The 57,099-nt window shown below is 57.8% G+C and carries 48 protein-coding genes, 1 tRNA gene and 5 pseudogenes (2 of these 54 running past the window's edge); 31 read left to right on the forward strand and 23 right to left on the reverse strand.

The features are described 5' to 3' along the window. The 3 genes from ACQ4MY_RS03515 to ACQ4MY_RS03525 all read right to left on the reverse strand — a co-directional run. Window positions 1-102 carry the 5' end (the start) of a hypothetical protein gene (locus ACQ4MY_RS03515; RefSeq protein ID WP_440093758.1) on the reverse strand. Its footprint begins 159 nt before the window's first position, so 102 of the gene's 261 nt are visible here — the first part of the coding sequence; it begins with the start codon at window positions 100-102; its stop codon lies off the left edge, out of view. 341 nt (window positions 103-443) lie between these two features. After that, window positions 444-568: transfer RNA gene (locus ACQ4MY_RS03520), tRNA-OTHER, on the reverse strand. Continuing rightward, entirely contained in the window at window positions 559-1,350 is a 792-nt protein-coding gene (locus ACQ4MY_RS03525) for a hypothetical protein (RefSeq protein WP_440093759.1), read from the reverse strand. Before ACQ4MY_RS03525 ends, ACQ4MY_RS03520 begins: the two co-directional genes overlap by 10 nt. A 614-nt stretch (window positions 1,351-1,964) precedes the next feature. Here ACQ4MY_RS03525 and ACQ4MY_RS03530 point away from each other — a divergent pair. Then, entirely contained in the window at window positions 1,965-2,957 is a 993-nt protein-coding gene (locus ACQ4MY_RS03530; RefSeq protein WP_084915684.1) for a DUF4238 domain-containing protein, read from the forward strand. A gap of 414 nt (window positions 2,958-3,371) precedes the next feature. Here ACQ4MY_RS03530 and ACQ4MY_RS03535 read toward each other — a convergent pair whose 3' ends face one another. Next, window positions 3,372-3,647, reverse strand: coding sequence for a hypothetical protein (locus tag ACQ4MY_RS03535; protein ID WP_153338034.1), 276 nt, complete (start codon window positions 3,645-3,647; stop codon window positions 3,372-3,374). 177 nt (window positions 3,648-3,824) lie between these two features. On the opposite strand from ACQ4MY_RS03535, the gene ACQ4MY_RS03540 reads away from it, so the two are divergent. Both ACQ4MY_RS03540 and ACQ4MY_RS03545 read left to right on the forward strand, forming a co-directional pair. Further along, complete coding sequence (locus tag ACQ4MY_RS03540; protein ID WP_440093762.1) at window positions 3,825-4,967, forward strand: hypothetical protein; 1,143 nt, start codon at window positions 3,825-3,827, stop codon at window positions 4,965-4,967. Between the two features lie 330 nt (window positions 4,968-5,297). After that, window positions 5,298-5,516 (forward strand): antitoxin Xre/MbcA/ParS toxin-binding domain-containing protein, encoded by a 219-nt coding sequence (locus tag ACQ4MY_RS03545; RefSeq protein WP_084915686.1) that lies wholly within the window; start codon window positions 5,298-5,300, stop codon window positions 5,514-5,516. 184 nt (window positions 5,517-5,700) lie between these two features. Here ACQ4MY_RS03545 and ACQ4MY_RS03550 read toward each other — a convergent pair. Next, window positions 5,701-6,000 (reverse strand): annotated as a pseudogene (locus ACQ4MY_RS03550) (DUF7693 family protein). Between the two features lie 310 nt (window positions 6,001-6,310). Between ACQ4MY_RS03550 and ACQ4MY_RS03555 the strand changes: the two are divergent. The 3 genes from ACQ4MY_RS03555 (at window position 6,311) to ACQ4MY_RS03565 (ending at window position 11,259) form a co-directional block, all read left to right on the forward strand. Next, on the forward strand, window positions 6,311-8,377 hold the full coding sequence (locus tag ACQ4MY_RS03555; RefSeq protein WP_440093764.1) for an ATP-dependent nuclease: 2,067 nt from the start codon (window positions 6,311-6,313) through the stop codon (window positions 8,375-8,377). After that, window positions 8,374-10,377: a UvrD-helicase domain-containing protein gene (locus ACQ4MY_RS03560; protein WP_440093766.1), complete on the forward strand. Its 2,004-nt coding sequence runs from the start codon at window positions 8,374-8,376 to the stop codon at window positions 10,375-10,377. Before ACQ4MY_RS03555 ends, ACQ4MY_RS03560 begins: the two co-directional genes overlap by 4 nt. A 75-nt stretch (window positions 10,378-10,452) precedes the next feature. Next, window positions 10,453-11,259 (forward strand): hypothetical protein, encoded by an 807-nt coding sequence (locus ACQ4MY_RS03565; RefSeq protein ID WP_008372988.1) that lies wholly within the window; start codon window positions 10,453-10,455, stop codon window positions 11,257-11,259. Window positions 11,260-12,592: 1,333 nt separating this feature from the next. Here the strand turns inward: ACQ4MY_RS03565 and ACQ4MY_RS03570 are convergent. The 4 genes from ACQ4MY_RS03570 to ACQ4MY_RS03585 form a co-directional block, all read right to left on the reverse strand. Then, the gene (locus ACQ4MY_RS03570; RefSeq protein WP_440093768.1) at window positions 12,593-13,108 is read right to left on the reverse strand and encodes a cupin domain-containing protein; all 516 of its coding nucleotides are present in this window, start codon (window positions 13,106-13,108) and stop codon (window positions 12,593-12,595) included. Between the two features lie 104 nt (window positions 13,109-13,212). After that, window positions 13,213-14,682 carry an MFS transporter gene (locus ACQ4MY_RS03575; RefSeq protein ID WP_440093770.1) on the reverse strand — a complete coding sequence of 490 codons (1,470 nt, stop codon included), beginning with the start codon at window positions 14,680-14,682 and terminating at the stop codon, window positions 13,213-13,215. A 56-nt stretch (window positions 14,683-14,738) separates the two neighbouring features. Then, a complete protein-coding gene (aroE, locus tag ACQ4MY_RS03580) occupies window positions 14,739-15,554 on the reverse strand; it encodes a shikimate dehydrogenase (protein ID WP_440093772.1) in 816 nt (271 codons plus the stop codon). A 20-nt stretch (window positions 15,555-15,574) separates the two neighbouring features. Continuing rightward, entirely contained in the window at window positions 15,575-16,339 is a 765-nt protein-coding gene (locus ACQ4MY_RS03585) for an SDR family oxidoreductase (protein WP_440093774.1), read from the reverse strand. Window positions 16,340-16,480: 141 nt separating this feature from the next. Between ACQ4MY_RS03585 and ACQ4MY_RS03590 the strand changes: the two genes are divergently transcribed. From ACQ4MY_RS03590 to ACQ4MY_RS03600, 3 genes are all read left to right on the forward strand, one after another. Continuing rightward, window positions 16,481-17,362, forward strand: coding sequence for a LysR substrate-binding domain-containing protein (locus tag ACQ4MY_RS03590; protein ID WP_158831388.1), 882 nt, complete (start codon window positions 16,481-16,483; stop codon window positions 17,360-17,362). A gap of 322 nt (window positions 17,363-17,684) precedes the next feature. Further along, window positions 17,685-18,377: a 3-oxoacid CoA-transferase subunit A gene (locus ACQ4MY_RS03595; protein WP_440093775.1), complete on the forward strand. Its 693-nt coding sequence runs from the start codon at window positions 17,685-17,687 to the stop codon at window positions 18,375-18,377. 8 nt (window positions 18,378-18,385) lie between these two features. After that, a complete protein-coding gene (locus ACQ4MY_RS03600; protein ID WP_440093776.1) occupies window positions 18,386-19,027 on the forward strand; it encodes a 3-oxoacid CoA-transferase subunit B in 642 nt (213 codons plus the stop codon). 122 nt (window positions 19,028-19,149) lie between these two features. On the opposite strand, the gene ACQ4MY_RS03605 is transcribed toward ACQ4MY_RS03600, so the two are convergent. Then, window positions 19,150-20,328: a M20 aminoacylase family protein gene (locus ACQ4MY_RS03605; RefSeq protein ID WP_440093778.1), complete on the reverse strand. Its 1,179-nt coding sequence runs from the start codon at window positions 20,326-20,328 to the stop codon at window positions 19,150-19,152. A 3-nt stretch (window positions 20,329-20,331) separates the two neighbouring features. Then, entirely contained in the window at window positions 20,332-21,651 is a 1,320-nt protein-coding gene (locus ACQ4MY_RS03610; protein ID WP_440093780.1) for an MFS transporter, read from the reverse strand. Window positions 21,652-22,039: 388 nt separating this feature from the next. Between ACQ4MY_RS03610 and ACQ4MY_RS03615 the strand changes: the two genes are divergently transcribed. After that, entirely contained in the window at window positions 22,040-23,179 is a 1,140-nt protein-coding gene (locus tag ACQ4MY_RS03615; RefSeq protein WP_440093782.1) for a porin, read from the forward strand. Here ACQ4MY_RS03615 and ACQ4MY_RS03620 read toward each other — a convergent pair. Then, complete coding sequence (locus tag ACQ4MY_RS03620; RefSeq protein ID WP_440093784.1) at window positions 23,176-24,099, reverse strand: LysR family transcriptional regulator; 924 nt, start codon at window positions 24,097-24,099, stop codon at window positions 23,176-23,178. The genes ACQ4MY_RS03615 and ACQ4MY_RS03620 overlap by 4 nt on opposite strands. Before the next feature lie 159 nt (window positions 24,100-24,258). Between ACQ4MY_RS03620 and ACQ4MY_RS03625 the strand changes: the two genes are divergently transcribed. The 4 genes from ACQ4MY_RS03625 (at window position 24,259) to ACQ4MY_RS03640 (ending at window position 26,945) form a co-directional block, all read left to right on the forward strand. Beyond that, the gene (locus ACQ4MY_RS03625) at window positions 24,259-25,320 is read left to right on the forward strand and encodes an SDR family oxidoreductase (RefSeq protein WP_440093786.1); all 1,062 of its coding nucleotides are present in this window, start codon (window positions 24,259-24,261) and stop codon (window positions 25,318-25,320) included. 204 nt (window positions 25,321-25,524) lie between these two features. Then, the gene (locus tag ACQ4MY_RS03630; RefSeq protein WP_008077454.1) at window positions 25,525-25,845 is read left to right on the forward strand and encodes a hypothetical protein; all 321 of its coding nucleotides are present in this window, start codon (window positions 25,525-25,527) and stop codon (window positions 25,843-25,845) included. Between the two features lie 156 nt (window positions 25,846-26,001). Further along, a complete protein-coding gene (locus ACQ4MY_RS03635) occupies window positions 26,002-26,184 on the forward strand; it encodes a hypothetical protein (protein WP_007917639.1) in 183 nt (60 codons plus the stop codon). Between the two features lie 86 nt (window positions 26,185-26,270). Next, entirely contained in the window at window positions 26,271-26,945 is a 675-nt protein-coding gene (locus tag ACQ4MY_RS03640; RefSeq protein WP_440093789.1) for an HAD family hydrolase, read from the forward strand. 132 nt (window positions 26,946-27,077) lie between these two features. Here the strand turns inward: ACQ4MY_RS03640 and ACQ4MY_RS03645 are convergent. Continuing rightward, window positions 27,078-27,176 (reverse strand): annotated as a pseudogene (locus tag ACQ4MY_RS03645) (transcriptional regulator); the annotation flags it as partial. 343 nt (window positions 27,177-27,519) lie between these two features. Between ACQ4MY_RS03645 and ACQ4MY_RS03650 the strand changes: the two are divergent. The 4 genes from ACQ4MY_RS03650 (at window position 27,520) to ACQ4MY_RS03665 (ending at window position 30,472) form a co-directional block, all read left to right on the forward strand. Further along, window positions 27,520-27,951: a LexA family protein gene (locus tag ACQ4MY_RS03650; RefSeq protein ID WP_008077459.1), complete on the forward strand. Its 432-nt coding sequence runs from the start codon at window positions 27,520-27,522 to the stop codon at window positions 27,949-27,951. Then, complete coding sequence (umuC, locus tag ACQ4MY_RS03655; protein WP_440093791.1) at window positions 27,938-29,218, forward strand: translesion error-prone DNA polymerase V subunit UmuC; 1,281 nt, start codon at window positions 27,938-27,940, stop codon at window positions 29,216-29,218. The genes ACQ4MY_RS03650 and umuC overlap by 14 nt, the downstream gene beginning before the upstream one ends. Window positions 29,219-29,346: 128 nt before the next feature. Next, window positions 29,347-29,904, forward strand: coding sequence for a lipocalin family protein (locus ACQ4MY_RS03660; protein WP_440093793.1), 558 nt, complete (start codon window positions 29,347-29,349; stop codon window positions 29,902-29,904). Window positions 29,905-29,947: 43 nt separating this feature from the next. Beyond that, window positions 29,948-30,472 (forward strand): DUF3833 domain-containing protein, encoded by a 525-nt coding sequence (locus ACQ4MY_RS03665; RefSeq protein WP_440093794.1) that lies wholly within the window; start codon window positions 29,948-29,950, stop codon window positions 30,470-30,472. Window positions 30,473-30,540: 68 nt separating this feature from the next. On the opposite strand, the gene ACQ4MY_RS03670 is transcribed toward ACQ4MY_RS03665, so the two are convergent. After that, on the reverse strand, window positions 30,541-31,128 hold the full coding sequence (locus ACQ4MY_RS03670) for a TetR/AcrR family transcriptional regulator (RefSeq protein ID WP_440094253.1): 588 nt from the start codon (window positions 31,126-31,128) through the stop codon (window positions 30,541-30,543). A gap of 149 nt (window positions 31,129-31,277) precedes the next feature. Here ACQ4MY_RS03670 and ACQ4MY_RS03675 point away from each other — a divergent pair, with 149 nt between their 5' ends. From ACQ4MY_RS03675 to ACQ4MY_RS03690, 4 genes are all read left to right on the forward strand, one after another. Beyond that, window positions 31,278-32,378, forward strand: a complete 1,101-nt coding sequence (locus ACQ4MY_RS03675; protein WP_440093796.1) for an alkene reductase — start codon at window positions 31,278-31,280, stop codon at window positions 32,376-32,378. A 39-nt stretch (window positions 32,379-32,417) separates the two neighbouring features. Next, on the forward strand, window positions 32,418-33,206 hold the full coding sequence (locus tag ACQ4MY_RS03680; RefSeq protein WP_008077482.1) for an SDR family NAD(P)-dependent oxidoreductase: 789 nt from the start codon (window positions 32,418-32,420) through the stop codon (window positions 33,204-33,206). A gap of 82 nt (window positions 33,207-33,288) precedes the next feature. Next, a complete protein-coding gene (locus ACQ4MY_RS03685) occupies window positions 33,289-34,158 on the forward strand; it encodes an alpha/beta fold hydrolase (RefSeq protein WP_440093798.1) in 870 nt (289 codons plus the stop codon). 46 nt (window positions 34,159-34,204) lie between these two features. Next, window positions 34,205-35,203 (forward strand): NADP-dependent oxidoreductase, encoded by a 999-nt coding sequence (locus tag ACQ4MY_RS03690; RefSeq protein ID WP_440094255.1) that lies wholly within the window; start codon window positions 34,205-34,207, stop codon window positions 35,201-35,203. Window positions 35,204-35,585: 382 nt separating this feature from the next. On the opposite strand, the gene ACQ4MY_RS03695 is transcribed toward ACQ4MY_RS03690, so the two are convergent. Beyond that, window positions 35,586-36,092 carry an AAA family ATPase gene (locus tag ACQ4MY_RS03695; RefSeq protein WP_440094257.1) on the reverse strand — a complete coding sequence of 169 codons (507 nt, stop codon included), beginning with the start codon at window positions 36,090-36,092 and terminating at the stop codon, window positions 35,586-35,588. A 203-nt stretch (window positions 36,093-36,295) separates the two neighbouring features. Between ACQ4MY_RS03695 and ACQ4MY_RS03700 the strand changes: the two are divergent. Further along, window positions 36,296-36,574 (forward strand): annotated as a pseudogene (locus ACQ4MY_RS03700) (M24 family metallopeptidase); the annotation flags it as partial. A 222-nt stretch (window positions 36,575-36,796) separates the two neighbouring features. Here ACQ4MY_RS03700 and ACQ4MY_RS03705 read toward each other — a convergent pair. The 3 genes and pseudogenes from ACQ4MY_RS03705 to ACQ4MY_RS03715 form a co-directional block, all read right to left on the reverse strand. Beyond that, a pseudogene (locus ACQ4MY_RS03705) lies at window positions 36,797-37,159 on the reverse strand (MarR family winged helix-turn-helix transcriptional regulator); the annotation flags it as partial. Beyond that, window positions 37,159-37,281: pseudogene (locus ACQ4MY_RS03710) on the reverse strand (LysR family transcriptional regulator); the annotation flags it as partial. The pseudogenes ACQ4MY_RS03705 and ACQ4MY_RS03710, both read right to left, overlap by 1 nt. A gap of 106 nt (window positions 37,282-37,387) precedes the next feature. Beyond that, window positions 37,388-38,893, reverse strand: coding sequence for a sensor domain-containing diguanylate cyclase (locus ACQ4MY_RS03715; RefSeq protein WP_440093800.1), 1,506 nt, complete (start codon window positions 38,891-38,893; stop codon window positions 37,388-37,390). 257 nt (window positions 38,894-39,150) lie between these two features. Here ACQ4MY_RS03715 and ACQ4MY_RS03720 point away from each other — a divergent pair, with 257 nt between their 5' ends. Next, window positions 39,151-40,272 carry an SMP-30/gluconolactonase/LRE family protein gene (locus ACQ4MY_RS03720; RefSeq protein ID WP_158831412.1) on the forward strand — a complete coding sequence of 374 codons (1,122 nt, stop codon included), beginning with the start codon at window positions 39,151-39,153 and terminating at the stop codon, window positions 40,270-40,272. 200 nt (window positions 40,273-40,472) lie between these two features. Here the strand turns inward: ACQ4MY_RS03720 and ACQ4MY_RS03725 are convergent, their stop codons facing one another. Next, entirely contained in the window at window positions 40,473-41,639 is a 1,167-nt protein-coding gene (locus ACQ4MY_RS03725) for an MFS transporter (protein ID WP_440093802.1), read from the reverse strand. 94 nt (window positions 41,640-41,733) lie between these two features. Between ACQ4MY_RS03725 and ACQ4MY_RS03730 the strand changes: the two genes are divergently transcribed. From ACQ4MY_RS03730 to ACQ4MY_RS03760, 7 genes are all read left to right on the forward strand, one after another. After that, complete coding sequence (locus ACQ4MY_RS03730) at window positions 41,734-42,663, forward strand: LysR family transcriptional regulator (RefSeq protein WP_440093804.1); 930 nt, start codon at window positions 41,734-41,736, stop codon at window positions 42,661-42,663. Between the two features lie 289 nt (window positions 42,664-42,952). After that, window positions 42,953-43,624, forward strand: a complete 672-nt coding sequence (locus tag ACQ4MY_RS03735; protein WP_440093805.1) for a lipopolysaccharide kinase InaA family protein — start codon at window positions 42,953-42,955, stop codon at window positions 43,622-43,624. A gap of 317 nt (window positions 43,625-43,941) precedes the next feature. Beyond that, window positions 43,942-45,273 (forward strand): MFS transporter, encoded by a 1,332-nt coding sequence (locus ACQ4MY_RS03740; protein ID WP_440093807.1) that lies wholly within the window; start codon window positions 43,942-43,944, stop codon window positions 45,271-45,273. A gap of 152 nt (window positions 45,274-45,425) precedes the next feature. Continuing rightward, on the forward strand, window positions 45,426-46,619 hold the full coding sequence (locus tag ACQ4MY_RS03745) for an ABC transporter substrate-binding protein (protein ID WP_440093809.1): 1,194 nt from the start codon (window positions 45,426-45,428) through the stop codon (window positions 46,617-46,619). A 3-nt stretch (window positions 46,620-46,622) separates the two neighbouring features. Beyond that, window positions 46,623-47,492 carry a branched-chain amino acid ABC transporter permease gene (locus tag ACQ4MY_RS03750; protein ID WP_440093811.1) on the forward strand — a complete coding sequence of 290 codons (870 nt, stop codon included), beginning with the start codon at window positions 46,623-46,625 and terminating at the stop codon, window positions 47,490-47,492. Beyond that, a complete protein-coding gene (locus tag ACQ4MY_RS03755) occupies window positions 47,489-49,969 on the forward strand; it encodes a branched-chain amino acid ABC transporter ATP-binding protein/permease (protein WP_440093813.1) in 2,481 nt (826 codons plus the stop codon). Before ACQ4MY_RS03750 ends, ACQ4MY_RS03755 begins: the two co-directional genes overlap by 4 nt. Continuing rightward, the gene (locus ACQ4MY_RS03760; protein ID WP_440093814.1) at window positions 49,966-51,192 is read left to right on the forward strand and encodes an amidohydrolase family protein; all 1,227 of its coding nucleotides are present in this window, start codon (window positions 49,966-49,968) and stop codon (window positions 51,190-51,192) included. Before ACQ4MY_RS03755 ends, ACQ4MY_RS03760 begins: the two co-directional genes overlap by 4 nt. Here ACQ4MY_RS03760 and ACQ4MY_RS03765 read toward each other — a convergent pair. From ACQ4MY_RS03765 to ACQ4MY_RS03780, 4 genes are all read right to left on the reverse strand, one after another. Next, window positions 51,189-51,881, reverse strand: a complete 693-nt coding sequence (locus tag ACQ4MY_RS03765) for a GntR family transcriptional regulator (protein ID WP_440093816.1) — start codon at window positions 51,879-51,881, stop codon at window positions 51,189-51,191. The two genes, ACQ4MY_RS03760 and ACQ4MY_RS03765, sit on opposite strands and share 4 nt — an antisense overlap. Window positions 51,882-51,995: 114 nt before the next feature. Beyond that, window positions 51,996-53,567: a gamma-glutamyltransferase family protein gene (locus tag ACQ4MY_RS03770; RefSeq protein ID WP_440093817.1), complete on the reverse strand. Its 1,572-nt coding sequence runs from the start codon at window positions 53,565-53,567 to the stop codon at window positions 51,996-51,998. 199 nt (window positions 53,568-53,766) lie between these two features. Next, window positions 53,767-56,169, reverse strand: a complete 2,403-nt coding sequence (locus tag ACQ4MY_RS03775) for a TonB-dependent siderophore receptor (protein WP_440093818.1) — start codon at window positions 56,167-56,169, stop codon at window positions 53,767-53,769. A gap of 67 nt (window positions 56,170-56,236) precedes the next feature. Continuing rightward, on the reverse strand, window positions 56,237-57,099 hold the 3' portion of the coding sequence (locus tag ACQ4MY_RS03780) for a FecR domain-containing protein (protein WP_440093820.1). 88 nt of this gene lie beyond the right edge of the window; only the last 863 of its 951 coding nucleotides appear in the window; its start codon lies off the right edge, out of view; it ends in the stop codon at window positions 56,237-56,239.

The following is a 57,099-nucleotide window of genomic DNA, read 5'->3' on the forward strand; positions in this document are numbered from 1 at the left end:
CGCCTCGGTGTCATCGCTGGCAATCGGAATAGCCAGGGTCGTGCGGCGACCATTGGCAGAGGCGTCGATGGCGGTCGCATTTACAGCACTGAACGCTCGCACCAGGCGTGTTCCCGACCATCGGTGTTTACATGCTGCTGAATGCCCACAAATCTCCTCGGAATACGCGAAAGTCCGCTTCTGGCCGTGAACTGACCTCCGCCAAGGGCAGCTTGGATTCGATGTTCGACAATGATCCCACCCAGTTCATACCGACCGGTAAAGGACATTAGGGAATGAGGGCAATACGGTGCGTGACTAAGGCTCAACCTAGAAAGTTGATAATAGTTGATATTCAGAAATGAACTGGGATTGCCCCAGAACACTGAAAACTAGCAATGCCTGCGGTATAAGGCTAAGTTGACGACCAATCCAAATGAATCAGGACAGCGTCAAAATGAAAATGGTGGCTGGCAGAGGATTCGAACCTCCATCTACCCCTCGAATGCTACCTGACACAAGTAACATTCGAGGGGAGGCTGCGCTAGGCGCAGCCGTAGGGCGCATTAACCGATTATGCTAACCAGCCTTTAGTCTCGATGCTAGCTCGGTCGCGGCACTGGTGTCAAGAAGATATTCTTGCCGTAGGAGCTTTATGGCGCCGTTCAGCATTCTCTCACCGGTTGCCCCCTTATATCGCTTCACTACCAACGGAAGCACATCCCGCTCGGGATCTAACGACCTTTCACAAAGATCACGTATCACTCGCTGCCAAACTTTAGACAGCAATATCATATCTTGAGCCTTCAAATTTCCAAATGGACTAGGAACCCAATTATACCTCCCCCTAACTGTAGAGGCGTAAGTCTCACTAAATATTACTATTTCTTCAGAACTCCCTCCGTGAAAATTAATATTTCTCATTTTCCTATAATAATCAATCACCGCTACATCAGAGGCATCGACAAAACTTGACAATGCCGCATCGTCATTCATCACCTCGCCTGCCCCGTTTCTAGACGAATGGATAACCCGAATTGCCTTTCGAAGGAAATCACCCTCTACATTGACATTAGGCTTGGCTACTAAAGGCTGTTTTCTAATGTAATCACAAGCAGTTTCGGCTTTGCCGTTCATGAAGGCTATATGTGAGAGATATACAAACTGTTTTGATTTCTCTAGCTCTAGCTGATCAAGATAGAGCGTACCGTACCCGAGCGACTTAGCCTGCGCAGAGATAAAACCAGGCGGATTGGCAGATTGTTTTGATGCTTCGAGAAAAATTTTAACTGAGGAATCTACAATCGCCATGTATGGATTGATGGCCCCCAGCTCTTTCTTCAAATTAGTAAAAATGGCTCCAGGCGTCATAGCATACTCATTCAGTAAATGAAGGTAGGCCTACATTATAAGGTTAAAACTTGAGCTTTGTGAAATAGACCAGTGGAGTACTATTGCAATGAACGCAATGCCTGTTCCCTGTATCCCAAAGGCCCTCCTTCCAGGCTCAGCCCCCTTTATTGAGGGTCTACTTTTTCGCACCTATCATCCTAATACTGCCATTCTGCAACCATAGCTAAGGTTCGATCTCTGCCATCGTCGAACGTCCGCTGTGGGTCGATAGCGGTCACACTCGGCCGGCAGCTTTCGACCCGAAGCTGCCAGCCGGGAGCATGCCGTAGACAGGCAGAATTGGCCGCTCATCGGGGCCACTCGTTACACCAAATTCTTCACTGCGAAAGGTCGAATTGGCCAGGAAAACCATGGACGCTGCACAAGAGACCGCAGTAGTATACTTGGATAATATCTTTCCGAGCTCTGTTTGTGGCGAAAGCGAATAATTCCGAAGCTGATTATTACAAGGAGGTTTTATGCCCATTCAGTGTCAATGTGGACTCTAGAGACTCAAGCCCAAGGCTAGTCACCTAGGCACACCAAAATAAAATATATAAAACCCTCATTCGGATTACGGGGCGTAACAATTCATGGATTCAAACGCTAAGCCACAAAAGACTGAGTATGCGAATCAACACTTCGTCCCTAGGCTGCTCCTTAAACGATTCTCGCATGAAGACAAAATTAACATTGGCCTTATGAGTGCTGCGAGTGGCGAGATAAAGTCGTCGATCCCATATAAGCCGCAGTGCGCAAAGCACTATTTTTACGGGAAGGACTTAGTTATAGAGAAAAAGCTGGGAGAGATCGAGGGCGAGGTTGGGAAAATTATCGATCTAATAAGCTTAGTTCCCATCCCTAATATAGAGCGATTGAGTCGCGCTCATATTTTGCTGACAGTATTTTCTGTTTATCAGTACGTACGAACTGACAAGGCATTGAAACTGGCTGAGGAGGTTGTCACAAAAAACTATTCCATTATCAAGGAGCATGCAAGGCCTGAGCTTATGCCTAAGCTTGCAGAGGTGGCGAATGGGCAACTCTCTGAGCAAGAACTGCATGAGTTCTACGATAGTGTAGCTGTATCTATGACCAATCCGCACTCCATTCTATTTGAAAGCGCCAATAGCATCATGGTTCCTAGCTTGAAGCTTGAAATGAAGCTGCTCATAAACGAAACAAGAACGCCTTTCATTATTAGCGATAACCCCCTGATCTACATGGATGCAGAAAGTAATAGCTGTTTCTATAGAATGTTACTACCACTAACGCCAAAGCTTTTACTTGTCTTCTATGATAAGTGCAATCACAAAATAGGACTAAGAAAGACTAGCTTTCACAAGCTAACAAACGAGGTTGATGTGTTTTATCTCAATGCCCTTCAATATCTAAATTGTCAAAAAAATATTTACTTTGGGCCGGGTACCTCTAGAGCACATCTCGAATCTCTTGATAAGTCTTTTAAAAAAAATCGATTTAAAGAGTCAACGACAATGACTGAGTTGAATGGGCAAGCGTTTCTAGAAACCAATAGGCCTAGAGTAAATTATAAATTTAGCTTTGTTAGAAGGATTGCTTCTTAGGGTAGCGTGCCAAAATAAAGGCCGCCTGCAATCGGCTGTGAAAGCCAATTCTTTTGGGCGGCAGTTATGGGACGATACCTGCGGGTCAAGGCGTACCGTGCGCTGGTCAAGCCCGATGCAAATGGCTGGTCAAGTCGAATGCAACCAGGTGGTCAAGTGGGATGAAAACGCTTGGTCAAGTCAGGTGCAATTTCCCAGGTGGCCTGCCTAGTGTTGAATGTGATCGTGCGTGCAGGCTTTCCGTGACTGCTATCCGATCATTTCGAACCGGTGGGATCACCTGGATCGAGCACGTCCCCGGTCATGAGCTTGCTCGACCGAGGCTTGAGCGCTCAGGAGAGTAGCGGGCTCGTATTTTTCAAAGTGCCTCGTCAGTGACAGGTGACCGAGCAAGCGATCTACAGTGCGTCGCCTTCAAGCCCAGGCGATCCAACGCTCCATCTTCCCTTCAAACCCATCCGCGCAAAACTCCAGATTTGGCCAATAGTTCTGGTACACCTCATAGTCGAGCGCCGTTGCGATCCCGCGGTTCTCGGCGTTCAAAACGCTCCATGCTCGATACATCCGGTGCTGCCAGTCGGTCTCTGTCACCAACCGGTGCGATGTGTTCGATGACCAGCCGTCCTTCATAAGCGTTGTAACGAAGAATTCCGCAGCCGCATTTGCACAGCCGGCGTCGTGGGCAATCATCCCGTCCAGGATCGAATAGGAATACCAATCGCCTGGAAGATCGATACCACATGGCTGTCCAGCTTGTCGCTACATTGGGGAGCTTTCGAGGCAAGAGTCTGCTGCGGAATGAAGAGAATACGGTGGCGATGCTGAGCTAAGATTCTTCAATCTTATGACCAAGTGCAGCGAGGGGCTATGGCAGTTGTGTTCTTTCTACCGTGGGTATCTGCTACCAAAGAGGTGCGAATAGCAGATCTTCGTTTGATCCCTTACGAGCGAGGTCGACTTCCGGGTGAGTTGCTGGGCATACCGCAGGAAGCTTTCGACGGCGTACTAGGCAACTACGACGACCGAGGGTACGGCTCTCAGCCTTCACAGCCGATCCAGCAAGCCGCTGTAATCATTTGGGACGAAGACACACCGGGCCTTGAAGCCTCGGATGCCCAGATCCAGCAGCGACTGGTTCAGTGTTCGTATCTCGCATTCTCTGCCTTGGTAGGTCGGTCGTTGTGCTCAACTTCCGACTATTGCAACGCCGACACACTCCAGGTCGTTGCGCAGCGGTTTGATGCCGCGTCACCGGCTCATTCCTGTGTGACCACGCGCCGGCGTGACGGTGGAACACAAATCATGCTGGCGGGCAGGGCAGGGCTCAAGTTCATTCGGCCGTACCACGTCGACAACAGCTCGCGGATTACGCTCGACACCCCACTGCTTGAAGCACTACTCAAGCTACCTGCTGGGGAACTTAAGGAACGTATCGACGAGGCGGTCGTTTCCTTTCTCAGAGCCAATACCGATGCGTCATCCATAGATGAACGATCCGAACTGATCCTGATGCGGGTCGCCATAGACACGCTGCTTGACGTTCCTCATGACAAAGCTGCCTTCCGCAGAGCCATCAACGAACACTTCGACGAGCTACCGAACCCGCCCATCTGGCATAAAGGGAGACTGGACGAACAGTGGTGGTGCAAGCACTGGGACAAACACGTAAATCGCCCGCTCGACGCCTGGGTACACGATTTCTGTGCCGCTCGTAACGCGGCAGCTCATGGCCCCGCAAATGGTGAGAAGGGAAGCATCTGGCCTAGCCATAACCACCTCATTTTCTCCGCCTGGTTGCTGCCGCTGATCGTCAAAAAGCTACTTGTCCAAGCAGGGCTCTACGAGTTCACCGCCGAAGATAAGGTCGCGAGGGCGGGCTTTGAGGTCTTTCTGGCGCACGATCTGCTGGCCATGACCGACAAAGATGAGAACAAGGTTTGGTGGCAAATAGCCGAGTCTGAGCTTTATCTGCCTCTGTTTGCTGAGCGATTGCAGCGAGCATGCGAATGACGAAAACATGGTGTTGTGGACTTGAGTCAAAGCGTGCTGATACGCAGTGGGATACGGGGAGGGAATCCGGGTGAGAAGTGAGGATCTAGCTTGAAACAGCCCTTGCCCCGGTGTGTTAACCAATTTTTTGATGTGTAAACCACCGCGCTTTACACGTCAAAAAGCTGGTTTACACCTTTTGTGAGACGCCAGCCTCAGGCCAACGTAACCTCCTGCCGGGATCGTAGTAATAGGCACGCCTGAAACTGGCGCCAGGCTCGCCTATAAGGAGGGACATTGAGCGGATGGCGATGGTGTAGTCTAGGATCAGACCGCAGAAGGAGCGTACTCATGAGCACTTTGCCCCCCGATCAACAGGCGCGTTATTTAGAAGTTCTCGACGCCGCTAAGCGCTTGTATGGCGGCGATATCGACGCAGCGATGAATTGGATGTCACGTCCGGTAAAAGCATTTGGCGGCAAAGCCCCTGCCGCTATGATCGCAACCAGGCTGGAGACGGACACGGTTATCGAGTTTATCAGGCGCTTGGAGCATGGATTTGTCGCCTGATTGTTAGTGAACAACGTTCTAAAGGCGTGTCAGATCTCGAGCCTGATTCGGCTCAGGGCTGCGAAGCCAGCCACACCCTGATGATGTAAACCTCCATATGCCCATCGGGCGAATTGGCCGTGCGCCTCCTGAGCGGCCCTGGGTGAGGTTAGTTCCTTCTCGATCTATGCTGAGTGCGGGGCGTCTAGGTGTCTCTCAGCAACTTTTCTAACGTGACTTGCCCCCTAGTGCTCAACAGCTCCACAGGGTCGGTACTGTACGACTGCAGCGAGTCAAAAACGTAAGCACGTCACTCGGGGCTGTTGCAGCTGTCGCAATAATCGAGGGTGTCTCAGAACACCCAGCCGTCGGCCTCGACAGTCATCAAGCCACAGTAGATCTCAGCCCACGACTGCTGGCCAATGCGGCGCATGGTGCGAACCTCTTGGGCAATGTCTCGCAGGATTTGATAGGCCTCGCGAGCTGTTAGTGTTTTTGCTGCCAAACGAAAAGCTCCTGTGCGTATTGATGCTTTCGGCCTGTTCGCGACCGGCCTGGGCCGACAGCATCGCAAATGAACCTTGACGTCTTGCGCGGGCTACGCCGCCATCAATTTGTGCCGCACTGATACTCGCAGCGGCTATACGCCCACGCGAGTATGCCGAATTATCACGATCCGGCAGCAACCGGATGAATCGTCTAGCACCAATGGCTTTTTCGTGGCATATAGCTAGCGCATCCAGGGAGGGATAGCATCGGTCAGGTTGACGCTCAGCAACCCCCTCCCTGCCACTGAATCAGGTGAGGGTAGCGCTGTGTACCTTTCGGCTTTGAAAATCGAAAACTTCCGCCAGTTCGGCCAAGGCGGTCATGCGTTGAACATCCAGTTCAACGAAGGCGTGACAGCCCTCGTAGGTGAAAACGACGCGGGCAAAACCGCAGTCATCGATGCGATTCGCTACGTTCTGCAGACACGTGATGCTGAGTATCTCAGACTACAGATCGAGGACTTTCACATCGCCAACGATGGCACCCAGGCGGAAGCCATCACCCTCAGGTGTACGCTGGAAGGACTGAGCCCCGCGGAACTCGGCGCTTTCGCTGAGTATGTGACCTACAAGGGTGGCGTTGGGAGGCTATACGTTCACTGGTCGGCTCGCCGCATCGTTGCCTCCGCCTCCACCCGTAAATGGGTCGACATCTCGGTTCGCTCGGGTGAAAACGGAGAAGGCCCGTCGTTGGACGTGGGTGTACGGCAACTACTGGCCACCGCGTACCTGAAACCGCTACGCGACGCAGAACGAGAGATGTCGCCGGGTAGAAACTCGCGCCTGTCTCAGGTACTCAGTAGTTTCCCTAACATTGACGCCGGCAGCGCCTTTGATCCTGCAGCGCTTCCAACTGACCTTGCTGACGCTGAGGCCCTCAGCATTGCAGGCATGGGCGACTATCTTCGCCACCTGGTGAACAGCCACGGCGCCATCGTCTCCGCGCAGAAGGAAATCAACGACACCTACCTGCGTCCGCTCTCCCTTGCTGGTCAGCCACTGACAAGTCGCATTGGTTTCGGGGAGGCGGGAACGGATCCCGCCAAACTCAAACAGATCCTAGAGCGTTTGGAGCTGGGGCTGTTGGATCACGCCACAGGTGAAGCCCGCGGCGTTTATGGGCTGGGCTCGAACAACGTGCTGTTCATGGCCTGTGAGCTACTGCTGCTCGGTAAAGAGCCCGACGGACTTCCGTTGCTCCTCATCGAAGAGCCAGAAGCGCACCTACATCCTCAGCGCCAACTCCAATTGATGGAGTTTCTTGAGGCTGCGGCTCAGCCAGCTACAGGTTTGAGGCCGGTTCAAGTCATATTGACCACGCACAGCCCCAACCTAAGCTCCAAAATTCCGTTGCAGAACTTGGTTCTGATGCAGCGGCAGCAAGCGTTCTCCCTTGCGGAAGAACAAACCTGCCTTGCTCCTGACGACTATCGCTTCCTCAGCCGCTTCCTGGACGTTACCAAAGCGGGTCTGTTCTTCGCGAAGGGGCTACTGGTCGTAGAAGGTGATGCCGAGGCCATTCTGCTGCCGTCACTCGCTCGGCGACTTGGCAAAGATCTCACCAAGCATGGTGTATCGATTATCAACGTGGGCGGCGTCGGCCTGCGCCGGTATTCGAAAATCCTGCAGCGGAAAGACACTTCTAAGGGGGAGATATCGGTGCCTACCGCCTGCATTACAGACATGGACGTGATGCCGGACTGTGCACCCGAGATTTTGAGCCTGAAGGGAGTAAAAGGGGCTGTATGGCCAGACAAATCCGATCGACGCTGGCGCGCGATGAAAGACTTCGGTGCCACTGCGCCTGACCTTGAAAAAGGCCTCAAGGAGCACCGCGACAAGCGAGCAGAAAGTGACGGGCAATGCGTGCGCACATACGTTGCAGATCACTGGACGCTTGAGTACGACCTAGCGTTCAAGGGTCTTTCGCAGGAAGTCCACCATGCCGCATACCTTGCCATCAATGAGGAAAAGATCGACGAAGGCAAGGAGACCAAGATCACGCTGCTGAAGAAGGCGCGGACAGCTTTCGACAAGATCCAGACCACCTATACCACCGAGGATGCTCGGTGTTCCGCGATCTACAAACTGTTCAAAAGAGCTTCTAAAGCGATCGCAGCCCAGCACCTGATCGATTTGATCGACCAGCGGTTTGAAAACAAAACCCTGGACGCCACGACGCTGCGTGGGCTGCTGCCCACTTATGTTGTCCACGCGATCGAGTACGCAACCGGAGGTGCCGCACTGACCACAACCTCTAGCCCAGCTCACAACCTCGTGGTGCCGGCAGCACCGGCAGGCTCAGCTGATCCGCTGGATGAGGTCGCCGAATGACGCTTAGCCAACTGGTTGCCCCCATCACTGATGCCGATGTGGATTGGGTCATCAAGCTTATGGGGCTGGAAACGCTGGACGAGCCTCGTCGTGATTTCTTGAAGTCCATGGATACCATCGATGTAGCGGCTTGCCCGGGAAGCGGCAAGACGACGCTGGTCGTGGCGAAATTGGCCATCCTGGCTCGTCACTGGAAGAGCCGTATGCAGGGTATCTGCGTGCTTTCACACACCAACGCGGCCAGGGAAGAGATCGAGAAACGCCTCGGCGGTACGGAAGTAGGTCAACGGCTGCTGCGCTTCCCTCACTATATCGACACTATCCATGGTTTCACCGGACGATTCTTGGCTTCGCCATGGCTGCGCTCGAAAGGGATTGCACTGCTGGCCATTGACGATGACCTCACGCACAAGGCACGCCGAAGAAAGCTGACGGATAGCGAGCACTTCGGTGCAAAGACGGCCTTTGAGATGAAGCACAAAAGCCTCCACAGCCTGCGAGTCCGGTCTGCCGATTTCGATCATCCACTCGGGGATGAAAATATCGGCTTTGCACCGCACACCGCCACCTACAAAAGTGTGGTGAAATCGCTGGGTGGCGCTGCCAAGGCAGGTTACTTCTGCTTCGATGAAGTGTTCGTGCTGGGCCACGCCTTACTCGACCAAGAACCAGGCGTGTGCGGCGCATTGCGTCTGCGCTTCCCGTGCGTGTTGATCGATGAGATGCAGGACACCCAACCTGACCAGGCGGGGATACTGCAACGCGTCTTTCCTCACGATGATCCAGATGTTCGGGTCATCCGCGTCGGCGACCCAAACCAGGAAATCTTCGACAGGAAGACACCACTATCAGATCCGTTCCCTGACCCAAAACGTCAGTTGGAGATCGCCAGCAGCTTCCGCTTTGATCAGGCCATTGCATCGATTGCCAACACGTTTGCCTATGTCCCGATAACGGATGGCTTGAAAGGGCTGCGGACTGAAGGGGAACCCAGCACCATCCCGCACACGATCATCGTCTTTCCGGACGAGGATGCAACCGGAGTGCTGGACGAATTCGGCAAGCTGGTGCTGAAACATCTGCCGGAAGATATCCGCGAAAAAGGTGTGTTCGCCGTCGGCGCCGTGCATCGGCTTGAGAACTTCAAACCCAACCAGTACCCGAAAGCCTTGGAGCATTATTGGCCATCCTATCGGTCTGACACGACTAAGACGTCGTTTAAGCCCCGCACGTTCGCCGAGGGCGCACATATAGCACGCCGCTATGCGATGAAGGAGCCCACGGCCAACTCGGCCGTTGAGCTACTGGCCTCGTGTCTGATCAACCTCGGTGAGCTGGCTTTCCCTCGCAGCCTGGTTCAGATCCGAGGTCGGCACCAAGCCGCTGTGCATGAGAAATTCATGATTAAGCACGAAGCCTTCGCTCAATACCGCGATTGTCTCCAGCAGATGCTGTTTGTGCCGTCCGAAATCACGCAGCAGGATTGGGTCAAGGTCATCGCACCGAAACTCATGGTACTGGCTGCCGCGCTCTATGATTCTGAGGGTGTGGCAGCTGAACTCCTGGGGCGCCAATACCTTGCTTATGAGCCCGCTCCCGTTGCCACCGAAGCCGGAGAAACAGGGGGTTCCCTTGTAAACACCTACAGGTTCCAGGATGTCTCTGCCGGCGTCGACATCCGGATGTCATCCATTCACTCGGAAAAGGGTAAGACACACGCCGCGACGATAATCCTGGAGACCTTCAGGGGCAGTCACTTCATCCAGAAACTCATGCCATGTCTTGAGGGAAAAAAAGCAGCTACCAAGAGGCCCCAGGAAACAGCGAAGAAAGACATGATGCTGATGTACGTCGGGATGACCCGTCCGTCGCACATGTTGTGCTTGGCCATACGGCAGAGTTCATTGGGGGAGGGCGCTACTGGTGTAAAGCGCAGGGTTGCGCTTGAGAAAGCTGGCTGGTCAATTCTGGAGCTTGCAGCGTCAGCACCTGCCCCTTAGTCACCGACCGCCACTATGCAGACATTAAAGCCCGATGCTTTGCCATGAATGACCAACAGCAAGGACGCAGCAATAATGAAACCCGAGATGTCAGAATTTTCCTACGGCTTCGCCTTCACCAACGAGCTGATCACAGCGCCTAGCACTCATGTAGTGGCTGCCCCTGAGTTTCCTTCACTCCAGAAGGAGGGAAAACCGGGTGGCGGCTACGACGTGAAGATTCCTTTCGGATCGCCACTGTTTCTGCAGTTCAAGCTGAGCCATCGCTTGGAGCGCACAAACTGCAAGGAATATACGCTGATGGGGGGCGCCTACTACCGTTGGCACCTCCATGCGTTACGGCATTCCGCGCAGCATGATTTGCTACTGGAGCTCGAAAGCACGGGCAGTGAAGTCTACTACGTGGCCCCTGCGTTCCATCTAAGCGCCGAGCTCAATACGCATTACCTGTCGAAGCAAATCGTCGACAACTCTTTCGGGTTCCGCCCCAATGATATCGGCGTGCTGCCTGACGATGATGAGCACTACGTTGTGTTCAATAGCCATCCTGTGGCCTACCTGTGTTCGGATGACCCATCGCGAGTCAAAACCCACATGATGAGTGATCTTCTAGGTACCTCCCGGGATCAACGAGCCACCCGGGATCTGGATGAGAGCGGGATTCGCCAACTTGGCCAACTGATCGTCGACGCGCTCCGTAAAAGCAGAAGCCGGCGCCTGATCGGGCACAAGTCGGTCAACCCAGATGAGGTCGCGCGGGCAATCGATGCCCAGCCTACGCTTCGCACGCTTGCATTTATTTCGCGCACAGTCTTGGACTCCGAGCTGCTCATCGTCAGAAATGAGCCAACGGCCAAGCGCATACTTCGCAAGCGAGGGTAGGTGGGGAATGCGTCGATTAGGCCCTGGACTCAAGCTGCGGTCTTGAAGGGCTCACCGCGACCGAGCAAATGTTGAGTGCTGGGAGAGCCATGTACGCATTCTGTCAGGCAACCCACTGCCTACGATCAGAAGCTGAAAACTAAGATTTACCTTAGTTTTTGCGGTTTTGTCACAGTTGACTAGAGAATCTAAGCTATGGCTTAGTTTTTCCCGGCTGCACCAAAGCGTTGGCTCTAGTGCGGGGGAGCATCCACCGCTTGGGTGGCCTGCCTAGTGTTGAATGTGATCATGCGTGCAGGCTTTCCGTGACTGGTATCCGATCATTTTCGAGCCGGGGGGGGGGCACCTGGACTGAGCACTTCCCCGGTCATGAGCTTGCTCGACCGAGGCTTGAGCGCTCAGGAGAGTAGGGGGCTCGTATTTTCCAAAGTGCCTTGTCAGTGGCAGATGACTGGGCAAACGATCTAGCGTGCGGCGCCTTCAAGCCCCGGGTGGCCAGCGCATAATCAGTCATCAACGCATAGCTTTCCTGAGCACGTAAAGCCGACGGAAGACTTTGGAGGTAAATACGCACCAGCTCTTTTTCTGCACAAGACCGTTCGCTGGAGCCCTCGGCATGCGAGTCAGGCTGCGTCAGCAGTCCATGAAACATCAGAACCATATATGCATCCAAATGTAGGCCGGCCATTGCGAACGGCTAACAGCCTTGAGCCTTAGAGATCTCAGCATCTGAATCTATAGAGCAGGTGCTATGAAAGCAAACATCTGGGCGGCGTCAGCCGTGCAGACGAATGTTTGTCCGATTAACTTTCGTCAATCACCCAGAGTACAGGAGCAGCTTTAATATTTGCGCGAGAATAAGTTCATTGAGAACAAGGATTTGCGCTGGGGCCAGTATGGCTGAGTTCCATTTTCCAATTTACTTTCGTCACGCGGCACACCAAGGAGAGATTTGGTCGCAGGCGGTGGGCACCAAAAATCAGGGGCTACAGAGCGGTTTTTTCCAATTTAGTACTGACAGAAAAGGCGTAGCCGGGTTGAGATAGTACGTCAGTTGTGCAACCTAACTGGTTGGCGTGGAATGCTTTCCGATTAAGTCGTCCACGTTTCCGATTAATCAGTGGGGGTCACAGATTTATCATTTTTAGCTAACAGTCACAGGAAGCAGGCGTTGTTGCAAGGGCGCATAGCGCAATACATGATTTAACATAATATACATTACACGTAACAAGATATTACAGATCTAGCCCAGTCACACACTGGAATTGAATCTCCAGCATCACCTCCAAGCACCTTGAACCTCGCCGATTCCCATCCCTGAAATCTCCACCTCTCAATCATCGTCACGCGTCAGCATTTCTATCAGCACTCGATGCTGTGGAAACCGCGCCGACAGTTTCCGCCGATCACCCATCTCCATGTCCGCAAAATCGAATCCAGGTGAAACCGCTTCACTGATCAATCCAAATCCGTTCGAACCGCTCAGCAAGCGTGAAGCTTTCCAGATCCCGCCTGGTACGTGTAATTGCAATTGCTGACCGCTCAAAACTTCGCTACCCATCATCAGCGTTTGCAGTGAACCGTCAGCATGAATGAGGCTGTACTCAATGGCGTCGCCCAAATGGAAATAATGCAGAATGTCGGATTGGTTGAAATGGAACTGGCCCACCGGCGAATCTTCGGTCAGCAGATAGTAAATCGAGGTCATCAGGTATCGAGGACCACCCGTGGTTTCGAGCATTTCTCTATGATCAGCCTGATAGGTTCTGCGGAAATAGCCGCCTTCGACGTGAGGCTCTAGGTCCAGCGCTTTGATGACGTCCTGTGCAGGGTTTTGGTGTGAAATCATGGCCTTATCCGTAAAATTGGCAGTGTTTGACTTTAGCTCTACTAAACGGTCATTTAGTAGAGCTAAGTATTGACTCTAGTCGATGCCCTCCTCCAAAGGCACCTTCAGCGCGCCCTGATGCTATGCCGGGCGGTAATCACCGAACCCACGTGAACGCCTGAAATGTCCCCGCTCATCACTTTTCCTGCACGGGCCATTTCCCAGGCATCGCGGGCCTCGTCCAAATCACGGTTAAGTGTTTCCGGTGTCTTGAACGTGGTGTACAGAGTGATCAACGTGAGCAAACTCAGATAGCAAGCGATCGGCAGCCATGCATTGATGCCCGCGCTGGCATCGCCGTCATGGCTCGCCACTACCAGAGCGATGATGCCAGCCCCGATCATCGGCGCAATCCCCCCGGCGATGACCGCGGACACTTCCCGAGCGATCGATACCCCCATATAACGGTGACGCGAGCCAAAGAGTTCAGGCATCAACGCAGCCTGGGTGCCGAACATGCCCCAGGTCCCGATGCCCAGCGCGATGGAGATCGCAATGATGCTCGCCACGACATGGCCAAGACTCAGTACCCACCACACCGGAAATGCCAGTGCCAGTTGTAGCACTGCGAAAGCCCGGTAGACCACGACACGACCAAACCGGTCGCTGAGTTTTCCCGCAATCGGCACGGTCATCGCGCCGAGGCAGGCTGCACAGATCAGGGTCAAGACGCCCACCGGCCCTTGCAAACCCACGACGCCGACGATGTAGCTCACCGCCAAAGCCTGGTATATCGATGACCCACCGTTCTCTCCAAGGCGCAGCCCGATACCCAACAATAAAGTCGGTCTGGAGTGTTCCATCGCACTTTTCAATGGGTTGTCGCAGACACGCTTGAGCGCCTTGAGACGCACGAACGTCGGTGATTCCTGAAGCGACATACGCATGTACAAGGCCAATGCCACGATGACCACACTGCTGAAAAACGGCACGCGCCAAAGCCCGCTCTCAATGACGTTGTCATTGCCGCTGACCACCAGGAAATACACCAGCGCCGCGAGGATGGTGCCCAACTGAATACCGAGGAATGGCAACGCCGCGTAGAAACCGCGCCGCCCCTCGGGCGCGTATTCGGTCATCATCACTGCCGCTCCGGCCTGCTCCGCCCCGGCACCCAGCCCCTGCAAAAGGCGCAGGACGACTAACAATACTGGTGCCAGATAACCGATCTGATGGAAGGTAGGCAGTGCGCCAATCAGGGTGCTGGAAATACCCATCAACAGCACCGTGGACGTCAGCACGAACTTGCGCCCTACCCGATCACCCAGCATGCCGAACAGTACGCCGCCCAAGGGGCGTACCGCAAAGCCCAGAAAGTAGGTGCCGAAACTGGCGATCAGGCTCATGGCACGGCTCTGCTCGGGGAAGAACAGCGGCCCGAAGATCAGCGCCGAGGCCAAGGTATAAAGTGCGAAGTCGTAGTATTCAAGGGCGCTGCCCAAAGAGCAGGCCCAGGCGGCGCGATGCAGGTCTTTCTTTTGTTCGCGCGCGTCGGGGATCAAAGCAACGTCGGATGGTGAATGATCATGAGCCATCGTGTTACCTCCAGGTGCCTTTTTGGCATCTTGTTATTCACGGGTAGTGGGATTGCTTACAATTTCAGGCGCTGTATTTCCTCGAGCATGGCCTTCTCCATGATGTCGATGGGCGCGTCTCTGCCGGTGTACAGCTCGATCTGCCGACAAGCCTGATGCACCAACATGCGAGTGCCGGCGACGGTGCGGCAACCCAACGTTTTGGCTTGCAACAGCAGCGCGGTCTGCACCGGCATGAAAGCCACATCCATCACAATCAGGTGGCTGGCCAGAACGCCGTCCAGCGGGTTGCTCTCGGGCTGTTTGAAACCTACGGAGGTGGCGTTTATGACGATGTCGAACGACGTCGCCGCAAATGCTCCGACGTTGCCGCCCCACCGGGCGCCAAGATCCTCGGCCAGGGCGGCACCACGTTCGATGCTGCGGTTGAATACCGTGACCTCCGCCGCTGCTTGCAGGCAACCGTAAACCACCGCGCGAGCTGCTCCGCCGGCACCGATCACAGCGATACGCTTACCACTCAGCTCGGTGACTTCTTGCAGGGCGCGCACGGCTCCCAGGTAGTCGGTGTTGTAACCGGTCAACACGCCCTCGACGTTGTTGATGGTGTTGACCGCACCAATCACTTGGGCCGATTCGTCGATCTTGTCCAGACAAGGCATGACTGCAGTTTTGTACGGCATCGAAACGTTCATGCCGCGCACGCCCAGCGCGCGAATGGCCGCCACGGCCGCAACCGGATCTTCGACGCCGAAACAGACAAAGGTGTAGTCCAGGCCCAATGCGGCGTAAGCAGCGTTGTGGATTTTTGCCGAGAGCGAAAACGGCGACCCCATGATGGATCCACACAAGGTTGGCAGGGATTGAGGCATGTTGGTGTCCTTCACGAGAGTTAGACGACGCTGGTCAAGCCACCATCGACGAAAAGGGTCTGGCCGTTGACGAAGTCGGAGGCTGACGAAGCGAGAAACACCGCCGCACCGCATAGTTCCTCGACATTGCCCCAGCGTCCGGCAGGCGTTCGTTGCATCAGCCAGTCGGAAAAAGCCGAGTCATCGACCAGCGCCTGGTTCAGTTCGGTTCGGAAATAGCCAGGGGCCAAGGCATTGATCTGCAGGCCATGCCTGGCCCAGTCGGCGCACATGCCACGAGTGAGCATGCGCACGGCCCCTTTGCTGGCGGCATACGGTGCGATAGAGGCGCGAGCCAGTTCGCTTTGTACCGAGCCGATGTTGATGATCTTGCCGCGCCGGCGAGCAATCATGTGTCGGGCCACGGCCTTGGACACGTTGAAGACGCCATCGAGATTAGTGCTCATGAGTCGATGCCAGTCTTGCGCACTCACGTCTTCAAGCGCCTGACGATGTTGCAAACCGGCGTTGTTGATCAGAATGTCGATCGGGCCTGAGCGGTGTTCCAGCGCATCGATCTCGGTTGCAACGGCCTGGTGGTCGGTCACGTCGAACAATGAATATTCCGCGTCCAGCCCCTCATCCCGTAACAACGCGCAGGCACTTTGTGCGCGTTGGGCATCGCGACCATTAATCACCACCTGAGCGCCCGCCTGTGCCAACCCGCGCGCCAGAGCAAGTCCAATACCTCGCACCGAGCCGGTGATCAGCGCCCGACGCTGATTCAGGCGAAAGTTATCGATCATCTGTGCCTCCCCTTCTTGGTTTTATGCATAGGGCAACGACCCCACTTTCGACCGCTTCCGCCCCGGCGTGCCAATCGTTTATGGTGATGCCGTAATCACCGATCGTGATCACCAGAAACACCATACGGATCAAGAGGATCAATGGAACTCAAGCATTTGCGGGCTTTTGCAGCGTTGGCTGAGGAACTGCACTTTGGTCGTGCGGCAGCGCGTCTGCACATCGTCCAGCCGGCGTTGAGTGCGCAGATACGCGCACTGGAAGACGATGTTGGCGCGCTGCTGTTCGAACGTGATCGTCACGGCGTCGAGTTGACCGAAGAAGGTGCGCTGTTTCTCCCCGAAGCCTTGGCAACCCTGCGTCAGGCCGCTCGGGCCCGTGAAGTGTTGCAACAGGCGGCAGCCGGAGAAGCCGGGGTGCTGCGTCTGGCATTTGTGTCGTCGACGCTGGCGCACTTGTTGCCAACGCTTGTGCGTACGCTGGAGCAGCGCTACCCGCGCATCGAGCTGGAACTCAAGGACATGCCCTCGCTGCCGCAGACCCGGGCTTTGCTGGACAACGCCCTGGATTTCGGTCTGGTGCGCTTACCCTTGAATGTGCCTGGCGTACACACCCGTTTGCTCTTCGAGGAGTCGCTGGTGGTGGCGCTGCCGCAAGACCACGCACTTTGCAGCCAGGCTCGTATAAAACCTCAAGATCTGGCCGGATCTGCGGTATTGGTGCTCGCGCGCAAATTCGCGCCCGGTTTATACGATCAAATGCTGGCGGGTTTTCATCGCCGCAAAGTGACGTTGACCATCGCCCGGGAAATGGGTGAGTTCACTACACAATTGGCATTGGTCGCTGCCGGGCTGGGCGTCGGTATTTTGCCAGGTGGCGCCGCTTCAGCGCTGCCAGTCGGCGTGGTGACCCGGCCACTGGCGCTGCCCATGAGCGGCGCGGGCATCGGTGTGGCCTGGCTCGGACTGGAAAACCCACGGAAGCGAGCATTGATGACAGTGCTGGACGAACTCTATCCAGTGTAAGAAATACATCCAATGTTCCGGCAACTGATGTTTGATCCCCTCAGTGAGTGAGTTTCAGACGCTAAGGGCAGCATCATCAGCGCCGGTCTGGACGTGATCGAATCGGCAGTGAAAAACAGCTGGCTCTCACACCGCAAACTCGTCACCGCACGGAACGGGAATGACTCAAGGTAGCGTTCGCTGATCGCACGACATCAAGTGCCGCCCCTCCTTCACTGGCCAATTGTTTGGCAGGCTATGCACACCGGTGCAGTCACCGTGATTCAAGCGGTTTTTGCAGCCAGATTTCGCTGTCTAGTCAACATGAAACATGGGGTACGCCTTGATCGATAAAACGTTTGAATCCATCGCTGCCGCACTTGATGGGATAGCCGATGGCTCGACCATCATGGTCGGTGGTTTTGGTACCGCCGGCATGCCATCCGAACTTGTGGATGGTGTGATCGCCTCGGGCGCCCGCGAGCTGACCATCATCAGCAACAATGCCGGCAATGGTGAAATCGGTCTCGCCGCCTTGCTCAAGGCTGGGCGGGTTGCCAAGGTCATCTGTTCGTTTCCGCGCCAATCCGATTCCTACGTATTCGACGAACTCTACCTGGCCGGAAAGGTACAGCTTGAAGTCGTTCCGCAGGGCAACCTCGCGGAACGCATCCGCGCCGCCGGTTCAGGCATCGGTGCGTTTTATTCGCCAACAGGCTATGGAACGCTACTGGCTGAAGGCAAGGAGACGCGGGTGATCGACGGCCGCAACTACGTGCTGGAAATGCCGTTGCACGCCGATGTGGCATTGATCAAAGCAGAAAAAGGTGATCGCTGGGGCAACCTTACCTATCGCAAGGCTGCACGTAATTTTGGGCCGATCATGGCCATGGCGGCGAAAACGGCTATCGCTCAGGTCAACCAGATCGTCGAGTTGGGCGAGCTGGATCCCGAGCACATTGTCACACCGGGGATCTTCGTTCAGCGCGTAGTTGCCGTGCCGCTCGCCCGTCTTCCGAAAGCCAACGCCAACTGAGGTCCGCCATGACTGTTTTGAACAAACTTTCGCGTAGCGAAATGGCCCAGCGTGTGGCCGACGATATTCTTGAAGGCTCTTATGTGAATCTCGGCATCGGTGTGCCGACGCTGGTGGCCAATTATCTGGGTGACAAGGAAGTGTTCCTGCACAGCGAAAACGGTGTGTTGGGCATGGGCCCGAGTCCCGCGCCGGGCGAGGAAGACGATGATCTGATCAATGCCGGCAAACAACACGTGACCCTGCTGGCCGGTGGTGCGTACTTTCATCACGCCGACTCCTTTTCAATGATGCGTGGTGGACACATCGATATCGCCGTTCTGGGTGCTTTTCAGGTCTCGGTCAACGGTGACCTGGCCAACTGGCACACCGGTGCTGAAGGTTCCATTCCGGCCGTGGGCGGCGCCATGGACCTGGCGACTGGCGCACGCCAAGTGTTCGTCATGATGGATCACCTGACCAAGACAGGCGAAAGCAAGTTGGTGCCGCAATGCACCTACCCGCTGACCGGCATTGGCTGTGTGACGCGGATTTATACTGACTTGGCCATCCTCGACGTGACGGCTGAGGGCTTGCAGGTCAGGGAGATTCTGGCTGATATCAGCTTTGAAGATCTGCAATCGCTCAGTGGTGTGCCGCTGATCAAGTGACGGGGTTCGTCGGTTCGCGCCCCCCTGCGCCGGACGACATTGCGTACGTCCGGCGATGGATTCTGACGCTTGAGTTTCAAAACCGCAGGGCCAGCGCTGGCGGTCGAGGCTGATCAGAGTGCTCAGACGAGAAAATCTTCCACCAGTTTTACCCAGCAATCGGCGCCCAGTCGGATCAGCTCATCATTGAAGTCGTAGTGCGGGTTGTGCACAGAGCAGCCGTGAAACTCGCCCTCACCATTGCCCAGCAAGAAATAGCACCCCGGCACTTCTGTGAGCATCCAGGCGAAGTCCTCGGTACCCATGACCTTTGGTCCTCGGCTTTGCAGGTGGCCAGGTTCAAAAAGTGGTTCAAGGCTTTCGCGCACTCTTTGTGTTTCGGTGGCGTCGTTGATCAGTGCCGGGGCCAGCGGAGTGAATTCCAGGTCAATGCTCACGCCGAATGATTGCTCGTGACCGCGGATGATCTGCTCAAGTCGCCGATTGATCTTTTGCTGAGTCTGCGGAGTATCGGTACGCACGCTGATCAGCATGCGCGCCTCATCAGGAATGATGTTGTAGACACTCCCGGCCTGGAGCATGCCGATGCTGATCACCGCGTACTCTTCTGGGCCGAGATTGCGCGACTTGATGGTCTGGATCGCGTTGATAAGGCTGGCCACCACGGGTAGTGGATCAACCGACTTCTCTGGCATGGCGCCGTGTCCACCTTGGCCGGTGATGAGCAGTGACACACGTTCCGAGGACGCCATGGTCGGCCCCGCCTGAACCACGGCCGTGCCCAAGGGGTAACCGGGCATGTTATGCAGCGCGAAAATCGCATCGCAGGGAAACCGTTGGAACAGGCCGTCGTCGATCATCGCCTTGGCCCCACACAAGCCCTCCTCATCCGGTTGAAAAATCAGATTAAGGGTGCCGTTGAATTCGCCATGGGTTGCGAGCCGATAAGCCGCCGCGAGCAGGATCGCGGTGTGCCCGTCATGCCCGCAAGCATGCATGCGATCGGCAATCTGGCTGGCATGCGCAAAGGTGTTTTTTTCTTGCATGGGCAGCGCGTCCATGTCGGCGCGCAGACCGATACGGCGTGGCCCCTCGCCTCTTTTCAGGACACCGACCAAGCCATGCCCGCCGATACCGCGATGCACCTGATAGCCCCATTGCGTCAGTTTGGCGGCGACCAGTTCAGCGGTGTTCGGGGTTTCGCCGCCCAACTCAGGCGCAGCATGAATTTGTCGGCGCAAGGCGATGAAGCTTTGCAGTTCGGTTTCGCTTAACGCTGATTTATTTTGTTGGTTGCGCATGGGTCAGTCTCGTCCAATGTTTTCCGGGAACAGTTTCAGGCAGCACAGGCTGATCACCCCGCCGACAAGCAGGTAGAACGCCGGAGCCGTGGGTGTGTCGAGTGCCGAGGTTAGCCATGTGGCGATCAACGGCGAGAAACCGCCGAACAAGGTGACGCCGAAGCTGTAACTCACCGAGGTGCCGAGCGCGCGGTGGGGCTTGGCGAAGGCTTCCATGATCATCGCGAAAAACGCCCCCGAGCCCACGCAACCTGGCAGGACCAGCAGTGCAACGATCAGCATCGCGATGTACAAGTCAGTGGTATGCGACAACAGCCAAAGTGCGGGCCATGCTGCGATAACCGGTAAGGTCATCGTCCAGACCAACAGTTTTTTGCGCAGACCGTGGCGGTCGGCGTAACGCCCTGCAATTGGAGTGATGATCGCCAGGCACGCGGCTGCAACGCAGGCAATCGCCAAGGCGCTGCGCTGCGGATAATGCAGCGCGCTCACCAGATACGCCGGCATATAGAAAATGAACAAATACATGCCGATGGTGGCGCTCGCCATCAGGCCGGTGGCGAGTGCGGTGTTGCGCAGATCAATGACCTCGCGCCAGCCGGGTTTGCGCACGGTTGAAGGGGCGGCGCTGATCGTGGTCTGTTCAAGGGTTTCCGGCAGGCAGCGGCGGATGTACCAGCCGACAGGGCCAATCAGCAAACCGATGACAAAAGGAATACGCCAACCCCATGCTTCCAGGTCGGGCGCGGTCATGACACTGCTCAGAAGAAGTCCGATGCCAGCCCCGACCAGCGCCGCGTAACCCTGACTCGCAGCCTGCCAACTGACGTTGCTGCAACGATTGCCGGTCGCCGACGATTCCATCATTAACACCGAGGCGGTGCCGATTTCGCCGCCAGCGGAAAAACCTTGAGTCAGCCGGCCGATAACCAGCAGAGCAGTGCCCAATACCCCGGCTTGCTGATAAGTGGGGGCGAATGCGATCAGCGCTGTACCTAGAGTCATCAGTGCGATGGTCAGCGTTAGCGCGGCCTTGCGCCCTTTCCTGTCGGCGAAACGGCCAATCACCATTGCTCCGACCGGACGCATCAGAAAGCCCACTCCGAACGCCGTCAACGACATCAGCAATGAGGCGATCGGCGACTGGGCGGGGAAAAAGTTCTTGGCGATGATCACGGCAAAAAAGCTGTAGATCGTGAAGTCGTACATCTCTAGGGCATTGCCGAGGGCGCACGCTACCGTGGCTTTTCTTGAGTTGGATGTGGCCGGATTGGAACGCATCGTTCCGTCGGCCAGGGAAGTGTCCGAATGCAGGGTCGTCATGGCACGCTCCGATTTCTTATTGGCGTTATGCGAGACCAACTATCGGGGAACTCCGAAGACGAATCACTTGCGCTTTTTGCAGGCAATTAACCACTGGTTAACTTGCTTGCGTCACGTCCTTTGAATGCGCCCTACAACGGTGCCGCGCGAGGGCTTGAAGGCGGGTATCGCACCAATGGCTTCCATTCTCCAGACTCATGCAGTCGCCGAATCGAGGTGATCGGGCTTGTTTTTGTGATCTTTGCGCACGCTTGTCGCCCTCAATGCACCGGTCATTCGCCAGCAAATTAACCATTAGGCATAGCCATGCAAAATTGACCATTTCCGCCGGTTTTTATTTTCGTGGAGGCTGCGATCCATCAGCCATCACGTCTACGGAGCGTCTGAAATGGTTATGTCCGCCGCGCGCAATTGTTCATTGACCGCTTTGCTGTTGGGGCTCGGGGCGCCGACATGCAGCCAGGCTGAGGGATTTCCTGCGATCGCCCGAGTAGCGCCGGGATTTGGCTATTACAACGTCGATAAGGGCTACACCGACAAGCTCAATGTCTACGGCACGCTCGATGCTTTTGTGAGTTACCAGGACTCGGGCCATCACTCCGGAAGCAAACTTGCGGGCGGTGGCGCCTGGACCAATAAGCTCGGGCTTTACATGCGCAAGGCACTCAACCCAGACACGGTGCTGGAGTTCGACGTCGAGGAAGGTTTCAACCTCAATGGCCAAGCGCTCGACGAGCATTGGAAGCAGGTCGGCACGCTACGCTTGGCGGTGGCGGCGCTGCGTTCGCGGGAGTACGGCAAGTTGGAGTTCGGCAAAACCTATGGCATGGGCACGCCGACGTTTGCTGATCCTTTCCTGGCCACCTACGGTTCGCCCTATACCTACCTGACCAGCCCGCCGGCCGGGCGCGGTGCCTATTATCTGGATATGCGCCCCAAGCACACCGTCGCCTACACCACGCCCAAATTCGCCGGTTTCAGCGTGGCCACCGCCGTGAGCCTGGGCTTGAACGATACCGCCAGCTCCGGCAAAACCGTGCGCGGCAAAGGCATGAGTGTTCAGTACAGCAATGCGCGATGGATATTGCTGGGTTCATTCAATGATTACTTGAGCGATCCATGGGACGACGGCGACCGTCAGCGGCAGACCCACAACTACTTCAAAAGTGCTTCGGCGTTTTATGACTTCGGGCCGCTGTCTGCCAATGTCACCTGGCAGCGCCAGGACGTCGACTACCACGCCACACCGAGCATGAGCGCATGGACGTTGGGCCTTTCCGCGCCCGTCGGCAAAGCCGATGTGGCGCGCATGGCACTGGTCAAGCGCGACATCGAATTCGGCGACAAGGACGCCACCGGGATCATGCTCGGCTACGACCATTTCCTGAAAAAGAACTGGGCCATCTACGGTCGGCTCGCCCTGATCGATAACCGCCCCGAATCCGCCATCAGCTATGCGGGAATCCCCCTCGAGCAAACCGGCGACGACCCCAGCAACCTGGCCGTCGGCATGTACTACCACTTCTAGTAAGCCGGCTCTGCCGAAGACTCAGCGGCCAATTTGGATTTGAGACCGTTGAACAGATCTCTCGCCGGCGACGTCAGCGAATGGCGGTCAACGCACACCAGATAAATCGGGTATTCGGGGATGACCTCTTCGACTTCGACGAGGACCAGTTCCGGTACCCGTCCCGGCGGCAGTGCACTGCCCAGCGCCAGATTGCTCAGGGTCATGAACGCATCGGCATTCTCGACCAGGCGCAAGGCCAGAAACAACGAGGCGCACTCGATGACCTTCTGCGGCGGGTGAATATCGTTGACCTCGAACATTTGGTAGAACTGTGAGGATCGGTCGTCTACCTCGTCCAGGCTGATCCAGTTGGCGTACTGCAATTGCCGCAACGAGGGCGAATGCCGCATCGGGTTGTTCGGACTGCATACCACCGTGCCCTTGATCCGGTGCAGGGCTTCCCAATCGAGATTCAGACGTTGAGTGTTTTGTTGAGACGTCAGGGCAAAGTCCAGCGTCCCGTCGCGCAAACGCTGGACGATATGGCTGGGGCGCAGCTCGATCAGCTTGATCCGCACGCGAGGGTTTTTCGCTTGGTAGTCACTGATGCACTTCTCAAAACCCGGCAGCATGGCGGTCAGTGAAGTGACGCCGACAGCCACCTCGCCCACAGCCATGTCGTGGATATTATCGGCCTCGATTTGCAGGCGCCGCATGCTCTCGACCGCCATGTGCGCATGCCGGATGATCCGCCGGCCTTCGTCAGTCAACGACATGCCTTTATAGGAACGCTGCAGCAGGGTCAGGCCCAGTTCGCGCTCCAGATCCTTGATGGAACGGCTCAACGCAGGCTGGGTGACATGCAACATCTGCGAGGCTTCATTGATGCTGCCGCACTGGTTGATCGCGACCAAGGCTCTGATTTGATGGAATTTCACGGTGTGCGACTCGCTTTTTATTTGGCGCCAACCATAAAGCAAGATGCCGGCCAGTTACCACTCTGTCGCGAGTGCAGCTCGCCAGGCTAATGCGGATTCGGTTCAGGTTGAACCTCTGTCGCTGACGTGGACTCCCAGATCTAAATCCAGGAGAAACGTATGACCCAGACAGCTTTGGTCGTGGGCGCCAGCGGCATCGTCGGCAGCGCCATCACCCAGTTACTCATCGATAACCAGTGGCAGGTCGCCGCGCTCTCGAGGCACCCGTCGCAAGTGCAAGGCGTGATTCCTGTCGCAGCAGACCTTCAGGATCCTGCTTCGCTGGCACGGGCGCTGGCGGATTTGAAAGCCACTCATGTGTTCATTACCACATGGTCACGGCAAGCCACGGAGGCCGAGAACATTCGTGTCAATGCCGCCATGGTTCGCAATGTCCTCGACGCCATTCGTCCAGCCAAGAGTGTCAAGCACGTAGCACTCGTGACGGGCCTGAAACACTACCTCGGCCCATTCGAAGCTTATGGTAAGGGCAGCCTTCCGCAGACACCGTTTCGCGAAGACCAGGGGCGACTGGATGTCGAGAATTTCTACTATGCCCAAGAAGACGAACTCTTCGCCGCGGCTGCAAAGGACGGCTTCACCTGGAGCGTTCATCGCCCGCATACCGTCACCGGGGTTGCTGTAGGTAATGCGATGAACATGGCAACCACCCTCGCCGTCTATGCCTCGATTTGCAAACAGACCCATCGCCCTTTCGTGTTTCCAGGATCAAAAGTGCAGTGGGACAGCCTTACCGATATGACGGACGCCCGGCAGTTGGCGAAACAACAACTGTGGGCGGCCACCACGCCGGCTGCAGCCAATCAGGCATTCAACGTCACGAATGGCGATGTATTTCGCTGGAAATGGATGTGGAGCCGAATTGCCGACTACTTCGACTTGCCTGCTGCCGATTATCCCGCTTCACTTTCGCCGCTCGAGAAGCAGATGGATAACGACCAGGCAGCATGGACGCAAATGGTTGCGGAATACGGTTTGAAGGAACCTGATATTGGTCGCCTGGTGTCCCCATGGCACACCGATGCAGATCTTGGTCGACCCATCGAAGTTGTCACGGATATGTCGAAAAGCCGTGCAATGGGCTTCACTGCGTATCAAGCAAGCGATCAGGCATTTTTCGACGTGTTCGACAAACTACGCGAGATGCGCTTGATACCCTAGGTTCTGCCAGCAACGCTGTCTGATTTTTCCACCGAACCAACCGCGCTACTCCCATCACGATAATTTCACATTGGCGGGTGAACGGTTGTGACAGCTCCTTAGTTTCCCGACCCGTGCCCCCATCCTCTATCGCAACACCAGCGAATCTGAGGACTTCATCGTGAAGTATCTGGAAAAGCGGCCTTTGAAGATCGGAGGTGAGGAATGCATCCAGTAACACCTGACGGTCGTTACTTCGTTGTCAAAGGGCAGCTGTGGCGCTGTTCAAATCCATCATTGCAAGAGGACGTGCGCCAGCGTCTCGTCGATGCACTCATGGCAGCTCGACGGGAGGTGAAGAAAGCAAAGGATGCGGAAGACGAATCGCAGATGAAGCGCGCTCGGGAAAACGTACAACTGGCCAAAGTAGCGCTTGGTGAGCGGGGCCCTGTTTGGTGGGTTGATGGCAGTCCTGATTTCAATCGATTCCGGGTCACTAACTCGCCTTATGCTGAATGGTTCAGGTTGCTTCATGCGTCTGATTAACCCTTGGCTCAAGGCGGAAGCAAGGCGATGGAAACCGCAGTGGCATCCATGCGCTGCGCTTTCTCCGCTTCGATATCTGCGAAAGACGGAACGACTCAGAGCATATGTTTTCGAAAAATTGAGCGCCTCGAATTTCAAGGGGCGAGGAGAAATCTTATGACTGAAAAAAGCTCCGTTTCATCAAAAAAAAGCAAAGCATTGAAAGATTCTGCTCTCGTCTCGGACGTGTCAGAAACAGGCTTAACAGATGACGAACGAGTGGTCAGGGAAGATGAGTTCCTTGGCGACGAACCACGTGTGGAACCCGGCCCAGCCGACTTGGAAAGACTCAAGGATTAACGTCAGCACCCTTGGTATTCGGTGCGACCGATATTTCGAATACGCGATATCTACTACCCGAAATTTGCTTGATGGAGGTGTCACGTATGCGCCAGCAAACCTCATTCATTTTTGATCTGGATGGCACGTTGACTGATAGCGTCTACCAGAATGTTTTCGCGTGGAAAACCGCGCTCGACTCAGAAGATATACCGTTGGCCATGTGGCGAATTCACAGAAAAATAGGTATGAGCGGTGGACTGATGCTCAAGATGTTAGCCCGTGAGACCGGTTTGGAGATCAAACCAGACCAGGCTAAAAGGCTCAGCGATAAACATGATAAAGCCTACAAGGATCTGCAGGGTCAGATAAGCGCTCTGCCTGGCGCTGTCGACCTTCTCGAAACCTTAAACCGCGATCAGCTCAAATGGTGTATTGCGACCAGCGGTGGGATGGATACTGCGGCGATAAATCTGAAGGCATTGGGCTTGAATATCTCGGAGGTGAATCTCATCACCCGTGATGACGTCGAGTATGGCAAGCCCGATCCAGACCTTTTCCTCGCCGCTGCAAGCAAACTCAATGTACCCATCGAAGATTGCCTGGTGATCGGTGACGCCATCTGGGACATGCTTGCCGCACGACGCTGCAAGGCCACCGGTATAGGGCTGCTTTCAGGTGGTTATGACACAGGAGAGCTTGAACGTGCAGGTGCACTCCGAGTCTACGAGGATCCTCTGGCACTGCTGCAGCACCTGGACGAGGTGGCTTCCCGTCCGTGAGCCTTCTGTAGACACTCATTCAAATGCCCCCCTGCCAACGTATTGGCAGAAGACGCCGCGCCTACAACCTGAACAGAGCTACGAAGTCAGCCCAAAAGGGCCTTGTCAGGCCCTTTTGTATTTAAACCAAAATCACTTGGCCAACCAGCACTCGACAGTCGCGGAGCCGTGCTCAGCTTTCCAGTCTTTCAACGTCTTGTGATTACCACCCTTGGTTTCAACAACACGGCCCGCACTTACAAGGAGTAGCGCCCGAGGTCTCTCGCCCGGACAGCCGATATTAATATCTGTTTCCAAGCGACAATAGGCCCCGAGTTGATTCCCTGTGCATGGCCGATGCTCCCTTTCTTATTGATGAGTATCCGCCTCCTCAGCCGGATAAACCTCTCGACTGGCCAAAGTATCACCAGCTGCTCTGGCGCTAGCTCCTTGAGGTAGTGATCCATCGATTCGCAGATCGAGTAGCGTCCGCACAGGGTGTCACCCGTCGAATTGTCGTACCTATGAGATTGACCGCAAGCGAAGCAAATCGTTAACTGTATATACGTACAGCTAACCTCTTAAGGCTTGCATCATGAGCATCACCATCCTCGGCCCTCTCGCGTCTGGCGGCATAAAGCTGCCCTTCTATTCATCCAGGGTGCCGGCGGGTTTCCCCTCCCCTGCGGCTGATCACATCGAAAAACACATTTCCCTCGATGAGCTGTTCGATATCCGCGCGCCGCACGTGTACCTGGTGAGAATTGATGGAGACAGCATGCAGGGCGCCGGCATCTATTCAGGGGATCTGGTGGTGGTTGATCGGAGCATCGATGCGGTCAGCGGCGATATTGTCATCGCAGCACTCAATTCCGAGCCCTTCTGCAAGCGTCTGCTTCTGCGCGAGAACGCCGTGATGCTTTTGTCAGAGAATTCAAAATACCCGGCAAGGCATGTCATGGAGGGCGATGAGCTGGTGATCTGGGGTGTGGTGAAATACAGCGTGCGCAATCATGAAAACACTTGAGCCAGTCTTTGCCCTGATTGACTGCAACAGCTTCTATGCGAGCTGCGAGCGAGTGTTCAGACCCGACCTGGCAAAGACACCTATCGTGGTGCTGTCCAACAACGACGGCTGCGTGATCGCGCGCAGCTACGACGCCAAGCCTTTCGTGAAAATGGGCCAGCCGTACTTTCAAATCAAAGATCACCTTCGCCGGCATGGAGTCGTGGCCTTCAGCAGTAATTACGCTCTATACGGCGATATGAGCGAACGCGTCATGACGATCATCGAATCGATGGTGCCAGCGCTCGAGGTCTACAGCATTGACGAGGCGTTTGCCGATCTGACCGGCGTCCCAGGCGATCTATGTGCTTTTGGGCGGCATATGCGTTCCACTCTTTTCAAGCGCACGGGGGTTCCAGTCGGGGTGGGTATTGCCCGCACCAAAACCCTGGCGAAGCTGGCAAACCATACCGCCAAACGGCTGCTGGATATCACCGGTGGTGTGGTGGATCTGTGTGACCCGTTCAAACGCGACTGGACGCTGCGCAACACTGATGTCGGCGAGGTCTGGGGCATCGGCAGGCGCATGAGGGCCCACCTGGAAACAATGGGCATCAAGACCGCCATGGACTTGGCGAAAGCCGATCCGTGGATGCTTCGCCAGAAATTCAGCGTGGTAATCGAAAAGACCGCTCGCGAGCTTGCCGGCACCTCCTGTCTGGAACTGGGTGAAGCTGACCCACCCAAGCAAGAGATTTGCTGTAGCCGGATGTTCGGCACCCGGCTCACGCAGATCGAGCCGATCAAGGAGGCCGTCGCCACCTACACCCAGCGCGCGGCGGAAAAGCTCAGAGCGCAAAACTCGCTGTGCAAGAAGATCCGCGTGAGTATCAGGACAGGCATGTTCAATCCCGAAGAAGCGAAGTACGCGAACGGCGCACTCGTCGAACTCCCCTACCCGACAAACGACGTTCGACTCATGACCAAGGCTGCGACCGAAGCGGTCAATCGCCTCTTCCGACCAGGCTTCAAATACAGCAAAGCGGAAGTTCTGCTGATGGATTTGCGCCAGCCCGGTGAATTCACGGACGACCTGTTTGCACACTCCCAGCCTGTTACGGCGGACAAGGTGATGACCGTGCTGGATGAAGTCAATGGTCGTTGGGGAAAGGGAGTTCTTCGCCTCGCCAGCGTGCCGGCGGCGCCTGATTGGGCGATGCGCCGCGAGTTGATGAGTCAGAGCTACACGACGAAGGTTGATCAGCTGTGGACGGTAATGGCCCGGTAAGAGGTCGTTGAAAGCGGAGGGTAGCCTGCATGAGCGGGCCATCGTATCGATTGCAAGTCGATAGCACTTTTCACGCTCACCCTACCTCCAATGACATGTGCGTTTCTCCTGACAACCTGGAGGTCTCTATGTCGATACGCAAGATCGTTCTGCTTTCCTGTCTGAGTGCGGCACTCGCCGGGTGCGCAGGCTCGCCCCAGGAGCCCCCTCCCACCACCATGCAAGTCGACCTGCAGAAATACCAGGGCACCTGGTACGAGCAGGCCAGGTTGCCTATGTTCTTCCAGCGCAATTGCCAGCAGTCAGAAGCGCATTACGGTCTGCGTGATGATGGCCGCATTGACGTCACCAATCGTTGCAGGGAACAGGATGACGAATGGAAAGAGGTACGCGGAATTGCCGAATCGCAGCAGCCAGGCAAAACAGACAAGCTCTGGGTGCAGTTTGATAACTGGTTCAGCCGCATCGCGCCAGGAATAACCAAAGGCGAGTATTGGGTGCTTTACCACGACCCGGCCTACCAGTTCGCACTGGTCGGCCACCCGAACCGGGAATATCTCTGGGTGCTTTCACGCACCTCTGAAATTAACGGCGTCAACCGTGAACAGCTGGTAAAGATTGCTCAGCAACAGGGGTATGACACCAGCAAACTGATCTGGCGTCCGGCAGACCCGACCAAGCCCTAGTCCACTGGGCACCTTACGCCCGGAGACCTTCGAGGAAATGCACATGCTCAAGAAATGGATACTGCTGCTATGCATTGGCCTAGCAAGCTGCAGCCAAGTGGATGTGCAGACCTACAGCCACGAGACGCCCACGCTTGAGTTGCGCGAATTCTTCGAGGGCCGGGTCGAAGCGTGGGGCATGTTTCAAAAGCACTCGGGCGAGGTCACGAAGCGCTTTCATGTGGTCATCAATGGCCACTCCGAAGGCCGCAGACTGATCCTCGACGAGTCGTTTACCTACAGCGACGGTACTACGCAAAAACGAGTGTGGACGCTAACCCCTGCTGGCCCTGGCCAATGGCGCGGAACCGCTGGCGACGTGGTGGGCGAGGCGCTTGGTGAGGTGGCAGGCAATGCACTGCGCTGGAAATATGTGCTGAACCTGCCGGTGGATGGCAAGGAGTATGAAGTTCATTTAGATGACTGGATGTACCTGATGGACAAGAACACCCTGATAAATCGCTCGTTCATGAGCAAATTTGGTGTAGAGGTCGGCCAGATCACTTTGTTCTTTCGCAAAGAGCCTTGAGGCCGAGGGTGACTGCTCCATGATGGTACTGCCACGGATGACGCTTTGCGCTTTCAATGAATGCCTCTCTACACCGTCTTCACGTCATCGACCGGCAATGAAGCAACCATTTCTGCCCGGCACACCTCAAGAATTTCATCAGCAAGTGCGGAATCATCCGGGCAGGCACGCGACAGAATAATAGCGCCGACGGCCCGCGACAGCAGGTCGATCATCTTCTTGCGCCCCTCACCCGCCTCGGTCTCCGGCCCTGTCGGGTACTTCTCGCCCAGGGTTTGCAGGGTGTGCTCAATGCCTTGGGCAAATGTCGCTTTCACCTCATCTGACTGGCGCGCCGCGTCGCCGCCCAACGCGGCCATGGTGCAACCGTCACCACGTCCGTCGCGATGCTCTCTGTTCACGTAGACGTTGATGAAGCCCGGCACATCCAGCGCCTGAGCGCCGGTCAGCGATTTGGCCAGACTGCACGCCGAGGCTTCGGCCATTAGGTCGGCCTTCGACCCGAAGTGTTTGTAGAAACCGCCATGGGTAAAACCGGCGGCCGCCATGAGATCGGCCACGCCGACGCCGTCAAAGCCGCGCTCACGGAACAGCTCTGAGGCCGTTTCAACGATGTGCTCTCGATTGGCCTGCGCCTGGGCCTTGGTCACTCTCACGTGCAATACCTCGTGTTTGCGGGGAAATCCTGCGCCCGATAATACATAGATGTTGGCCATAATCAAAACCGTTGACAGTTTAGATTTCGATCATCATCCTAATTGCTCACACCATCGATCTTCATCAACGGCCACGGAAGAAACATCAGATGACCGAGCAAACCCTGTTCTCCCCTTACACGCTGGGCAAACTCACTCTGGCGAACCGCGTCGTTCTCGCGCCGCTGACACGCAACCGCGCCGGTCAAGGTTTCGTCCCCAGCGAATTCGCGGCGACCTATTACAGCCAGCGCGCCAGCGCCGGTTTGTTGATCAGCGAAGCCACGCAAATCTCCCGACAGGGCCAGGGTTACCAGGACACCCCGGGGATCTACACGCCGGCACAGATCGACGGCTGGCGCGGCGTGACCGACGCTGTGCATGCCAAGGGCGGAATAATCTTCCTGCAACTGTGGCATGTCGGCCGCGTCTCGCACGTCGACCTGCAAGAAAACGGCGCCGCCCCGGTGGCCCCTTCTGCGCTGCGCGCCGCCACCAAAGTGTTCGTCAACAACCACTTCGAAGACGTCTCCGAGCCGCGCGCACTGGACATCAGCGAACTGCCGGGCATCGTCAACGACTTCCGCCAGGCGGCGGCCAACGCGATCGCCGCTGGCTTCGATGGCGTGGAAATTCACGGTGCCAACGGCTACCTGCTCGACCAATTCCTCAAGGACAACTCCAATCTGCGCACCGATGCTTACGGCGGCTCGATTGAAAATCGCGCGCGTCTGTTGCTCGACGTGACGGCGGCTGTAGTCAGTGAGATCGGTGCAGACCGCACCGGTGTTCGCCTGTCGCCGGTGTCGCCGGCCAATGGCGTCTCCAGCAGTGATCCGCAGGCGCAATTCGATTACCTCGTCGAACAATTCGACGCCCTCGGCGTGGTTTACCTGCATGTGGTCGAAGGCGCGACCGGCGGTCCGCGTGACGTGGCGCCCTTCAATTTCGCCGCCCTGCGCCAGCGCTTCAAAAACACCTACATCGCCAACAACGGCTATGACCTCGATCTGGCCACCTCACGGCTCGCTGAAGACCAGGCCGACCTGATCGCCTTCGGTCGCCCGTTCATTGGCAATCCGGATCTGGTGGAACGCCTGAAACGTGGCGCGCCGTTGTCCGCGTTCAATCCCGCCACCCTCTATGGCGGCGGCGCGGCAGGCTACATCGACTACCCGACACTGGCTGAATCGAGCGTCAGCGCAAGCTAAGCGCACTCTTTTTCTCACCTCCTCAAAGAGAGATACCCCATGAGCACTCGCCCTACTGTTCTGATCACTGGCGCCTCCACCGGCATTGGCGCCGTCTACGCCGAACGCTTTGCGCAACGCGGCCACGATCTGGTGCTGGTCGCCCGCGATCAAGCGCGCCTGGACGCACTGGCCGCACGCTTGCGCGGTGAACATGAGGTCGCGGTCGATGTGATCCCGGCGGACCTGACTCAATCCGGCGATCTGACCGTCGTTGAAAACCGTCTGCGCGACGACGCCCGCATCGGCATCCTCGTCAATAACGCCGGTGCCGCGCTGTCCGGCCATTTCGTCGAGCAAAGCACCGACAAAGTGGCGCAACTGGTCGCCCTCAACACCACCGCGCTGGTGCGGCTGGCCAGCGCCGTCGCTCCACGTCTGGTCAAGGCCGGTGACGGTGCGATCATCAACATCGGTTCGGTGGTAGGCCTCGCGCCGGAATTCGGCATGACGGTCTACGGCGCGACCAAGGCCTTTGTGCTGTTTCTGTCCCAGGGTTTAAGTCTGGAATTGTCGCCTCAGGGCGTCTACGTGCAGGCGGTGCTGCCGGCCGCCACGCGCACGGAAATCTGGGATCGCTCCGGCGTCGACATCAACACCCTGAGCGAAATCATGGAAGTGGGCGATCTGGTGGATGCCGCTCTCGTCGGCTTCGATCGTCGCGAGCCCGTGACCATTCCGCCGCTGCACGAAGCGGAGCGCTGGGATGTCCTGCAGGGCGCACGTCTGGGCCTGATCGGGCAAATCCGTCAGTCTGCGGTTGCTCAGCGTTACCAGACGCCAGAGTGATGTTCAGGTAGCGAGCATGTTGGGCGGATTCGCTGCAGGCGCAGGGCGCTGAACCGAATCCGTCCTGCAATCCGGAGTAGTCATGAATTCAGCACAAACAAATCCGCCTTCGGGTTCGCCAACGTCATTCATCGACGCGGCAAACCAGTCCGTCACCGCCAACGGCGTTCGCTTTGCCTATCGCGACACTGGCCCCGCCACCGGCGTGCCTCTCGTATTGTTCAACCATTGGGGCGCAGTGCTCGACAACTTCGACCCCGCGATCATCGATGGCCTGGCGCAAACCCGACGCGTCATCACCACCGACTATCGCGGCATCGGCGGCTCGGGTGGAACCGCGCCACTGACCGTCGGCGAGATGGCTGACGATGCCATCCAGTTGATCCGCGCGCTGGGGCTGGACACCGTTGATGTGCTCGGCTTCTCCCTCGGCGGTTTCGTCGCTCAGGACATCGCTCTGAAGGCCCCTGAACTGGTGCGGCGGTTGATTCTGACCGGCACCGGGCCAGCCGGCGGCAGCGATATCGACAAGGTTGGCCCGGTGACGTGGCCATTGATCCTCAAAGGCCTGCTGACCCTGCGCGATCCGAAGTTCTATCTGTTCTTCACGTCTACGGCCAACGGCCGTCGATCGGCCTCGCAGTATTTGCAGCGCCTGCAAACTCGCAAAAACAATCGCGATCAAGGCCCGACGCCCCGCGCTTTCCTGCGCCAGTTGAAAGCGATCACCGCGTGGGGCAAGCAGCCGCCGCAAGACCTTGGGCGTTTGCAGTCACCGACGCTGGTCGTCAACGGCGACACCGACATCATGGTGCCCAGCGTCAATTCGTTTGAACTGGCCAAGCGAATCCCCAACGCAGAATTGGTGATTTATCAGGATGCCGGACACGGCGGGATTTTCCAGCACCATGTTGATTTTGTGGCCAAGGCGCAGGCGTTCCTCGATGCCTGACTACGCCCCGGCTACCCTCCCTACAACCGACAAGAGCCGCACCTCGATGAAAGCCTTTCTGATTGATCGCTACGGCAAGCAACCCGGACGCCTCGGCGAAGCGCCAGCCCCTGAAGTGGGGAGCCGCGACGTCTTGATCGAGGTCCATGCCAGCAGTGTCAACGTGCTGGACTCGAAGATCAGCACAGGCGAATTCAAGCTGATCCTGCCCTACTCGTTTCCGCTGATTCTGGGCAACGACCTGGCGGGTGTCGTGGTGACGGTCGGCTCTAAAGTGACGCGCTTCAAACCGGGTGACGAGGTGTACGCTCGCCCGCCGGAAGCACGGATCGGCACGTTCGCCGAGAGGATTGCCGTGGACGAGAACGCGATCGCCCTGAAACCGGCCAATACCAGCATGGCGCAAGCCGCGTCCCTGCCCTTGGTGGCACTGACGGCCTGGCAAGTGCTGGTCGACACCGCCCGCCTGCAACAGGGCCAGAAGGTGTTGATTCATGCCGGCTCCGGCGGCGTCGGCAACGTTGCCATCCAGCTTGCCAAACACCTGGGTGCCTTTGTCGCCACAACCACCAGCACCGCGAATGTCGAATGGGTCAAGGCGCTGGGGGCTGACGTGGTCATCGACTACAAAAAGCAGAATTTCGAAGATGTCTTGCACAGCTACGACGTGGTGTTGAACAGCCTTGGCACCGATGTCCTGAAAAAGTCACTCAAGGTCCTCAAGCCCGGCGGCCAGCTGATTTCGATCTCAGGGCCGCCCACTGCGCTATTCGCACAGGAGCAAGGATTATCCTGGCCATTGCGGCAGGTAATGCGTCTGCTGAGCCTCGGCATTCGGCGCAAGACACGCAAGCAGGACATCAGGTACACGTTCGTGTTCATGCGCGCCAACGGCGCCCAACTGCACCAAATCAGCGCGCTGGTTGAGGCCGGCATCATCAATCCGGTGATTGATCGAACGTTTCCCTTTGAATCAACGGCAGAGGCGCTGAAATACGTCGAACAGGGACGAGCCAAAGGCAAGGTCGTGGTTACGATCAAATGACTACCCGCCCATCGATGACTACCGAAGTGCCCGCGCAACTTTTAGCACACCAGCACTCCTCATCCGGACTGAGCGATTCGACTGCAATTGAGTTGCCAAAACAGGTACTGCAGCAAACAGACCTCGCACCTGTTGCACCAACAGTGATCCTATGGCGCAGTTTAATGCTTGAGCAGTAGACAGGTATGGCTAGCTCCGAATATCGCTAACGCCAGTGCGCTATCTGAGATAGGAAAGTATCGGGTGAATGATTCTGGCCGAAAGCGGCCATTTGTGGGCGTCAGCAATTGGCCGGAAGCCGCGGTTCTCGATCGCCAGCGCTCGGCCAGAAGCGGCAAGCGTCTGCTGATCACCCCTTGCTACGTTGAGCTTTCAGCTGGCGCTACTTCTCGGATAAAAATCGTTTAGTGATCATTGCCACTGCCTCCGCCGGAGACGTCAGGGCTGTGTCTATATCAAACGGAGTGTTATCCCATGGCTCATATTCATGATCCAATACAGACTGCCAGGTTGGTGGCGTCAGGCCAGGAACATCAATCTTCCTGGTTTCTACCCGTCGTTGGTGTTCGTATTTATCAGAGCAAACCACCTGAATATTCACTAGTGGAGCACCAGAGCGAGCAGCGATCTCGCTCCACGCCTTTCGGCTTTCAACTACAGGGTTAACACAGTCGACTATGACTGTACTACCAAAGCGAAGATTGCTCAGAGCAAGCTCATTAGCGACCATATAACCGCTCCGCCCCACGTCTTGTGCCAGAGCACCGGAATTTCGGATAGCCTGCTCAATCGTATCAATCCGCAGATACACCGCACTTGTTCTGGTGGCAAGGTCACTTGCTATAGTCGTTTTTCCAGTACCGGGAAGACCGCTGAAGACAATAAGCATTCTATGTCCTTCGATTAGAGAGTTGACCCAGTCTAGGCCAAAAAGCTGACGTTCAATTTTGCTCAAGCGCCTCCTCCATCATTCAAGGACGACGATAGAGGCTTCACTCATGCCAGCACCACGTAATCTCTTGTACAGACCGCAGCGAAATCCGTCCTGTCGCAGTTCGTTGACCATATAAAACCACCCGAGGGTATGAGGCAGAGCGCAGTCTGCATGCCCTCACGCTACGAACGGTCAGTCCTGAAACCACGTTCAATGAACTGTTCGATTTGGCGAATGAGTCAATAATCGATATCGGTTTCGAAAATCTCGATTTTCTTGGCAACGTTGGTCACAGCATCTGCGAGCAGCGCGATCAAAGGCTTTACATAGAATCAGGCAACGAACGAAAGTTGGGCGAGGTGGCGTGCTTCACATTCGAGCCACATATCCGGATCAGAAACGGTAAGTGGGGTTACAAGCACGAAAACATTTACTAATTCGACGATGATGGCGTCGCTTGTGAGTTGTAAAGGACTCACAACGCTGTCGATCCACAAATGAGGCTGTTTACTGAGGCTATAGGCAAACACCTCAGGGCGGCACATCCCAAGGATTTCATCAGCCAGTGCGGCATCATCCGGGCTGCCGCTTGAAGCCTGCTTAAGCGCATGGACCGGCCAATCGAAGCATTTATCAGCAATAAATCGGTTTTCCCTGACTCACTCATCACTCGGGTCATAACTGTTCACATTGCGCACTTGCAAATGCAGGCGCCCAAGCAAGTCAACCAACGTGTCGACCTCGGCCGGGGTCAATCCGCTGAGCAGACGCGACTCTCGCTCAAGTGCAACTTTGAGCACGCGGTCATGCAGTTCTTTACCGCTGGCCGTCAATCGTACGGTGTAACGCCGCGCGTCCCTGGGATCAAGTTGGCTGGTGATCCGCCCCGCTGCTTCCAGCGTTTGCAATGAACGACTGACAGCGCTCTTGTCGAGGCCGATGGCCTGGCAGATTCGATTGGCGGTGATGTCGGATTCAACGGCCAGCATTGAAAGCATTCGCCATTCAACCACGCCGATTCCAGTGCCGAACTGGCAGCTGACTGTCCCAGGCATAGACGCTCGGCCGCCCGGCTGACACTGCACTCGCTCAGCAAAGCGTCCAGCGCAACCAACAGATTAAGGTCGAGGCGTCGATATCGCATGTCGGTTCCGTCGAAGGCGGTGGCTCATGTTGGCCCGCAGTGACGGGCGGGTATCGTCAACGGCGATACCAGGCGCCAGTGCGGCTCCTGGAGTAAAGAACATCGGCTATTGGCCGTCACGCGCAAACTGGTTACGCCCCAGCGCCTTGGCCTTGTACAGCGCCTGATCAGCCACTTCGATCAACCCCTGCAAGTCCTCGAGTTGCGCGCCGGTTGCCGTGGCGATGCCGATGCTCACGCTCAGGCGCCCGAACGGGCTGGCGCTGTGGTTGATGTTCTCTTGCTTCAGGCGATCGAGGATAAGTTGCGCCACCACCGCGGCGCCGTCAGCGTCGGTGTCCGGCATGATGATGCCCATCTCTTCGCCGCCATAACGCGCCACCAGGTCTGACGGCCGACGCACACATTCCTCGAGTATCTTGCCGACGGTTTGCAGGCAGGCATCACCGGCGACATGACCGAATGAGTCGTTGAACAGCTTGAAGTAATCGATATCTATCATCAGCAATGCCAGCGTCGTACCGTCACGTTTTGCGCGCCGTGCTTCGATAGCGAGACTCTCGTCAAAACAGCGTCGGTTGGCCAACCCCGTCAATGCGTCTTTCATCGCGAGCAACTCGAGTTGCCGATTGGATGAGAGCAGCTGCTGCTGGGTGCCGCGCAATTGATCTTCGGCCTTGGTGCGCCGGCGGATATCCAGAATCAGGAACCAGCCGATCAAGCCTGTAAGCCCAAGTAGCCCAGCCACCACCACGGCCGACAACAACGCCTCCAGGCGCCACGCGGCCAATGCCTCGCGTTTGCCGAGGGCGACGGTGGTGATCAAGGGCAGCCGATCGCTCTTGCGGAAGGCGTACAGCCGCTCAACGCCGTCCAGGCTGGAGGTGAACGACGCGGTGCCGACTGAGTGATCGACCAGATACTTCGCATAGATGGGCGACTTGGAAAAGTTGCGGCCCATGTCCTGCTCGCGAAATGGATAGCGAACCAGCAACGTGCCATCGGTATACGACAAGCCGATGGCGCCGTCCTGCCCGACGTCGAGCTTGCCAAACAGGCGCAGGAAGTTTTCCACCCCCAACGTCACCGCCACCACGCCGGCAAACTCGCCGTGAGCATCGTTGAAACGGCGGCTGACGGTAATCACCCATTCCTGATTGGAGCGGCTCTGAATCGGTGGCCCGATGAAAGTCTCGCGGGAGGGATCATCGCGATGATGGATGAAATAGGCGCGATCACTGCTGTTCGACCCGGCGGGAATCGGCCGGTTGGAAGACATCAGCCAGCGGCCCTGAGTATCGTAGATGGTGATGCCACTGAGCTGCGGCATCAACGGTTCCTGGCGCTTGACCAGGGCACTCAGCCGCTGAATCTGCGCGGGGCCACTGCCTTCGGTTTCCAGACGTTCGACGAGGCCGAGCAACAGCAATGAACTCTGGCGCACGATGCCTTCGGAGTACGTCGCCAACGCCTGGGTCAGGTTCAAGCCATGGACGTTGACTTCTTCCAGTGCGCGCTCTCGAGAGGCCAACACTTTCCACACCGTCAAGGACGCGAGGGAACAACCGATCACACACAACAAAAGCACAACCAGATGAGTATCACGCTTCACATTGCTACCTTTTGGAAAGTCCGGTTTTCCGTTCCAGCGACTCATGAGCGACTCAATGGCTGCAGACTCCTGCGCTCGCCGCGAGCAAGGATACAAGCAGTGGTGAAACGTTGCAGCAACAGATTGTTCAGGGAATCACTGAGTGAAGTCTCGCGACACAGGCTCAGTAACAGAATCCACGAATGAGTTGTACGATGTCCTAACACAAGGTATTACTACCTCTCCCCCAAAAACAATAAAACCACGGAGATCGCTACATGGACTCATCCCTGTCCGCCAAGCCTGAAAGCCTTGACCGCGCGGTAGGCAATACCCGCCGCAGCTTCCTGAAAAAGTCCCTCGCCGTTTCCGCCACACTCGCTACCGTCGGCAGCACCGCACTGACGCGGATCGCCGAGGCCGCCGAGCCCTTGAGTCAGCGCTACCCTGATCCGCTGATTCACATCCTCGATGACAGCTTCCTTGAGCTGCGAATTTTCAACGCCAGCGTTGAGAAACTCGCCACCGGTATGCGCTGGGCTGAAGGACCGGTGTGGGTCGGTGATGGCCGCTATTTGTTGGTCAGCGACATCCCCAACAATCGCATCATGCGCTGGGACGAAATCACTGACACTTTCTCCGTGTACCGCGAACACTCCAACTTTTCCAACGGCATGTGCCGGGATCGCCAAGGTCGTCTGATCGTCTGCGAAGGCTCCACCACCACCAGCGAAGGCCGGCGCATCACGCGCACCGAAGCCAATGGCACGATCACCGTGCTGGCCGACAGCTTTGACGGCAAACCCTTCAACTCGCCCAACGACATCGTCTGCAAAAGTGACGGATCGATCTGGTTCAGCGATCCGCCCTTCCAGACCGGCAACAACTACGAAGGCCACAAAATCACCCCGAGCCAACCCCACGCCGTGTACCGCATCGACGGCGAGAGCAAAAAAGTCACGCGGGTCATCGACGACCTCAACGGCCCCAACGGCCTGTGCTTTTCTCCGGATGAAAAAACCCTGTACGTCGTCGAAGGACGCGCCAAGCCCAATCGCCTGATCTGGGCTATTACAGTGAAAGATGACGGCACCCTCGGCGAACGCCGCAAGCACATTGAGGGGCTGGAGTACGCCGCCATCGACGGCATCAAATGCGACGAAGCGGGCAACCTGTGGTGCGGCTGGGGCGGCAATGGCGATCCCAAGGCCGATCTGGAAAAACTCGACGGCGTGCGCGTTTTCAATCCGCAGGGCAAAGCCATCGGGCACATTTCGCTACCAGAGCGCTGCCCGAACCTGTGCTTCGGAGGACGCGAAGGGAATCGGCTGTTCATGGCCAGCAGTCACTCGATCTATTCGCTGTTCGTGAATACTCGTGGGACTACGTTTGCGTTGTAAAAAAGCTCGTCTCGCGACGGTTTTGCGAGTGTCGAAAATGGCCGCGCATCCGATGATGCGCGGCATTCAAGCGCGTTTACTGTTTTCGCCCTGCCGGATCTTGTAAAAACGGATGATGACAGGTGCTCCATCGAGCGGGCCTTTATCAAGGGCTTTTGTGGCTACCCCAGCGTGGCTGTTTCAGAGTGACCTGGAGCTTGTCACACCACGGCGGCTTCAATCGCTCTGGAGCGCCAGGCAAACGCCAACACCATCAGCAACCCCAGGCCCGCCATTGCCGCTCCGGCCAGAGAAATCGCCGGATAACCCAGACCCGCGTTGATCACCGCGCCGCCCAGCGCTGCGCCAATCGCATTGCCGAAGTTGAAGGCGCCGATATTCACTGCCGAGGCCAGATTGGGCGCGTCCTTGGCCGCTTCCATGACGCGCATCTGTAGCGGTGGCACCAGAGCGAAGCTGGCGATACCCCAGATCAGAATGGCCACGGCGGCCGGCAGCGGCCAACGCATCAGCACAGTGAACGCCAACAAGACCAGAATCAGCACACTCAGCGAGGCAATGAGGGTGCGGTCTATCGAGCGGTCTGCGGCTTTGCCGCCCCACATGTTGCCCAGCGTCAAACCGACACCGTAGAGCACCAGCATGGCGGTGATGAAGGCGGTAGATGCATGGGTCTCGTTGCTGAGGATCGGTGCGATGTAAGTGAACACGGTAAACATCGCGCTTGAGCCAACGACGGTCAGGGCCAACGCGCCCAGCACCGGGCCGCGCGCCAATACCCGAATCTCCGCCATGACCCCGACGCTTTGCGGCGCCCGCACATTGGGCAGCGCGAACCACAGCGCCGCCATCGTCACCACGCCCAATCCGGTAATGCCCCAGAAAGCCGTACGCCACCCGTACAACTCGCCGAACCAGGCCGCCAACGGTACACCGCCGATAGTCGCCAGGGTCAGCCCCATGAACATCGCCGCTACCGCTCCGGCACGTTTTTCCGGAGCGACCAGGCTGGCGGCGACAATCGAGCCAACGCCAAAAAATGCACCGTGGTTCAGCGAGGTCACTACCCTGGCGACCATGAGGCTGTAGTAATCGGTGGCCAAGGCTGACATCAGATTACCCAGGGTAAAAATCGCCATCAGCCCGATCAGCAGATAGCGCCGGGGAATCTTGCCGGTAGTCAGGGTCATCAGTGGTGCGCCGAGCAACACGCCCAGCGCATAGGCACTGACCAGCAAACCGGCAGCGGGAATGGAAACGCCCAAGTCTGCAGCGATACCCGGCAACATGCCCATGGGGGCGAATTCTGTTACGCCGATGCCAAAGGCACCGACGGCGAGTGCAACAAGTGGTGGATTGATACGCATGGAAAGCTCCTCATCTATGCCGCCAATGCTACGATCCCGGCTTTTCAGGCGGTAGACTGCATTTTTGGCAATCACCTTTGCGTAGGAGGCACAAGTGGATTTCAACGGCAGGTCAGGTGAAATGAGCGTGTTCACCACCGTGGCGCAGGAAGGCAGTCTCTCGGCCGCCGCGCGTGCACTGGGCCTGACACCCTCGGCAGTGGGTCGGATCATCGCGCGCACAGAGCAACGTCTCGGCACCCGCCTGCTGTTGCGCACCACCCGCGCGATCACCTTCACGGCCGAGGGCGAAGCGTTCCTGCGCGGCGCCCGGCGTATCCTCGCCGACATGGACGAGGTCGAAGAAGCCATCGCCGATCAGGGCGTACCCAGGGGGCGATTGCGGGTCAGTGCCGCCCTTGGCCATGGGCGGCTGGCCATCGTTCCTTTGGTCGCAGCCTTCAGCGCCCGTTACCCGAACATCGTCGTCGACCTCACCCTCGGCGACGAAGTGGTCGATATTCTCGGCGGGCAAGCCGACGTCGCAGTACGCTTTGGCCATCTGCCCGACAGCCCGCTGACCGCGCGCAGAATCGGCAACACCGGCCAGGTCGTGGTGGCATCGCCCGAATATCTGCAGCGCCACGGCATCCCTCAGGAACCGCAAGACCTGCTACAGCACAACTGCCTGCGCTTCAATTTTCGCCGTGCCGAACCCAACTGGCCGTTCAGCCGCGATGGCAAAGAGTTTTCCCTGAAGGTCAGCGGCAATATCGAATGCAGCAGTGGTGAAGCGCTGGCACAACTCGCGCGGGTCGGTGCCGGCATCGCACGCATCGGGGAGTTCAGCGTGAGCGAGGACCTGCAGCGCGGCGAGCTGATTGCGCTGTTGGAGGCCTGGAACCCGGGGGATCAGGAACCGATTCATGCGGTGTTCGTCGGCGGCGCGGCGATGCCGGCGCGGGTGCGATTATTCGTGGACTTCTTGCTGGAACATCACCGGATGTCAGCGGATGTGCGAATCAAGTCTTCCGGGGACTCGTGATATTGAACGTCTTGAATGGCCGTCGCGACAGACTGCTTTCGGCCGAGAGCAGATAATCGCGGGCGGCGGCTTACACTCAGAAGCAAATTCCTCGAAACAGCAAACACATTCTGCAGGCATCCCTCCAATTTGCGTACTTTCGCCACGTAGTTGCGTAAAAGTCCAAAGCAGGCACTAACCTCTGCGATTAACGGGGAACTATTCTCGTCCACTAATAGACTGAGCTGCTATTGCGACCATAATGCAAACGTCGCACGCAAACAGTTTTCTACAATAAATGGAGCGCAGAATGGGCCGGGCACACGATGAGTTTGAGTACTGGTGGGGTACGTCCGGGTCGTGGGTTGAACCACCGAATGTGCGCCGCAGCGGCACCAGCGGTGTCCAGTTGGTAGTGCAAGATAACAGGACGTTCTTCGTCAAGCGTCAGACCGGCCATCTGTTTCGTAGTCTCCGTTACCCCACTGGCCGCCCCACTGCTCTGCGTGAAGGTATTGCCCTTTCCAGACTTGAGGAACTGGGCGTGAATGCGCCAAAACCGGTGTTTTATGGTGCGAGAAAAGTCCGAGGCACATGGCAAGGTGTTTTGGTTACCGCAGACCTGGGCGGCTTCATCGATCTGGATACCTGGTATAGCCAGGGCTCTGCAAGCAGGTTGACGACAGAGCAGCATCAGCAACTTTTCAAGCGTCTGGCGCAAATGCTGGCGCGGATGCACTCGGGCAAATGGCAGCACGGTTGCATGCGTTCCAAACACATCTTCATCAAGGCGTGGATGACTGACACTGACTTCGATTTCGAACTGGCGCTGCTTGACCTGGAAAAATCTCGCGGTCGCGCTACGGCAATGAGTGCGGCGCGTCACGACATTCCCCAACTCAGACGGCATTCTTTCTGGGATGAGTCGCAGTGGCAGCATTTCCTTTCCTGCTACGAGCAAGCCATTGGCAGAGCCATTTGATATACAGGAAGGTCAGTGCGAAAGCATCAAGATCAATAAGAGGGAAGGCTTGCCAATCAAGCGCTGTACTTATGATGTAACGAGCATGCCAAAGCATTTCATAAGCCAATGGCGGGCTGCGTCCTAACGCCGCAGCTCACCGCTATTGGCAAATCCCGCACAAGCCTTAGAATCCCGCGCGCTGTCGCAGTCGCCGGATCGGGTGATTGACGCGCACCTGAAGGCTGGCCACACCTCCTCGACGTGTGTCCGACATAACCGCCCTGCCCGATCGGCAGGCACTTGCCCAACAACACACACGTCGGCCTGGCAATCGCATGCGCAGAGGCGCACGTTCCGCTGTTCGATCTCTAGAGGTTTTTATGTCTCCGCGTTTGCTGGCCATGGCGCTGGCGCCTTTGCTCGGGCTGTTCATTGTTGCGCTGGGCAACGGTTTTCTGTCTTCTCTGACCACCCTTCGTCTCGACGCCGCCGGTGCCTCGACCACGATGATCGGCATCGTCTCATCGGCCTACTTTATTGGCCTGACGCTGGGTGCGGTGTTCAACGACCGCTTGATTCTGCGCATCGGGCACATCCGCGCCTATGGCAGCTTTGCCTCGCTGATCGCCGTGACCATCCTGTTGCAGGGATTGTTCTATGACACTTGGGGCTGGTTCGCACTGCGCCTGATCAATGGCTGGGCCACGGTGGGTGTGTTTCTGGTGATCGAGAGCTGGCTACTGCTGGCGGGCGACGCAAAGATTCGCGGGCGCTTGCTCGCGTTGTACATGATCGTGTTATACGGCGCCGGTGTGCTGGGCCAAGCCACGCTGGGGAAAATCACCGGTTTGAGCGACAGCGCACCGTTCATGGTCGCTGGTATGCTCGCGTCGTTGTCAGTGTTGCCGATCGTGATTCTGCCACGCGTGTCGCCGCTGCTCGATCAGGTTGAGCCGCTCAAGCCAAGGCAACTGTTGGGCGTGACGCCGACCGGGCTGGTTGGCTGTTTCGGCTCGGGTGTGACGATCGCGGCGATTTACACCTTGCTGCCGCTGTACCTGCAACGCAGCGGCCTGAATGTCGGCGAAGTCGGCAGCATGATGGCCTGGACGATTCTCGGCGCGATGCTTCTGCAATACCCGGTGGGGCGCTGGTCCGATCGCAAGGATCGCTTGCAGGTGCTGACGATTCTGACGATCGCGTGCACGGTGTTGTCGCTGGTGATTGTCTTGCTGCCACTGACTGCAACGATGCTCGCCGCGATGCTGTTTCTGCTCGGTGGCGGCGTCTTCGCGCTGTACCCGGTTGCCGTCAGCCATGCCGCCGACCGCGCTCCGGCCGAAGCGTTGGTGCCGATGATTCAGGGTTTGCTGCTGATCAACTCGCTGGGCTCGGCGATCAGCCCGATGATGATCTCGCCCGTGATGAACTCGTTCGGCGCCAACGGTCTGTTCTGGGTGTTCGCACTGGTCAATCTGTGCATGGTCACGTTCTTCCTCTGGCGCCGTGGCAAACGCCCGGTTCCAGCCAATCCCGCGCCTTTTGCCGCGGCGGCCACGTTCTCGCCGACCGGTGCGGAACTACGGGTGACCGAGGATTTGCGGCAGGCTGTGCAGGATCACCCGCCGATGGTCGATGCGTTGAGCGGAGAACCCTCACCGCAGTAATAAACACGCTTGCGCGTGGTGCAAGCCGCCTCCATTTGGAGCGCCAATCAGCGGAACACCCCTAAAGAAGCCGTAGTTTCCATAGCCGAACCGAGTGGCACCCTACTTGCTAGCAATAATTTTATAACTGCTAGCAATCAGGAGAATCAACTATGGCTACTCGGCTTCAAAACCTGCAGCGTCGGCTGTTTCCCGTGGCTGCGGCAGTCACGCTCAACCTCGCCATGTTCACTGGCGCGCACGCGGCCGAGCCGCCGATCAAGGTCGGTCTGGTCGCGGCGCTTTCTGGGCAATCGGCCAAGTCCGGCGAAGCCCTGACTCGCGGTTTGACCATGGCCATCAACGAGGTCAATGCCAGCGGCGGCGTGCTCGGGCGTCCGCTGGAGCTGGTGCGTCGCGACGATGAAAGCAACCCGTCCAAAGGCATCCTCGCTGCGCGCGAACTGGTCCAGCGCGAAAAAGTCGCCGTGCTGTTCGGTGGTCTCGATACGCCGGTTTCCCTCGCCATCGTGCCGCTGGTCAACCAGTTGAAAGTGCCGTTCATGGGCATCTGGGCGGCGGGTACGAAAATCACTGAAAACGGCGCCGCCGATAACTACGTATTCCGCGTTTCCGCCGTCGATGAGCTGGTCGATGAAGCGCTGGTAAAATACGGCGTCGACCACGGCATGAAGAAGCCGGGGATGATCCTCATCAACAATCCGTGGGGCGAGTCCAACGAGGCTGGCCTCAAGCGCGCGCTGGAAAAACGTGGCATGGCCAACGCCGGTGTCGAGCGTATTCAGGACAGCGATCTGGACGTCGTGCCACAACTGACCCGGTTGAAAAACGCCGGTGCAGACACCCTCCTCCTCGTCGGTAACGTCAGCCCGTCCGCACAGGTCGTCAAATCGTTGGATCGCATGGGCTGGGACGTGCCGATCGTCTCGCACTGGGGGCCGGCCGGTGGTCGCTTTGGCGAGCTGGCGGGACCGAATGCATCACGCGTGCATTTCATCCAGACCTACGTCTTCACCGAGCACAACAGCGCCAAGGGTGACGCCCTCCTGGCCGCGCTGAAAACCGCCTACCCACAGATAAAAACCCTGGCCGATGTCACGCCGGCCGTGGGCATCGCCAATGCGTACGACGGTCTGCACCTCGCCGCTCAGGCAATCGAGAAAGCCGGCAGCACTGACGGCAAGGCGATTCGCGACGGGTTTTACGCCATCAGCGATTACGACGGTTTGATCAAGCAGTACAAGCAACCGTTTACCCCTGCAAAGCATGACGCGTTAGGGCCGGACGATTACCTGTTCACCCACTTCGTCAACGACCAGATCGTCCCGCTCAAGCCCGAGGAGTAAGCCATGTATACCGCCGCCATCATCTCCGGGCTCGGCCTCGGCAGCATGTACGCGTTGCTGGCGTTGGGGTTTCACCTGACCTACGTCGTCTCGCGCACCGTCAATTTTGCCCAGGGCAGCGCCATGATGGTCGGCGCCGTGCTCGGCTACACCTTTTGCATCACTTGGGGTTGGCCGCTGTGGCTCGCCCTGCCGCTGACGCTGATCCTGTGTGCGCTGTACGGTCTGGCGATCGAACGGTGGCTGGTGCGGCCCTTCCACAGTCGCGGCTCACAGGCCTGGCTGATGGCGACGGTGGCCGGCGGCATTCTGGTGGATAACCTCGCGTTGTTCACCTTCGGCAAAGAGCCCCGGCAGTTTGAAAGCAGCCTGGCCAACCTGAATGTCGAGCTGTTTGGCAGCAACGTGGGCGCTCTGCAAATGCTGATTCCATTGGCGGGCGCAGCCATTGCCTTGGCGCTGTATCTGGTGCGGCGTTACACCCGCTTGGGCAAAGTGCTGGAAGCCTGCGTGCAGAATCCGCGCGCGGCAATGCTGATGGGGATCAACGTCAATCGGGTGGTCGCGATCGCCTTTGCGGTGTCTACGGTATTCGCCGCCGTGGCGGGTTTGTTGATTGCGCCGCTGTTCAGCGTCAACGCAGAAATGGGCATGTTGTTTGGCTTGAAAGCCTTTGCAGTGGCCATTCTCGGCGGCATCACCAGCGCTGGCGGCGTCTTCACGGCAGGCCTGTTGTTCGGCCTGACGGAAGCGCTGATCACGATGTATTTCGGCTCGGCCTTCACCCAGATCTTTACCTTTGCGCTGGTGATTGTCGCGCTGGCGATTCGTCCCAACGGTCTGTTCGGCAGTCAGGCATTGGTGAAAGTATGAAGAACCTTCCCACCCTGCTGATCGCCCTCCTCGCTGTCGCGTCTGGCGTCATGGCGTTCACACTCGACAGTTACTCCCTGCTGGTTTTCACCCTCTGCGCCTTGGCGACAGTGGTTGGCGTAAGCCTGAATATATTGATCGGCCTGAGCGGGCAGATTTCCTTTGGCCATATCGCTTTCTACGCCATCGGCGCCTACGTCTCGGCGCTGCTGACCCTGGCGGGCTGGCCGTTGTGGCTGGCTCTGCCGATCGCCGGGGTGGCAGCCGGGGTGATTGGCGCGCTGTTGGCGATTCCCGCCCTTCGGGTCAGCGGTCCGTATCTGGCGATGATCACCATTGCCTTTGCGTTTGTCGTGCATCACAGCCTGATCGAATGGCGTGACGTCACCGGCGGTTCCAATGGTTTGATGGGAATCCCGATGCCGGAGTTTGCCGGCCTCGATCCGTCGATTTTCCTCGCCCTGTTGGCCGCCGCGCTGATGATCGGCGCCCTGCTCTTTTATCAGCGCCTGAGCCACAGCCGCTGGGGCAAAGCCATGCGTGCAGTGAAGGCCTCGGAAATCGCCGCGCGCTCGCTGGGTTTCAATCCGGTGATCAGCAAAACCCTCGCGTTTGCCTTGTCGGCAGCCTTGACCGGACTCGCGGGCGGTCTGCTCGCGCCGTTGCTGATGTTTATCAACCCGGAGTCCTTTCCGTTTTCGCAGTCGATTCTGTTTGTACTGGCGGTGATCGTCGGCGGCAGCGGCAGGCTGTTCGGGCCGCTGATTGGCGCACTGTTGATTGTGTTGGTGCCGGAGCTGCTGTCGGATTTCGCCGAATATCGCTTGTTGATCTTTTCGACGCTGCTGCTGTTGGTGCTGTGGATTGCTCCCAACGGCCTGCTCGGCGCCCTCGCCCGGCGCTGGATCAAACCGGCTCGCCTGCTGCCGCCCACGCGCTTCGATCAACAACGGGTGGCCGCGCATTTGCGCAGCCGTGGCCCAAACTCGGGATTGCGCGTCACCGATATCGGCATTCGCTTCGGCGGCGTGCAGGCCGCGCAACACGTCAACCTGCACGCACCGGCCGGCAGCATCACCAGCATCATCGGCCCTAATGGCGCCGGTAAAACCACTGTGCTCAATATGATCAGCGGCTTCTATGTGCCGGACAGTGGCCGGATCGAACTGCAACAGCCATTGGCGGGCCTGCCCGCGTGGAAAAGCGCCCGGGCCGGGATTGCCCGTACGTATCAGACCACCCTGCTGTTTGGCGAAATGTCAGTGTTGGACAACCTGCTGGTGGCGATGCAGCAGGGCCGCATGGGCCTGCCGTTCAGCCTTTCTACAGATGCAGAGCGCAATCTGGCGCTGGATCTGCTGGCATTGGTTGGCTATCGCGGTGAAGTCAATATAGCCGCCGAGGATCTGCCGCATGTGGATCGCCGCCTGGTGGAAATCGCCCGGGCACTGGCCACGGCGCCAGCGGTGTTGTTGCTGGACGAACCGGCAGCCGGCCTCAGTCGTCGCGACACGGATAATCTGGCCGTGCTGCTGCGCAAGCTGGCGGACTTTGGCCTGACGGTGATTCTGGTCGAGCACGACATGGCGCTGGTGATGTCGGTGTCCGAACACCTGCTGGTACTCGACGCCGGCAAGCCGATCGCCTCGGGGCCGCCGGCTGAAATCCGGCAAAATCCGCAGGTCATCGCGGCTTATCTGGGCGGTACCGAGTATCAGGCCACGCCTCGCGAGCAAGCTTGGAACGGCAGCCGCGACGCGCGTCTGTACGTTCAGGATCTGGTTATCGATTACGGTGCATCAGCCGTGGTCGACAAGGTCAACCTGCTGGTCAATCCCGGCGAACTGGTGGCGATTCTCGGCGCCAATGGCGCGGGCAAATCGAGCATCCTGCAATGTCTGGCCGGCCTGCATCGCGCCAGCAGCGGCAGCATTGTGCTGGACAATGAAAACATCGAACTGGCCAGCGCCAGCACCATCGCCGCAAGAGGTCTGGCCCTGGTGCCGGAAGGGCGCCAGGTGTTCCCTTACCTGAGTGTGCGCGACAACCTGTTGCTCGGGGGCTATTCACGTCGCGAACCCTTCGATGCCGAGGCAGAAATCGAGGCCATCCTCCAACGCTTTCCGCGCCTGCGTGATCGCATCGACAACCCGGCTGGCCTCCTTTCCGGTGGCGAACAACAAATGGTCGCCGTGGGTCGCGGCTTGATGGCCAAGCCAAGCATTCTCTTGCTGGATGAACCGTCACTGGGTTTATCGCCGGCGATGATCGGCGAGCTCTACGACGCGCTGGCCGCGCTGCGCGACGAGGGCGTGACCATCCTGCTGGTGGATCAAATGGCCAACCTCGCGCTGCAAGTCGCCGATCGTGCTTATGTGTTGGAAACGGGAACAATCGTCAAAGCCGCAGGCTCGGCAGAACTGCGCGCCGATAAGGCACTGGCGGCCGCTTATCTGGGTGAAGGGGCCAGCGCATGAACGCCCTGAAAATCATCAATGCGCGGTTGGGCAGCGATCATCGCGTCAGCGAGTTCTTCGTCGAGGACGGCTACTTCGTCGACGCCTTCAGTCCGGCTGCCGGCGATTGGCAAACCCTCGATCTGCACGGCCGACTGATGATGCCGGGCCTGATCGAAACCCATATCCATCTGGACAAGGCTTGCATCATGCAGCGCTGCCATTTGCAGGCAGGCACGCTGGCCGAAGCGGTCGCGCAAACCCGCGCCGCGAAAGCCGAGTTCACCGAGGACGATGTCTATCGGCGCGGTGCGCAGGTGCTGGACAAGGCGATTGTGCAAGGCACGACGCACATGCGTACCCACGTGGAACTGGACCCGCAGATCGGCCTGACCGGATTCAACGCGATTCGCCGTTTGCAGGCCGATTATGCGTGGGCTATCAGCCTGGAAATCTGCGTGTTCCCCCAGGAAGGCCTGCTGAACAACCCCGGGACTGAGGCGCTGTTGTGCCAGGCACTGGAAAGCGGCGCAACCGTACTCGGCGGCTGCCCGTATATGGACAGCGACCCGCACGGGCAGATCCAGCGTCTGTTCGAGCTGGCGGTGCGCTACGACTGCGACCTCGATCTGCACCTGGATTTCGACCTCAATACCGAAGGCATGACGGTCATGGAAGTGGCGCGCTGCACGCAGCTTCACGGCTGGGGTGGACGGGTCATCATCGGGCATGCGACCAAGCTGTCGGCGCTGCCCAAGGAGCCACTGACGGTGCTCGCCCGACATCTGGCAAAAACCGGTGTAAACGTGACTTGCCTGCCGAGCACCGATCTGTTCCTGATGGGCCGCGAGGCGTTTCACAACAAACCCCGAGGCCTGGCGCCACTCGCGCATCTGCACGCGTGCGGCGTGAGGTGTTCGGTCTCGACCAACAACATCGGCAATCCGTTTACGCCGTACGGCGATGCATCGTTGATCCGTCAGGCCAACCTGTTCGCTAACGTCAGCCAGATGGGCACGGCGGCGGAACTGCTGCAATGTCTCGCGTGGATTTCCAGCGAGTCAGCCGCTTTGTTGAGATTAAAAGGTTACGGTTTGCAGCCCGGTTGCCGCGCCGATTTCATCGTATTCGACGCGCCTTCGCCGGCGGCGGTCATCGCCGAAATCAGCGCACCGCTGATGGGCTTCAAGGGCGGGCGTCAGACCTTCAGTCGGCCGGCAGCAACGTTGATGAAAGCGAATTAATCAACCAACGCCTGCTTGAGATTGAACTCGGCAGGCACACTTTCTTCCAGTGCCAACTGCGCTTCCAGTTCATCCAGGTGCTCGATCATCACTGCCACGGCTTTTTCGTTGTCACCGTTTTCCAGCGCGGTGATGATTTCCTGGTGTTCATCCGAAGCGCAGGATGGCACGTCATTGCGCTGATACAGCGCCACGATCAACGAACTGCGCACCATCAGATTGGCGAGGATGTCGCTGAGCACGGCATTGCCACTGATCTCGCCGAGCAGCAGGTGAAACTCGCTCAGTTCGCGGACGATAGCCCGTCGATCGGTGTCATTGGTGGCTTTGCGTTCGTTGTTCATGTGGGTCGCGATGCGCTGGCGTTGCTTGCGCATGGTGGCCGGCGTGATGGCCTCGACAATCGCCCGCTCGATGGCGCGACGGGCACTGAAAATATCCCGCGCTTCCTTGGCCGTCGGTTGGGCAACCATGGCGCCGCGATTGGCTTCGATGGTCACCACTTTCTGCATCGCCAGACGCTGCAACGCCACCTGCACATGATTGCGGTTGGCTTGCAGGGTATCGACGATGTGCGCTTCGATCAGTCGCGTGCCCGGCGGCAGACGATGCTGGGCGATCGCCTTGAACAGCGCATCGACGATGCGTTGCACTTCTTGCTGTTTGGCGGTGACAGTGCTCAAGCCCATCCTTTCCTCGGTTTTCCTGAAAGCCTCATGCCGATTCCACAAGGCTGCGGTTGGCGGGCAATGGCCGGCATTATCCGCCAGCCACCCAACCCCGGCAAATGCCTGCTGCAAGCATCAGTCCGGCAGACCGAGCCCGGCGCCCTCCCCCCGAGGATCATGCATGGCGCTGCGGCGACCCGCGGCATCAATGGCGATAATGCCGGCGTGGCCAGTCATGGGGCTGCGCGCCGGAATGATTTCCACCTCATGCCCAAGCGTGCCGAGGCCTTCAATGGTCGCGGCGTTCATGTCGCCTTCCAGTTTGAGATTGTCGGTGCTGTCGAAAAAGCTGCGGCCGAGCAGAAAACGCGGGGTCAGCAGCGCCTGATCAATGGGCTGCTGAAAGTCGATCAGTTGCGTCGCCAAAACCATTTGCGTCTGCGGTTGGCCGTCGCCGCCCTGCGTGCCGAAAAACCAGCGGCGGCCATCGTCTGCCAGATAGCAGGACGGATTGAGTGTGTGCGCCGGACGCTTGCCCGGTGCCCAGCAATTGACGTGTTCGGGGCTGGCGTTGAAACCGGCCGAGCGGTTCTGCCACAACACCCCGGTGTCACCGAGCATGCAGCCTGATCCGAAGTCATGGAACAGACTCTGGATCAAACAGGCGGTACGGCCTTCGCTGTCGGTCGCAGCCATCCACACGGTATCGGCCGGCCGCCCCGGCTCGTTCCACGGCGCGGCACGTTGATCGTCGATGGCATCGGCACAGGCTTGAATCCGCGCGTCTTCGAGACTCGCGGAAAAATCCCATGGTTGGCTCAGCGGATCGCACAACTGCGCGTTGCGCCGCAGCAAGCCCTGTTTAATGGCTTCGACCAGATAGTGATAGTAGAGCGCGCTGCCGTTGCCGGCGGCCGCCAGTGGTTTGTGTTGCAGCGCAGCCATGGCCTGCAACGTATACAAACCCTGGGATGGCGGCGCGACGTTAAAGAGTCGGCCTTCGCGATAGCGGACGGAAATCGGTGCGACTTGCGGCGCACGAGTCGCCGCCAGATCCGCCGCGGTCAAGCCGCAGCCCAAGCGATCGAATGCAGCCCCGAACGCCTCGGCCAGTTCGCCCTGATAGAAATCCTCGACGCCGTGTTTCGCCAGATGCCGCAAGGTGTTGGCCAGTTCGGGCTGACGCAAGGTATCGCCCTCGCGTAACCACTGCCCTTCGCGCTTGCACAGGCGATGCAGGTCCGGCAATTGCTCGATCAGCGGGCGACGCAGGGTTTGCCAGAACAGTTGCGATCGCGACACCTCGCTGCCGGCAGCAGCCACGCTCGCGGCGTCTGTCAACAGATCGGCCCAACCGAACCGCGAGCCCCACTCATGCCGACTGATGTTGGCAGCGGTCTGCCAACTCGCCAGCGCACCCGCCGTGCTCGCCACCGATGCAGGGCCGCGCACGGTGATGGTGCCGCCCTCCGGCAGACGTTGCCCGGCCTGGCCAATCCCTACGATGGTGCGCACCTGCTTGTCGTGGATCATCCATAGGGCATCGCCGCCCAGCCCGGTCATGTGCGGAAAAACCGCTGCAAGCATGGCACTGGCGGCGAGCATGGCATCAACGGCCGTGCCGCCGGCTTCAAGAATTCGCATGCCGGCAGCGCTGGCATCGGCATGAGGCGTACAGATCACCGCACGACTGGAAGTTGCGATCATGGTTGCAGGCTCTCTCTTTGCTAGCTATCGGTATGTTGATTGTTAGCAAGGCAAGATGTATGCCTACTGAAAGCTCACGGGCGCAACGTCACTCGAGTGCGTCGGTGCCGTCTAGCAGCGGCAGCCGCTGTATCGCCCAACCACGAACATCACGACATCCAAGGCTGGGCACCGCGCACGGCTTGCGTGCGGTGAATGTTCAAAAGTCAACAGTCGCCGACAACAGATAAGTTCGCGGCGTCGCCAGGGTCAACCCCGGTTCACTGTCATCCGAAGCCCCCGCCGAACTCCAGTAACGCTTGTCCAGCACGTTCTCGACATTGGCGCGCAAGGTCACGGTTTTCTCATCGACCTTGAAGGCATAGCGCGTGCCCACATCAAAACGCTCCCAGGCGTCGATTTGCTTCTCGTTGGACTGATCCAGATATTGCGAGCTGGAATAAATTCCGCGCCCGGTCAACGTCAGTCCCTGCACGGTCGGCACGTCCCATTCGGCGCCCAGATTGACGTTGTATTTCGGGGTCGCCGGCGCGCGATTGCCGTCGAACGTGCCGTTGGTGGTGTTGGTCAGTTCACTGTCGATGAACATCACGCCGCCCAACAGCCGGAAGCCTTTCAACGGCTCGCCAAACACGCTCAGTTCGACCCCGTCGTTCTGGCGCTTGCCGTTGGGGCCGAAGACGCGTGTCGTGGCATTGGTTTCGTAAGCGGGCTGTTTGATCCGGAATACTGCGGCGGTCAGCGCGTAGGCACCCGCGTCGTACTTGGCGCCGACCTCAACCTGGCGACTGATGAACGGCGGGAAGATTTCGTCCTCGTTGATCGAGGTCGAAGGGGCGATCTTGCCTTGGCTGAGGCCTTCCATGTAGTTGGCGTACAGCGACAACTTGTCCGTCGCCTTGAACAGAATGCCGCCCGAGGGCGAGACTTTTTCTTCATCGTAGGCCGTGTCGCCTTTGACGTCATCGCTCCAGTCATCGACTTTCACCCGTTGCCAGCGAGCGCCCAGCGTCAACAGCAATCGATCGTCGAAGAACCCCAGCGTATCGGACAACGCCACGCCGCTGAAGCGGTTTTCGGTGTAGACCTTGGCGTCGTAGCGCGTCGGTGTGCCGGGTTTTGCCGTTTCCACCGGCTCATACAGGTTGCTGCGCCCGGTGGCGTAGCGCGCACCGCCATTCTCGAAATCCATGTAGAAATAGCTGGCCGCGAGGTTGACCTCGTGGCTCACCGGCCCGGTATGGAACCAGTTGCGCACACCGGCCGTGGCCGTGCGCACGTTTTCGTCGCGGGTGAAGTCGCGCGGCAGAACGCTGAAATCACCGGCGTCGTTGGTCACGGATACGGCGTGGCGCAAGAAGTCATGATTACTTTTGCGCGCACCGACGCCGCCGTACAGCATCACCGAATCACTGACATCGAACTCGGCATTGAGCGTGCCGAAGGTGTCCTCGGTTTTAGCCTGGCTCCACGGTTGCGCGTAGTTGCGATGCACATTGTTCGCGCTCGGCACCTTGGCATTGGCCGCGACTTGCACGCGTTCCTGCGGTGCATCGGTGTCGCGTTCGGTGTGGCCGATATCCGTCGACAGGCGCAGGCGTTCGCCGCGAAAATCGAGGCCGAGCACGGCCATGTCACGATCGACGCTTTGATGATCCCACTCCGTGTCACCGGACTGTTTGACGCCGTTGAAACGCACACCGAACTGGTTGTCTTCGCCAAAACGGCGGCCGACGTCCACGGCGCCACCGAGCTGATTATTGGAGGCGTAGTTGGCGGTCAACGAGGTGATCGGCTGGTCGCTGGCGCGCTTGGGCACCACGTTGATCCCCCCACCGACACTGCCCCGTGGCGAAATGCCGTTGATCAACTGGCTCGGGCCTTTGAGGATGTCGACGCGGTCGGCCATCTCCATGTCGATCGTGTAGGTCGGCAACACGCCGTAGAGGCCGTTATAGGCAACGTCGCTGTTGAACAGACTGAAACCACGGATGGTGAACTGCTCATAGCGGCCACCCGCCGGGTTGGTTGCGCGCACTGACGGGTCGCTGCCGATCAGGTCGCCCAAGGTGCGCGCCTGCTGGTTCTTCACCGCCTCACTGGTGTAAGTGGTCATGCTGAACGGGGTTTCCATGAAATCCCTGGAGCCCAGCAAACCCTGTGAGCCCCGGCGCGCCACCTGTCCACCGGCAAACACATCGGCGTCGGTTGTGCCGGTCGCACCGAGAATCGAAGTCGGCGCCAATTGCAGGCTGCTGCCATCGGCCGCAGGAATCAGCGTGTAAGCGTGATCACCCACCGGTTGCAGTTGCAGACCGCTGCCCGACAACAGCCGAGTGAAACCCTCTTCCACGCCATATTCACCGGCCAGGCCATTGCTGTTGCGGCCGCTCACCAGGGCCGGATCGACTGACAGATTGACCCCGGCCAACCCGGCAAAACGCGTCAGCGCCGCACTCAGACTGCCGGCGGGCACCTGATAATTGCGCCGGGCGGCGTCATCGGCCCAACTGGATTGCATCAATACCGGGCTGGCACTCAGGCTCAGCACGAAGCTCAACTGCAACAACGGACGCAAACGACTTGGGAATACTGCGGGCATTGGAAGAAGCTCTCGATTTTGTTCACTTACCTGCAATGACCGGTGAGGCGAAGAAAAGGGACAGGCTTCAGACGATATTTTTTCGCGGCGTCAGCGTGACCCAGAAACGCGTACGCGAATGCACCTCCAGCGGCAAGCTTGCCGCCAGCAGCGCCAGCACTTTATCGGTATCGTCGAGACGGAAACTGCCGGTGATGCGCAGGCTTTCCAGGGCCGGCTCCCACCGCAACAACCCTGAGCGATAACGACTCAACTCGCACAGAAAGTCGCCCAGTGGCTGGTTTTGCGCCATCAACACGCCGTCGCGCCAGCCGGGCATTTTGGCGTCGAACGCTAAGACCGGGCCGGCACCGGACGCTTGCAGAGTGATCTGTTGCCCTGCATTCAACTGCAGCGCCGGCCCTTGCAACGGTTGCAATTGCACCGATCCGCTGAGCACCGATACGTTGCAATCACGCTCGTTGAGACGCACGCAGACTTCGCTGCGGCTGACGATAATCTGGCCGTAAGCTGCGTTGATCGTCAATGCAGCGCCGCCAGCGACATTGAGCGCCATTTCGCCGCGCACCAGGGTCAATTGACGACGGGCCAGATCAACGTTCACCGCGCTCGCCGTATTGAGTTGCAAGGTGCTGCCGTCGGCCAACCGTGTTCGTGTGTGCTCGCCAGTGCCGGTCTGCAAGTCGGCGCGCCAGACGTCCAAGGGCAATTGGCGACTGACCAGCCACGCCGTCGGCATCAATGCGGCCAGCGCCAGCGCCCGTTTCAGCGCCGCACGCCGCGCCAGGTCCGGGCGATCCAGGGTGGCCATGGCCAATTCTGCGGGCAGACTGGAAAAACGCTGGCGCAACAACTGGATCTTCTGCCAAGCGTTTTCATGGCGGCTATCGCTGTCGCGCCAAGCCTTCAGCCGCACGTGATCCGTTTCAC

The organism is Pseudomonas sp. SM4 (assembly GCF_051913165.1).
In the GTDB taxonomy this organism is placed as follows: Bacteria; Pseudomonadota; Gammaproteobacteria; order Pseudomonadales; family Pseudomonadaceae; genus Aquipseudomonas.

Bases quoted from the DNA above. Each gene is read 5' to 3' on its own strand.
- ACQ4MY_RS03745 (WP_440093809.1), top strand. From the start codon at position 45,426: ATGGCTACTCGGCTTCAAAACCTGCAGCGTCGGCTGTTTCCCGTGGCT.
- ACQ4MY_RS03575 (WP_440093770.1), bottom strand. From the start codon at position 14,682: ATGGCTCATGATCATTCACCATCCGACGTTGCTTTGATCCCCGACGCG.
- ACQ4MY_RS03735 (WP_440093805.1), top strand. From the start codon at position 42,953: ATGGGCCGGGCACACGATGAGTTTGAGTACTGGTGGGGTACGTCCGGG.
- ACQ4MY_RS03695 (WP_440094257.1), bottom strand. From the start codon at position 36,092: ATGCTTATTGTCTTCAGCGGTCTTCCCGGTACTGGAAAAACGACTATA.
- ACQ4MY_RS03615 (WP_440093782.1), top strand. From the start codon at position 22,040: ATGGTTATGTCCGCCGCGCGCAATTGTTCATTGACCGCTTTGCTGTTG.
- ACQ4MY_RS03525 (WP_440093759.1), bottom strand. From the start codon at position 1,350: ATGACGCCTGGAGCCATTTTTACTAATTTGAAGAAAGAGCTGGGGGCC.
- ACQ4MY_RS03590 (WP_158831388.1), top strand. From the start codon at position 16,481: ATGGAACTCAAGCATTTGCGGGCTTTTGCAGCGTTGGCTGAGGAACTG.
- ACQ4MY_RS03725 (WP_440093802.1), bottom strand. From the start codon at position 41,639: ATGCGTATCAATCCACCACTTGTTGCACTCGCCGTCGGTGCCTTTGGC.
- ACQ4MY_RS03720 (WP_158831412.1), top strand. From the start codon at position 39,151: ATGGACTCATCCCTGTCCGCCAAGCCTGAAAGCCTTGACCGCGCGGTA.
- ACQ4MY_RS03680 (WP_008077482.1), top strand. From the start codon at position 32,418: ATGAGCACTCGCCCTACTGTTCTGATCACTGGCGCCTCCACCGGCATT.
- ACQ4MY_RS03570 (WP_440093768.1), bottom strand. From the start codon at position 13,108: ATGATTTCACACCAAAACCCTGCACAGGACGTCATCAAAGCGCTGGAC.
- umuC (WP_440093791.1), top strand. From the start codon at position 27,938: ATGAAAACACTTGAGCCAGTCTTTGCCCTGATTGACTGCAACAGCTTC.
- ACQ4MY_RS03665 (WP_440093794.1), top strand. From the start codon at position 29,948: ATGCTCAAGAAATGGATACTGCTGCTATGCATTGGCCTAGCAAGCTGC.
- ACQ4MY_RS03770 (WP_440093817.1), bottom strand. From the start codon at position 53,567: ATGATCGCAACTTCCAGTCGTGCGGTGATCTGTACGCCTCATGCCGAT.
- ACQ4MY_RS03565 (WP_008372988.1), top strand. From the start codon at position 10,453: ATGAAACCCGAGATGTCAGAATTTTCCTACGGCTTCGCCTTCACCAAC.
- ACQ4MY_RS03540 (WP_440093762.1), top strand. From the start codon at position 3,825: ATGGCAGTTGTGTTCTTTCTACCGTGGGTATCTGCTACCAAAGAGGTG.
- ACQ4MY_RS03585 (WP_440093774.1), bottom strand. From the start codon at position 16,339: ATGATCGATAACTTTCGCCTGAATCAGCGTCGGGCGCTGATCACCGGC.
- ACQ4MY_RS03765 (WP_440093816.1), bottom strand. From the start codon at position 51,881: ATGGGCTTGAGCACTGTCACCGCCAAACAGCAAGAAGTGCAACGCATC.
- aroE (WP_440093772.1), bottom strand. From the start codon at position 15,554: ATGCCTCAATCCCTGCCAACCTTGTGTGGATCCATCATGGGGTCGCCG.
- ACQ4MY_RS03755 (WP_440093813.1), top strand. From the start codon at position 47,489: ATGAAGAACCTTCCCACCCTGCTGATCGCCCTCCTCGCTGTCGCGTCT.
- ACQ4MY_RS03750 (WP_440093811.1), top strand. From the start codon at position 46,623: ATGTATACCGCCGCCATCATCTCCGGGCTCGGCCTCGGCAGCATGTAC.
- ACQ4MY_RS03560 (WP_440093766.1), top strand. From the start codon at position 8,374: ATGACGCTTAGCCAACTGGTTGCCCCCATCACTGATGCCGATGTGGAT.
- ACQ4MY_RS03650 (WP_008077459.1), top strand. From the start codon at position 27,520: ATGAGCATCACCATCCTCGGCCCTCTCGCGTCTGGCGGCATAAAGCTG.
- ACQ4MY_RS03775 (WP_440093818.1), bottom strand. From the start codon at position 56,169: ATGCCCGCAGTATTCCCAAGTCGTTTGCGTCCGTTGTTGCAGTTGAGC.
- ACQ4MY_RS03600 (WP_440093776.1), top strand. From the start codon at position 18,386: ATGACTGTTTTGAACAAACTTTCGCGTAGCGAAATGGCCCAGCGTGTG.
- ACQ4MY_RS03675 (WP_440093796.1), top strand. From the start codon at position 31,278: ATGACCGAGCAAACCCTGTTCTCCCCTTACACGCTGGGCAAACTCACT.
- ACQ4MY_RS03685 (WP_440093798.1), top strand. From the start codon at position 33,289: ATGAATTCAGCACAAACAAATCCGCCTTCGGGTTCGCCAACGTCATTC.
- ACQ4MY_RS03605 (WP_440093778.1), bottom strand. From the start codon at position 20,328: ATGCGCAACCAACAAAATAAATCAGCGTTAAGCGAAACCGAACTGCAA.
- ACQ4MY_RS03660 (WP_440093793.1), top strand. From the start codon at position 29,347: ATGTCGATACGCAAGATCGTTCTGCTTTCCTGTCTGAGTGCGGCACTC.
- ACQ4MY_RS03535 (WP_153338034.1), bottom strand. From the start codon at position 3,647: ATGATTGCCCACGACGCCGGCTGTGCAAATGCGGCTGCGGAATTCTTC.
- ACQ4MY_RS03690 (WP_440094255.1), top strand. From the start codon at position 34,205: ATGAAAGCCTTTCTGATTGATCGCTACGGCAAGCAACCCGGACGCCTC.
- ACQ4MY_RS03635 (WP_007917639.1), top strand. From the start codon at position 26,002: ATGACTGAAAAAAGCTCCGTTTCATCAAAAAAAAGCAAAGCATTGAAA.
- ACQ4MY_RS03625 (WP_440093786.1), top strand. From the start codon at position 24,259: ATGACCCAGACAGCTTTGGTCGTGGGCGCCAGCGGCATCGTCGGCAGC.
- ACQ4MY_RS03530 (WP_084915684.1), top strand. From the start codon at position 1,965: ATGGATTCAAACGCTAAGCCACAAAAGACTGAGTATGCGAATCAACAC.
- ACQ4MY_RS03740 (WP_440093807.1), top strand. From the start codon at position 43,942: ATGCGCAGAGGCGCACGTTCCGCTGTTCGATCTCTAGAGGTTTTTATG.
- ACQ4MY_RS03640 (WP_440093789.1), top strand. From the start codon at position 26,271: ATGCGCCAGCAAACCTCATTCATTTTTGATCTGGATGGCACGTTGACT.
- ACQ4MY_RS03545 (WP_084915686.1), top strand. From the start codon at position 5,298: ATGAGCACTTTGCCCCCCGATCAACAGGCGCGTTATTTAGAAGTTCTC.
- ACQ4MY_RS03760 (WP_440093814.1), top strand. From the start codon at position 49,966: ATGAACGCCCTGAAAATCATCAATGCGCGGTTGGGCAGCGATCATCGC.
- ACQ4MY_RS03610 (WP_440093780.1), bottom strand. From the start codon at position 21,651: ATGACGACCCTGCATTCGGACACTTCCCTGGCCGACGGAACGATGCGT.
- ACQ4MY_RS03630 (WP_008077454.1), top strand. From the start codon at position 25,525: ATGCATCCAGTAACACCTGACGGTCGTTACTTCGTTGTCAAAGGGCAG.